We start from the raw sequence: 40,705 nt of genomic DNA, 5'->3' as shown, positions 1-40,705 counted from the left end.
TTCTTCCTGCAGCTGCGCCGCACCAGGAACGCCATCGTGCCGGTGGCACTGCCGGAAGGTTGAGCGCTCCATCGCTCGCATCCGCAAAGGGGCTTCGGCCCCTTCTTGCTTTGCTGCTGCCGCCGGCTGCGCGTGCGGGTTTGCCTCGTTGACGGCGGCGCGGGCGGTCTGTGCAATACCGCATCCCCCAGGAGGCAGCATGAACAACGGCAACCGGTTCCTTTTGGCCAGCGCGTTGGTCGCCGGCGCACTGCTGGCGGGCTGCGCGCAGACCAGCGCGCTGCAGGGCTGGCAGACGCTCATCGACGGCGGCCAGGGCATGGACAACTTCGTCTCGCTGGGCGGTGCCAACTGGCATGCTGAGGCCGATGCGATCGCGGCCGACCGCCGGCCCGACGCGCTCCCCACCCACTACCTCACCACCCGGCAGGCCTACAAGGACTTCGAGCTGCGCGCGGAATTCTGGGTCAGCCCGGACGCCAACAGCGGCATCTACCTGCGCTGCACGGAGGCCCGGCCGATGACTGACCGCACTTGCCACGAGGCCAACATCTTCGACCAGCGCCCCGACCCGAGCTACGCCACCGGCGCGATCGTGTGGCTGGCGAAGGCGCCCGTGCCCGTGCCGAAGACGGGCGGCCAGTGGAACACCATGGAGATCACCGCGCGCGGCAGCCGGCTCACGGTGGTCCTCAACGGCGTGAAGACGGCCGAGACCGGCGAGGCCCGCGACATCGCCGGCGTGATCGGGCTGCAGTACGCCGGCGGCGTGGTGCGGTTCCGCAAGCTGCAGATCCGGCCGCTCTGAGCGCCGCCTCGCGCCAGCGCCGGCGTGCGCTGCCGCACAATCGCGCATGGCCCAAGGCAAACGCATCTCGCCGGACATCGACGGCGCCGCCCTGCAGGCGATCCGCGCCATGGGCGCGGCCGCCAGGCAGGCGCGCACCGGCGCCGGCGAGGGCCAGGCCGCCGCGGCCGCGCGCCTGGGCGTGCACGTGCAGACCATCGCGCGGATCGAGGCCGGCGAGCCCGGCGTCGCGATCGGCCACGTGCTGGGCCTGCTCGCGCTCTACGGCATCCATGCGGCGCTGCAGGGACCGCAGCAGGCTTAGTCCGGGCTGCACGTAATGATCGTCCACCTCGTCGACGGCACCTACGAGCTGTTCCGGCATTTCTACGGCCTGCGCCGCGCCACCAAGGGAGAGGATCGGCCGTTCGGTGCGGTGGTCGGCGTCCTGAACGGGGTGCTGGAGCTGATCGAGAACGACGCCACCCATCTCGGGGTGGCGACCGACCACGTGATCGAGTCCTTCCGCAACCTGCTGTGGCCCGGCTACAAGACCGGCGAGGGCATCGAGCCCGCGCTGCGGGCCCAGTTCCACCCGCTGGAGCAGGCGCTTGCGGCGATGGGGGTGGCGGTCTGGCCGATGGTGGAACTGGAGGCCGACGATGCGCTGGCGTCCGCCGCGCGGCTGGCCGATGCAGACGAGCGGGTCCGGAAGGTGCTGATCTGGACGCCCGACAAGGACCTGGCCCAATGCGTGCGGGATGAGCGCGTGCTGCAGGTCGACCGCCGCGGCAAGCAGATCCGCGGCGCCGGCGAAGTGCGCGCGAAATTCGGCGTCGAGCCGGCCCTGATCCCGGACTACCTCGCGCTGGTGGGCGACGCCGCCGACGGCTACCCAGGCATTGCCGGGATCGGGGCGGTCGGCGCGGCGCGGCTGCTGAACCAGTACGGGCCGATCGACTCCTTTCCCGCCACGGTGCTGGGCAAGCAGCGCGAAGCCGCGTTGCTGTTCAAGCGGCTGGCCACGCTCAGGACCGACGCCGACCTCTTCGGCGACGTCGAGGAGCTCCGGTGGGCCGGCCCCACCAAGTCCTTCGCCGCCTGGACCGAACGGGTCGAGGCACCGAAGCTGCTGGAGCGCTGCCTGGCGGCGCAGGCGAAGGTGCGGTCCGTCAGGCCGGCAAGCCCTCGTTCGCCTCGCGCCGGTTGACCTCGTGGAACAGCCCGCGCAGCCACTTGTTGGCCGGGTCGTGCTGCAGCCGGCGGTGCCAGAACTGCTGGACCTCGATCGGGGGCGGGCGCAGGGGCAGGGCGATGCGCCTGATCTTGATGTGCCGCTCCACGGCGGTGGCGATGTCGTCGGGCACCGTGGCGATCAGCTCGCTGCCAGGCAGGATCGACAGCAGGCTCATGAAGTGGGACAGCTCCAGCATCACGCGCCGGTGGTGCCCCTTCTCTTCCAGCAGCCGGTCGAAGGTGTGCTCGCGCCCTTCGGGCCGCACCACGACGTGCCGGGCGGCCAGGAACTGCCTGAGCGTCATGCGCTCGCGCACCGTGGTGTTGCGCGCGCAGGCGATGCAGGCATAGGAGGTCTTGAACAGCCCCTGCTGGAAGTAGCCCGCCTTCTGCAGGTCGGGGAAGAAGCCCACCGCCAGTTCGGCGGCGCCGGTCTCGAGCGCCTCGGCGGCGGCCTTGCGCGGCAGCGACAGCGCCTGCAGCCGCACGTTGGGCGCCTCCTGCCGCAGCCGCTGCAGCACCCGGGGGAAGAACGCGATCTCGCCGATGTCCGGCGTCAGGATGGTGAAGCGCCGGTGCGCCAGCGCCGGGTCGAAGGCCGCCTGCTGCAGGATCTCGGTGCTGATGGTCTCGACCACCTGGTGCACCGGCCCGGCCAGTTCCAGCGCCCGCGGCGTCGGCTTCATGCCGGCGCCCGTGCGCACGAACAGCGCATCCCCGAACAGCAGCCGCAGCCGCGCCAGCGCCGCGCTGGTGGCCGGCTGGCTCAGTCCCACGGCTTCGGCGGCGCGGTTGACGCTGCGCAGGCGCGCCATCGCGTCGAACACCACGAGCAGGTTGAGGTCGACTTTTCGAATATCCATGGCATGGATTTTAAGTATCCGCCGCATCCCCTGGGCAGATCGGCCGGCGGCACCCAGAATGCGCTCTCCGAACAGACCCGCCAGAGCCAGGAGACAAGGTGAGCCAGCCATCCGCGACGCGCCTGCGTTGCCAGTGCGGCATCGACGCGCACGCCCACGTCGTGCCCGAGAACTTCCCGCGCTACCTCGGCGCGGCCGCGCCGGCCGACTGGCCGTCGATGGCACCCGCGCACGCGTGCCACCGCAGCGTGATGATCGCCGGCAAGAACTACCGCACCGTCTCCGACAAATGCTGGGACACGGCCAAGCGGCTGCAGGACCTGCAGGCGATGGGGCTGGAGCTGCAGGCGGTGTCGCCGATGCCGGAGCTGCTGTCCTACTGGATGGAGGCGGCCGACGCCCAGCAGCTGCTGCGCTTCCTCAACGAGGAGATCGCGCGGATGGTGGCGGACTCCGGCGGCAAGCTGGTGGGCCTGGGCGCGGTGCCGCTGCAGGACATGGCGCTGGCACTGCGCGAGCTCGATTACTGCGTGAACACGCTGGGCATGGCCGGCGTCGAGGTCGGCAGCAACATCAACGGCACGCCGGTCGGCGCGCCGCAGTTCGATCCCTTCTTCGAGGCCTGCGAGCAGCTGGGCGCCGCGGTGTTCGTCCACGCGATCCGGCCCGCCGGCATGGAGCGGCTGGTGGGCCCGGCGCCGCTGCAGCAGGTGCTGGGCTATCCCACCGACGTGGGGCTGGCGGCCGCCTCGGTGCTCACCACCAACCTGATCGAACGCCGGCCCGGGCTGCGGATCGCCTTCAGCCACGGCGGCGGCACGCTCGGCCTGCTGCTGCCGCGGCTGCAGCAGGGCTGGGGCGTGTTCCCGGCGCTGCAGGAGGGCATCGCGGCCTCGCCGCGCGAGCAGGCGCGCAAGCTGTTCTACGACACGCTGGTGTTCGACGCGCCGACGCTGGCGCACCTGGTCTCGCTGTACGGCGCCAGCCAGATGCTGATCGGCACCGACTATCCCTTCAACTTCCACGAGCACGCGCCGGTCGAAGCGATCGAGGCCGCCGGCTTCGACGCCGCGACCTGCGAGCTGCTGGTGCGCGCCAACGCCGAACGCTTCCTGGGACTCCAGCAATGACACTGCACCACGCCGCCGCCATCGGCCGCCGCCATCTCACGGCCGCGGTCGCCCTGCTGGCCTGTGCGCCGGCCGCCTTCGCGCAGGCACCCGGCCCTTACCCGGCGCACCCGATCAAGCTGATCGTCGCCAACGCACCCGGCAGTTCGGTGGACACCATCGGCCGCATCGTCGCCGCGCAGCTGGGGTCCGTGCTGGGCCAGCCGCTGGTGGTGGACAACCGGGCCGGCGCGGCGGGCGCGCTCGGCATCGAGGCCGGCAGGGCGGCTCCGGCGGACGGCTACACGCTGATCGTCGCGTCGAGCAGCTCGCTCACCGTGGCGCCGCTGCTGCAGAAGGCGGTGCGCTACGACCCGCTGCAGGACCTGGACTTCGTCTCGCTGGTCGCGGTGCTGCCCAACGTGCTGGTGGTCAACACGGCGCTGCCGGTCAACAGCGTGGCGGAATTCGTCGCCTACGGCAAGGCGCAGGGCGGCAAGTTCAACATGGCCTCGGCCGGCATCGGCTCGGTCAGCCACCTGGCGGGCGCGGCGCTGGCGTCGGCCGCCGGCTTCGAGGTGCTGCACGTGCCGTACAAGGGCGGCAGCCAGTCGGTCGGCTCGGTCGTGTCCGGCGAGACGCAATGGACGCTGACGCCGGCGCCGGCCGCGATGGGCCTGGTCAAGGGCGGCCGGCTCAAGGCCCTGGGCCACAGCATGGCCAGGGGCACGCAGCCGCTGGGCCCGCTGCCGGCGATCGGCGACACCGTGACCGGCTTCGAATTCGCCGGCTGGATCGGCATCGTCGCGCCCCGCGGCCTGCCGCCGGCCGTGGCGCAGCAACTGCGGCGGGCGCTGGCGACTGCGCTGCAGCAGCCGGCGCTGCGCGATTCCTTCGCGCTCAGCGGCGCCGTGCCCACCGCCAGCAGCGCGGAGGAATTCCGCGCGTTCCTGGCGCGCGACATCGAGCAGAACCGCAAGGCCATCCGCGCCGCCGGCGTGCAACCCGAATGAGCGAATCCGCCATGGCCAAGACCGCAGCTCCCCTGGTGTCCTCCCTGCGCAGCGTCGAGATCGGCCTGCCCGACGTGCCCGCCGCCGAACAATTCTTCACCAGGGTGTGGAACCTCTCGGTCGCCGCCCGCCAGGGCGATGCGGTGTACCTGCGCGGCACCGGCGCCGACCATCACCTGCTGTCGCTGCATCCCTCGGACAAGCCCGAGGTCCGCATGGTGACGCTGCGGGCGCCGTCCGTGGCCGATCTCGATCGCGTCGCCGCCGCCGTGCCGCCCCATGGCGGCGAAGTGCTGGCGCCGCGGGCGCCGGTGACCGAACCCGGCGGCGGCGAGGCTGTCGTCGTGCGCGATCCGCAGGGCCGCATCCTGCGCATCGTCGCCGGCGACGCGCGCCATGCCGACGTCGCAGGCCACAGGGACAAGCCGATCCGGCTGGCCCATGCCGTCCTGAACAGCCATGACGTCGCGCAGGGCCTGAAGTTCTACGAGGACGCGCTGGGCATGCGGCTGTCGGACCGCACCAGGATCATGGCCTTCATCCGCATCCCGACGCAGCCGCGCGGCGACCACCACAGCATCGCGCTGGCCGACGCCGACAACGATTGCCTCAACCACATCGCCTTCGTCATGCCGGACCTGGAATCGGTGATGCGCGGCGGCGGCCGGATGAAGGACGCCGGCTACGGCATCGAATGGGGACCCGGCCGCCACGGCCCGGGCAACAACAGCTTCAACTATTTCGTCGGCCCGGCCGGCTTCGTGATCGAGTACACGGCCGACGTCGAACAGATCGACGACAGCTACCCGGTGCGTGGGCCGCAGGACTGGAAGTGGCCCGAAGGCCGGGTCGACCACTGGGGCATCTCGGCCCCGCCGTCGGCGCGGCTGAAGGACGCGCAACGGCAGATCAACTTTTCGTCGGGCCTGAAGGCCTGACCCATCCACAGGAGAGAACGATGAAACTGGTGAGTTACCGCAAGCAGGGCGCGCTGCACGTTGGCGTGGTCGACGGCAAGGGCGTGGTGGAGCTGCCCGGCGTGTCCGACCTCGGCGCCGCACTGATGCAGGGCGTGGACGTGATGGCGGCCGCCAAGGCGGCACTGGCCTCGCCGGCCGCGCGCACGCCGCTGGAGGGCATCGAGTACGCCGCCCCCGTCACCCGGCCCAACAAGGTGGTCTGCCTGGGCCTGAACTACTACGACCACGCCAAGGAAGGCGGGCGCGAGAAGCCGGACTATCCGTGGTTCTTCTACCGCGGGTCGTCGTCGCTGATCGCGCAGGGCGAGCCCGGCATCAAGCCGCGCGTCTCCGACAAGCTCGATTACGAGGCGGAGCTGGCGGTGGTGATCGGCAAGAAGGCGCGCCACATGACGCACGAGAACGCGTTGAGTTGCGTGTTCGGCTACAGCTGCTTCAACGACATCTCGGTGCGCGACTACCAGAAGAAGACCGGCCAGTGGACCATCGGCAAGAACTTCGACGGCACCGGCCCCTTCGGCCCGCTGCTGGTGACGGCCGACGAACTGCCGCCGGGCGCCACCGGGCTGCGGATCCAGAGCCGGCTCAACGGCCAGGTGATGCAGGACGCGAACACCGACGACATGATCTGGGGCGTGGCGGAAACGATCGTCCTGCTGACCGAGTGCATGACGCTGGAGCCGGGCGACGTGATCGCCATGGGCACGCCGGCCGGCGTCGGCCAGGCCCGCACGCCGCCGGTGTGGATGAAGGACGGCGACGTCGTCGAGATCGACATCGAGAAGATCGGCGTGCTGCGCACCCCGATCCGCAACGAAGGCTGATGGGTTGAGCACCGCCGGGCCGCCCCAAGGTGCGAAGGCCCCCTCGGGGGGCAGCGCAGTACACGAAGTGACAAGCGTGGGGGCCAACTATGTTTTCGACGTCGCCGTCGTCGGCTACGGGCCGACCGGCGCGGTCGCTGCCGGCCTGCTGGGAGGCATGGGGCTGAAGGTCTTCGTCTGCGACCGCAGCCGCGAGATCTACGACAAGCCGCGCGCCTTCGCGCTGGACCACGAGATCATGCGGGTGTTCCAGCAGCTGGGCATCGCCGAGCAGGTGCTGGAGTTCACCGAGCCGTTCACGCCCTCGGAGTTCTACGGCGTCGACGGCCAGTTGATCAAGCGCTTCACCACGGCCGATCCGCCCTATCCGCTTGGGTTCAACCCGGCGCTGGTGTTCAGCCAGCCGGAGGTGGAACGGGTGCTGCGCGAGCACGTCGGCTCGCTCAGGACTGTCGACGTGGTGCTGGGCACGACGCTGACCGGCATGGAGCAGGACGGCGCCGGCGTTCGCCTGCAGCTGCAGGATGAACACGGCGCGCAGCGCGAGCTGAAGGCGCGCTACGCGATCGGCTGCGACGGCGCCTCGAGCACGGTGCGCGCGCTGGCCGGCATCGACTTGCAGGACCTGGGCTTCGACCAGCCCTGGCTGGTGGTGGACGTGCTGGCCAACGAGCGCGGGCTGGCGAAGCTGCCCAAGGTGAGCATGCAGGTGTGCGAGCCGCAGCGGCCCACCACCTACCTGGTCGGCCCGAAGAACCACCGGCGCTGGGAGATCGCCCTGAACGAGGACGAGGACCCGAAGCAGGTCGCCACGCCCGAGGGCACCTGGAAGCTGCTGGCGCGCTGGCTCACGCCGGACGACGCCGTGCTGTGGCGCCAGGCCAGCTACCGCTTCCATGCGCTGGTGGCGGACCGCTGGCGCGCCGGCCGCGTCTTCATCGCCGGCGATGCCGCGCACCAGCAGCCGCCGTTCCTGGGCCAGGGCATGTGCCAGGGCATCCGCGACGCCGCCAACCTGGCCTGGAAGCTGGAAGCGGTGCTGCACGGCAAGGCCGGCGACGCGCTGCTGGAGACCTACGGCGTCGAACGCAAGGCGCATGTGACCGAGCTGACGACGCGGATCAAGGCGATCGGCCAGATCGTCGGCCAGCGCGACCTGGCCAGGGCGCGCGAGCGCGATGCCCGCCTGCTGCAGGAATGCGGCGGGCAGGTGCAGTCGCAGCCGCGCCAGAACGTGCAGCCGGCGCTGGCGCAGGGACTGCTGTCGCCGGAAGCGCATCCGGCGGTGGGCACGATCTTCCCGCAGCCGTGGATCCTGCGCGACGGCCGCAAGCAACGGATGGACGAACTGGCCGGCCGCGGCTGGCGCGTGGTGACTGCCGGAGCCGGCAGCGCCAGCGCGCCGGGCCTGCGCTTCGTGCCGATCGGCTCGGCCGAATTCCGCGAGGCCGACGGCGTCGCCGCGCGCTGGTTCGCGCACCACGACTGCAACGCCGCCATCGTGCGGCCCGACCACTATGTCTGGGGCGTGGCGCAGGACGCCGCTTCCCTGGCGCGCCAGATGCAGGCGCTGGCGGCACAGATCAACTCAGGAGACAAGGCATGAAACGCAGGACATTCACCCTTTCGGCCGCCGGCGCGGCGCTGGCCGGCTGGCACGGACTCGGGCAGGCCCAGGGCTGGCCGGAACGGCCGATCAAGCTGGTGCTGTCGCAGCCTTCGGGCTCCGGGCCCGACGCCATGGCGCGCATGATCACCGAGCCGCTGTCCAGGAAGTGGGGCCAGGGCATCGTGATCGAGAACCGGCCGGGCGGCCAGAACGCCATCGGCGCCCAGGCCGCGGCGCGGGCACCGGCCGACGGCTACACCTTCTATTTCGCGACGGCCGCGGCGCTGGTGACCAACGCCTATCTGTTCAAGAACCTGCCTTACGACCCGAAGCGGGACTTCGTGCCGGTCGGGATGATCGGCAAGGTGCCGTTCGCGCTGTGCGTGAACGCCAGTTCGCCGCTCAAGACCCTGCAGGACTTCATCGCTGCGGCCAAGGCCAATCCGGGCCGGCTGGCGGTGGCCAACGAAGGACCCAAGACCTTCAGCGGGATGATGACGCGCCTGCTCAGCTCGCAGCTGGGCATCCAGGTCAATTCGGTGCCCTACGTCTCGGTCGGCGCCGCCGTCACCGACACGGTCGGCGGCCAGACCGAGGCCATCATCAGCGACGTGCCCTCGGTGGCGCAGATGGTCAAGGCCGGACGGCTGCGGCCGCTGGCCGTCACCACGGCCAAGCGGGTCGCGGGCTGGGAGAGCGTGCCGCCGATCGCCGACGTGCTGCCCAATTTCGACTACGCCGGCTGGGTCGGCATCGTCGCGCCGGTGGGCACGCCGGCGGCGGCAATCCAGCGCTTCAACCGCGACCTCGACGCGGTGCTGCTGGACAAGGAGATGGCGGCGCGGCTGCTGGCGATCGGTCCGATCACCGAGGGCGCGGGCACGTCCGAGCAGATGGGCGCCTTCCTGCAGGCGGAGCACACGCGCTGGGCGGCGTTGACGCGAGACATCGGCATCCTGCCGGAGTGAGGGGCGTTGGGAGGGGAGGCTCCGGCGCGTAGTGAGCCATCGGCCATCCTCCGAATAGAGGAGGCCCGTGGCTCATCATGGCGAAAAGTTCGTAGGACAAGGGCTTGACTTCAGGAACTCGCTGCCTGAAGAGCAACATGAGGAGCGGCCGATCACGTAACTTCCATCTCAAATTGCTTTGGTCAGTTTGCGTTAAGGGAGTGAAGTGGAGTCTTCAACCGGTCGGTTGCCTGTGTCACCAGGCAACACCCCAACCAACACCGCGGCGGAGCCGACAGTGCAGCCGCCTGCTGCACTGGCATCGCTCTGCCTGATTGCGCGCTTTCACCAGGTTGCTGCCGACCCGGCAACCCTGGCCCACCAGCTTGGCCTGGCGCCGGCAGAGCGCGTGAGCAAGGACGACATCCTGCGCGCCGCCAAGACGCTCGGCCTGAAGGCGAGGCTGTCGCGCACGACGCAGGACCGCCTTGCCCTCACACCCCTTCCCGCCATCGCGGTCCTGCGCGACGGCGCCGGCGAGGAAACGATGGTGGTGCTGGCCCAGTGCGACGGCAGCCGTGTCCTGCTGCAGCGGCCCGGCAGCGCACAGCCGCAGCCCGTCATCGAGTCCGTCGAAGTCTTCGCGTCGCAATGGACAGGCGAGATGATCCTGGTTACCAGCCGGGCCAACCTGGTCGGCGAGCTGGCGAAGTTCGACTTCTCCTGGTTCGTCCCCAGCATGGTCAAGTACCGCAGGTTGCTGGGCGAAGTGCTCCTGATCTCGCTGTTCCTCCAGCTGTTCGCCCTGGTGAGCCCGCTGTTCTTCCAGGTGGTGATGGACAAGGTGCTGGTCCACCGCGGCCTGACCACGCTGGATGTCCTGGTGACGGGACTTGTTGTTGTCGTGGTGTTCGAGAGCGTGCTGAACGCTTTGCGCAGCTACGTGTTCAGCCACACCACCAGCCGCATCGATGTGGAGCTGGGGTCTCGCCTGTTCCGCCACCTGGTGCAGCTTCCGCTGGCGTACTTCCAGGCTCGGCGGGTTGGCGACTCCGTGGCCCGGGTGAGGGAGCTGGAGAACATCCGCAGCTTCCCGCAACGGTGACGCTGCAGGATAGGGCCATCAGTGTCGACGGCAAAGAGATCCGCCTGGGCCCGGGAATGAACTTGACGGCCGAGATCAAGACCGGAAACCTTCAGGCCGCGAACTCGAGACGAATCGAACGTCCGTTTGGAGGACTCCACCGATGAAAACCGCCAAATTTAGCGTGGTGGGAATCTTCTTGATCTATCTCGCCACTTTGGGATTGACAGTGTTGTTGACCAACAGCTATCCCGAGTCGGTCGACCATGTCCTGCGGGCGTTCTTTCCGGCGGACGAATCTGGCTCTGCCTTCGTCCGATATCGGATGGCACTGTTCCTAACTGCCACCTGCGTCTTTCTTCTCGTAGCGCCTGCACTGGCGCTTTTCGGTACGAGCACGGAGGACCGTGAGCGTATCAACCGCACTCCCACCTGGCAGTTCGTCGTAGCTCTTCTTTTCATACCGGTTGGCTGGGCGGCGTTTCCAGTGATCGCGTTGTGTGACGGGTGCTGGACACAAAACGACATTTTTTACTTCTTTCTGACCTTGCTCTTCTTTGTCGGACTACAGCTGCTTCTTCAAGCAATTTGGCTAAAACTTAAATCCAGAATGGGAGATTGACATGTCATCCGCACTGACCATTAACGATCAAGAAATTATCTCGAGCTACGCGAACCAGCTCTCCGGATATTTGTTCGGCACGAGCTTGAACATGACTCCGGACTTCTGGGACAATCAGACGCAGGACAGCCGCGTCGGCAACGACATGGTGTTCACGCTCAACGGCGGCGCCGACAGCGTCACGGTGAAGAACTGGTTCGACGGCACGATCTTCAACAAGATCGAGAAGGTGGTGTTCGCCGATGGCACACAGTGGACCGCGGCTCAAGTGGAGCAGGGCGTGGGAACAGCCGGTGCCGACAGCCTCACCGGCACTGCAGGTGCGGACTTGCTCGAAGGCGGGGCGGGCAATGACGTGCTGGACGGGCTCCTCGGCGACGACCGGCTCATCGGCGGCGCGGGCTCCGACACCTATACGTTCACCCGGGGCGACGGCCATGACACCGTGGTGGAGAACGACGCAGCCACGGAGACGGATGTGGCAATCTTCGACGGCGGTGTGGCATCGGGCCAGCTGTGGTTCCAGCGGATTGGCGACAACCTGGAAGTCAAGGTAATCGGCACGTCTGATGCGATGACGGTCACCGACTGGTATCTCGGCTCGTCGCACCAGCTGGAGCAGTTCAAGGTGGATGGCAACAAGACGCTGCTTGCGAGCGACGTGCAGAACCTGGTGCAGGCGATGGCCAGTTTCGCGCCGCCCGCCGCTGGCCAGACCACGCTGCCGCAGAACTACCAGGACAGCCTGAACAGCGTGATCGCGGCCAACTGGCATTGAGCGGAAGAGGTGCTGCCGGCGCTGGACTACCATCTGGCTTTCGGCGCGCCGGCGCCGCCCCCAGGAGCACCGCAATGAGAGAGAACCGCCTTCGCCACATCTGGACCTCGGGCGGCACCGCCGTCAACGGCTGGCTGGCTATCCCGAACGGCTTTGCTGCCGAGACCATGGCCCACCAGGGCTGGGACTCGCTGACCATCGACATGCAGCACGGCGTGGTCGACTACCAGCAGATGGTCGGCATGCTGCAGGCCATCTCCACCACCGACACGGTGCCGGTGGTGCGCGTCCCCTGGCTGGAGCCGGGCATCCTGATGAAGGCGCTGGACGCCGGCGCCTACGGCATCATCTGCCCGATGGTCAACACCCGCGAGGACGCGCAGAAGCTGGTGGCGTGGACGCACTACGCGCCGCGCGGCGTGCGCAGTTTCGGCCCGGTCCGCGCGCTGCTGTACGGCGGCGCCGACTATCCGCAGAAGGCCAACGACACCATCGTCACCTTCGCCATGATCGAGACGGCGCAGGCGCTGGACAACCTGGACGACATCCTGTCGGTCGAGGGGCTGGACGCGATCTACATCGGCCCGTCGGACCTGTCGCTGTCGCTGGGCTGCACGCCGACGCTGGACGACGTGGACCCGAAGGCGGCGCAGGCCATCGAGCACATCATCGCGCGGGCCAGGCACCACGGCGTGGTGGCCGGCATCCACAACGCCGGCACCGATTCCGCCATCCGGCGCCAGGCCATGGGCTACCAGTTCATCACCGTGAGTTCCGATGCGCGCCTGATCGCGGCCGGCGCCCAGCAGATCATGGCGAAGATGCGTTCCGGCCAGGTGCCCAAGGCCGCCGGCGGCAGTTACTGAACCTGGCCGCGCGGCCGGCCGGTGCCGCCGTCGACTCATCCGGCATCACGGGCCGGCGTCCACCACCAGCGCCGCATCCAGCGGCCGGATCCGCTCCTCGATGTAATAGCCGCCGTATTCGGTGTAGCGCAGGAACGGCCGCCCGCAGCCCGCGCATTCCCACACCTCGCAGCGGTTGTAGGGGAAGAACGCCGGCGCGACCGGCGCATCGGGCGACCAGGCGTTGGTGCCGGCGGGATGGTGCTCCTGCAGCGTCGGGTCCTCGTCGCCGGGACGGCGCAGGGTGCCCACCGGCCTGAGGGCATTGCGGTCGAAGCCGCCGGGCAGGGACTCCCAGCCGCGCGCCGAAATCGCGGCGCAGCGCGGGCAGGGGGAGGGCGCAGCGGCAGCGGCCAGCCGCAGCAGGCCGGCGGCGTCCAGCAGGGGAAGGGATGAATCGCTCATGCGCCATTGTCGGCCGTCGACGCCGACGATAATCGGAAGCCCCACATCCTGCGTCTCAGCGGGACACCAACCGATGACACCCGCCAAGATCGCCCTGGCCGTGGCCGCCGCCATGGCCTGCCCCGCCGCATTCGCCCAGCCCCAGCCCCAGCCCGAACCCGCGACCACAAGTGCCCTGGCGCCGGTGTTGATCCAGGGCTCGCGCAGCAGCCTGCTGGAAAGTGCCGAGACCGCCAACACCGGCATCGTCACGCGCGCGCAGCTTGAAGCACGCACGGTCTACCGGCCAGGCGAGGTGCTGGAGGCGACGCCAGGACTGGTGGTGAGCCAGCACAGCGGCGAGGGCAAGGCCAACCAGTTCTACCTGCGCGGTTTCAACCTCGACCACGGCACGGACCTGCGCACCAGCATCGACGCCATGCCGGTGAACCAGCGCAGCCACGCCCACGGCCAGGGCTGGAGCGACCTGAACTTCCTGATGCCGGAGCTGGTGGACCTGCTGGAGTATCGCAAGGGTCCGTTCTATGCGGCGGAGGGCGACTTCGCCGCCGCCGGCGCCGTCCACGTCTCGTATGTCAACAAGCTGGAGCAGGGCGTTGCCAGCATCGGCCTGGGCGGCAACGGCTACGCCCGCAGCTTCATTGCCGACTCGCCCAGGCTCGGGGATGGCAACCTGCTGTACGCGCTGGAGCTGTTCCACAACGACGGTCCCTTCGTGGTGCCAGACGCCTACCGCAAGCTCAATGGCGTGCTGCGCTACAGCGAAGGCAGTCGGGGCAACGGCTTCAATGTCACGGCGATGGCGTACAGCGCCCGCTGGCACGCGACGGACCAGATTCCGCAGCGCGCGCTGGCCGACGGCACGCTGGCGAGCCGCTTCGACGCGATCGACCAGACCGACGGCGGCGCGTCGCAGCGCTACAGCCTGTCGGGCGCGTGGGCGCGCAGCCAGGGCACGTCCTCCACGCAGGTCAACGCCTACGTGATCCGCAACACGCTCAGGCTGTTTTCCGACTTCACCTATTTCATGGACGACCCGGTCAACGGCGACCAGTTCGCCCAGCCCGACGCCCGCGTCACCACCGGGCTGGACGCCAGCCACACCTGGGACACGCCCTGGTTCGGCAAGGAGTCCGAGAGCACGGTCGGCCTGCAGCTGCAGCACGACAACATCTTCAACGCCCTGCAGCACACCCGGGCGCAGCAGCTGCTGTCCACCGCGCGGCAGGACCACATCCTGGAAAGCAGCGTCGGCGCCTACCTGCAGAACACCACCCGCTGGACGCCGAAGTTCCGCACTGTGGCCGGCGCCCGCGCCGATTTCTTCCGCTTCGACGTGCGCAGCGACCTCGCGGCCAATTCCGGCCGCAGCACGGACGGCCGGGTCAGCCCCAAGCTCAACCTGATCTTCGGGCCCTGGAACAAGACCGAGTTCTACGCCAGCGCCGGCAGCGGCTTCCACAGCAACGATGCGCGCGGCACGACCATCTCGGTCGAACCCGGCACCGGCGCGCCGGCCGACAAGGTGACGCCGCTGGTGGGATCGCGCGGCATCGAGCTGGGCGTGCGCAGCGAATTCATTCCGGGCGTGCAGTCGACGTTCTCGCTGTACCGGCTGGACGTCGCCTCCGAGCTGGTGTTTGTCGGCGACGCCGGCACCACGGAAGCGGGCCGCGCCAGCCGGCGGGTCGGCTTCGAGTTGAGCAACTACTACCGCGCCAGCCGGTGGCTGACGATCGACGCCGACCTGGCGTTCGCGAGGGCGCGCTTTCGCGGCGGCGAGGCGGCCGGCGACCGCATTCCCGGCGCGGTGGAGGGTGTCGCTTCGCTGGCGCTGGCGCTCGACAAGTTGGGGCCGTACTTCGGCGCGCTCCAGCTGCGCTATTTCGGCCCGCGGCCGCTGGTCGAGGACAACAGCGTGCGCTCTGCCAGCACGCTGACCTGGAACGGCCGCATCGGCTACCGGGTCGGCAAGAACACGACGATCGAGCTGGAAGGCTACAACCTCACGAACCGCAAGACCTCCGCGATCGACTACTTCTACGCCTCGCAGCTGCGCGGCGAGGCCGCTCCGGTGGCCGACGTCCACTTCCACCCGATCGAGGCGCGCACGTTCCGCTTCAGCCTGTCGCAGCGCTTCTAGTCCGACTCGATGGTCCGGCCGTTGCGCGGCTGGATCGGCCGCGCGTTCATGGGATAGAGCCGGCGGAAGGCGTGCAGCTGCGCCGCGGAGATTTCCACCGGCTGCTTGAGCACCTGCCAGCTCACCTCCTCGCTGCACGGCGGGGTGGTGAGCGAGCCGGTGAAGCGGTAGTAGCCGCGGTCCGGCGGCAGCATCGCGATCGGGTTGAGCAGGGGCAGCGTCACCTTGTCGCCGGGCCTGGCGGGCAGCCTGGCGAACAGCGGCTTGAGCGCCTGGTTCTCCTTGCCCAGGCGCATCAGCACCGCGACGACCGCCAGCTTGCCCTGCGCGTCGCGATGGACCAGGTGGACCCCCATCGCATAGCGCCGGCCGTTGATCCTCTCTTCGCTGGGAGCGTGGAAGTGGTACTGCGTCAGCTGGTACTCGCCGTCGGCCAGGCCGATGCCGCCGGCCGGCGGCATGTTGACCTGGATGGTGTGGCCGTTGTTGACCATCCGGCCGCGCGCCGGCATGTACCCGAACCGGATCTCGGGCAAGGCTGCCTTGGTGGTATCGGCATCGCGGATGTCGATCGGCGCCTGATGCCGGCCGGTCTTGCAGGTGGCGAAGCCGGGCGCCAGGTCGCCCCAGGCCTGGGCGCCATGCCGGCCCTGGTAGCCCCACTGCGGCTGGTCCGCCCTGGCGGCGCCGGTGAGGGCAGCCGCGGCGAGCAGGCAACAGGCGATCGATCGGCGCACGCGGGACGGACGGGCCATGGAGTTCCCCCGAAGTGGATGCTCCATCCTAGGCAAGCCGGCCGCGAATTGAAAGCCGTCAGTGCTGCGGCACCTCGAACATCGTGCGCCGGGTGTTGGTGAAGTGCGGCCGCGTGATGTCGCTCCAGGCGCTGCCGCGTACCGCCAGCCAGGCCGGCACGGCGAGCGCCGCAGGCGTCACCAGGTCGTAGCAGGCCAGCGACAGCGGGCCGTGGCCCTTGTTGAGGAAGCGCAGCGCCCGGATGCAGCCCGGCACGGCGGCCAGGCCGGGCATGTGCTCCACGTCATACCAGCGGCTGATCTCGTCCATCCAGCCGGCCTCGGGATCCATCTCGACCACGTAGTGGAAGCCGGGCGCCTCGCCCGCCGATGCGCCGGGAACGTCGAACACCGGTTCCAGCGGCGACAGCCGCACCTGGCTGGCGCCGCTGCAGTGGCGGGCAAAGGCGTCGGCCGCCGCCGCCGTCGCGGCCGTGCCGGCCGGCGTGCGGGCATACACATGGGCCAGGCGCTGCCCGGCCGACCAGGCGGCCCGGTGCAGCGTCCATCCCTGCTGCGCGCAGAAGGCGCTGGCGCCCGCCAGCAGGCCGCTGCCATCGTCAAGGCCGGCTTGCACCAGCATCCAGTCGGAGACGTCGTTCATGTTCAATGTCCAATCTGCAGCGCTTCGAGGAAGCGCGAAACCATGTTGTAGGCAGCCACCGTGGCCGTCAGGTCCACCAGTTGCTGGCCCTGGTAGTGCTGCCGCACGCGGGCGAACAGCGCATCGGGCACCGCAATGGCGCCGGTCATCGCGTCGGCGTAGTCGAGCGCGGCGCGCTCGGCCTCGCTCAGCGCCAGCTGCGCTGGCAGCGGCTGCTCGCGCATCGCGGCGATGGTCTGCTGCGCAACGCCGGCCTGCAGCGCGTGCGGCACGTGGGCCTCGAATTCATAGGGGGCGTCGTTGAGCACCGCCACCCGCAGGATCAGCAGCTCGCGCAGTCCGGCCGGCAGGCTGTTGCGGTTGCGCACGGCCGACAGCATCTGCTCCCAGCCATGGGCCAGCGGCGGGCTGTGCAGCAGCACCTGGTACAGCGGCGAGATCCGGCCGCGCTCGGCCACGATCTGCGCTTCCAGGGCGGCCAGCTCGGGCCGGCTGCCGGGGACGATAGGCTCGATGCGCATGCTAGTCCGGCTTGATCTTGTTGGCCTTGATCACGCGCGTCCACTTGGCCAGGTCCGACTTCATCAGTGCCGACAATTCCGCCGGCGAGGAGGCGGCCGGCTGCGCACCGGAGGCCAGCAGCTTGGCCTTCACGCCCTCGTCGTCCAGCGCCTTGCGCAGCGCCCGGTTGACGCGCTCCACCTCGGCGGCCGGCGTGCCCTTGGCGGCGAACAGTCCATACCAGTTGTCCGAGTCGACACCCGGCATGCCCATCTCGTCGAAGGTCTTGACGTCCGGCAGCAGCGGATGGCGGTGCGCCGCGGCGATGCCGATCGGCTTGAGCTTGCCGGCCTTGATGAAGGACACCAGGCCCGGGATGTCGCCGAAGAAGCCGTTGACATGGCCGGCGATCACGTCGGTGATGGCCGGCGCCGCGCCCTTGTACGGCACGTGCAGCAAGGGCGTCTTCGAGACCTCGCCCAGCAGCTCCATCGCCAGGTGCGGCACGCTGCCGGTGCCCGAGGAGGCCAGCGTCAGCGGCTGCGGGCTGCGCCTGGCGGCGGCGATGAACTCGGCGCCGGTGTTGTACGGCGCGTTGGCCGGCACCACCAGCACCTCCACGTTGCGCACCACCAGGGAGACCGGCGTGAGGTCGCGCGCCGGGTCGTAGGGCAGCTTGTCGTACAGCGCCGGGTTGATCGCCACCGCGCCCACGCTGCTGAGCCACAGCACCTGGCCGTCGGGCGCCGAGCGCGACACGTATTCCGCAGCGATCGCGCCGTTGGCGCCGGCCCGGTTCTCGACGATCACCTGCTGGCCCAGCTCGCGGCCCAGCGCCTCGCCGATGGTGCGGCCGACGAAGTCCACCGGCCCGCCGGGCGGGAAGGCGATCACCAGCCGGGTGGTCTTGCCGCCCTGCGCGAACGCGGGCGTGGCCAGGGCGCAGCCGATGGCGATGGCGCCCAGCAGCAGGCGGCGGGAAAGGGAAGTTGTTGTCATGGGGGTCCTTTGGTTCGCGTTCTTCAGTCGCAGCGCACCGACATGCCGCCGTCGACCACCAGTTCGGCGCCGGTGATGAAGCGCGCCTCGTCCGAGGCCAGGAACAGGGCGGCCGCCGCGGTGTCGCGGCCGTCGCCCATGAACGGCAGCGGGATGCGCGACTGCCGCTGCTTGAGCAGTGCGTCCACGTCGCCGCCGGCACGCTGGCCGGCCAGCCGCGCCTCCACCATCGGCGTGTGCAGCTGGCCGGGCACCACGGTGTTGACGCGGATGCCCTGGCCCGCGTACTGCACGGCCAGCGCGCGCGAGAACTGGATCACGCCGGCCTTGGTCGACGCGTACGCGATCTGGGCGGCGCCGGTCCAGCGCAGCCCCGAGGTCGATGAGATGTTGACGATGGCGCCGCCGCCCTGGGCCAGCATGTGCGGCAGCACGTGCTTGCAGGCCAGGAACACGCTCTTGAGGTTCTGGTCCACCTGGTTGTCCCAGACCGCTTCGTCCATCTCCACCGGGCCGCCCCGGGCCGAGCCGCCGACGTTGTTGACCAGCACGTCGATCCGGCCGAAGCGCTCGATGCACTGTGCCACCATCGCGGCGACCGAGTCGCTGCTGGTGACGTCGCAGCCGGCCGTGGCGATCGTGCCGCCGGCGGCGCCGATGCGGTCGGTGGTTTCCACCAGGCGGGCGGGATCGCGGTCGGTGCCGAACACCAGCGCGCCTTCCTCGGCAAAGCGCACCGCGATCGCGCGGCCGTTGCCCCAGCCGGGGCCGACCGAGCCGGCGCCGGTGACCAGCGCGACGCGGCCCCGCAGCCGGCCGCAGGCGCTGTAGTGGAAGTCGGGCGCTGTCATGCGGGAAAGCGGTAGAGCGCCTGCGGGTTGTCGACCAGCAGCCGTTGGCGCGCCGCCGGATCGGGCGCGATCTCCTGCAGCAGGTCCACCAGTTGCGCGTCGTCGGGAACGTGCGTGTGGTTGGGATGGGGCCAGTCGGTGCCCCAGACGCAGCGGGTCGGGAAATCCTGCAGCAGCAGCCGCGCCAGGGCGACGCCGTCCGCATAGGGCGGCGGGCTGGCCACCCGGTCGCAGCCGCTGACCTTCACGTGGCAGTGCGGGTGCTGCAGCAGCGCATGCAGCGCGGCGAAGTCGCGGTGGTGCGGCCCCAGCGCGGCATCGACCCGGCCCATGTGGTCGATCACCACGCTGACCGCGCATTGCGCCAGCGGCGCCGCCAGCGTGTGGACCAGCACACTGTCGAAATGGACCTGCAGGTGCAGGCGGTGGGCCGCCAGCCGGCGGCTGAAGTCCGGCAGCTGCGCCGGATGCGCAGTGGCCGGCAGGTGGGCGGAGAAATTGAAGCGCACCCCGCGAAAGCCGGCCGCCGCCAGCCGGGCCAGCTCCTCGTCCGGCACGTCGACCGGCACCAGCGCCACCCCCAGGTAGCGGCCGCCGCCGGCGGCGATCGCGTCCTCCACCACCCGGTTGTCCAGGCCGTGCATGGTGGACTGGACGATCACGCAGCGCTCGATGCCCAGCAGCCGGTGCAGCGCGAACAGCTTTTCCTTGGGCGCGTCGACCGGCGTGTAGGGACGGTTGGCCGCATACGGGAAGCGCGTGGCCGGCCCGAACACGTGGACGTGGGCGTCGCAGGCACCGGCCGGCAGCTTGAGCTGCGGCGGCCGCGGCTCGGGATCGTAGGTGAGGATGGTGTCCATGGGCAGGGTCCATTCTCGGCGCCGCCGCCCGTTGGTTGGCGCATACCAGCTATTCGTAGAATGCATCGCATGGACCTTGCCCGGCTGCGCTATTTCGTCTCGGTGGTGGAAGCCGGCAGCTTCAGCCGGGCGGCCGCGGTGCTGCACATGTCGCAGCCGGCGCTCAGCCGCCAGGTGCTGCTGCTGGAGGAAGAGGTCGGCCAGCGCCTGCTGGTGCGCACCGGCCGCGGTGCCGAGGCCAACGAGGCCGGGCTGGGCCTGCTGACGCACGCCCGCGCGATCTTCGAGCTGGCCGACCGCGCCCACGCCGAACTGCGCGAGCGCCAGGCCAGCCCGGCCGGGCGCGTCACCATCGGCCTGCCGCCGCGGGTGGCGCACGTGCTGAGCGCCGACCTGGTGGAGCAGTTCCGCGCCCGCTTTCCGGATGCGCAGGTCACGGTGGTGGAGGCGCTCAGCATCCGGCTGCGCGAATGGCTGGTGGCCGGCTCGCTGGACATGGCGATCCTGTTCGACCCGGCGCCGTCGCCGCAGCTGGTGCAGGAGACGCTGGCGCGCGAGCCGCTGGTGGTGGTCGGCCCCGCGCCGCTGCCGGCGCGGCTGAAGCTGGCCGATGTCGCGGCCCTGCCGCTGGTGATGCCCAGCTCGCCCAACGCGCTGCGCCAGCTGCTGGAGCAGCAGGCGCGCCCGCGCGGCCTGCGCCTGAACATCGTGGCCGAGGTCGATTCGGTGCAGACGGTGCTGTCGCTGGTGGCACGCGGCGTCTCGCACAGCGTGCTGCCGGTCAGCGCGACGCGCCTGTGGACCTACGCGCAGCCGCTGTATACGGCGCCGATCCACTCGCCCGCCATCCGCAACCGGGTGGTGCTGGTGCAGCCGAAGGCGCGGCCGGCGACCCGGCCGACCCGCCACGCGGCCGACCTGCTGCGCCGGCTGGCGCTGCAGGAATACGGCAGCGGCTGACGCCCCTCAGATCTGCACCCGCGTCCCCAGCTCGATCACGCAGTTGTTCGGCAGCCGCAGGAAACCGGCGATGCTGCCGGCGTTGCGCGACATGAAGGCGAACAGGGCCTCGCGCCAGTCGGCCATGCCGGTGCCCCGGGTCGGCACCACGGTCTCGCGGCTGAGGAAGTACGAGGTCTCGAACAGGTTCAGCGGCAGCTCCGGCGACTTGCACTGTTCCAGCGCCTGCGGAATGTCGGGCGTGTCCATGAAGCCGTAGTTGACAGTCACCTGCCAGAAGCCCGGCGCCAGCGGCTTTACCTGCACCCGCTCCGTCGCCGCGATCCAGGGCACGTCGTGGAACACCACGGTGAGCACCAGGTTGCGCTCGTGCAGCACCTGGTTGTGCTTGAGGTTGTGCATCAGCGCCTGCGGCACGGTGGCGGGGTTGGCCACCGCATAGACGGCGGTGCGGCTGACCCGGTGCACGTCGTCGGCGGCGATTGCCTGCACGAAGGGCAGCAGCGCGGGGTCGCCGACGGCGATGGTCTCCAGCAGCAGCGCCCGGCCGCGGCGCCAGGTCGCCATGATGCCGAAGATGGCGGCGCCCAGCAGCAGCGGGAACCAGCCGCCCTGCACGAACTTCAGCGAGCAGGCGATCACCAGCAGCAGGTCCAGCACCAGGAACAGCGCGGTGGCGGCGACCGCGACCCAGAGCGGATAGCGCCAGGCATAGCGCACCACGAAGAAGGTGAGCAGGGTGGTGGTGAACATGGTGACGGTGACGGCGATGCCGTAGGCCGACGCCAGGGCCGAGGAGCTGCCGAAGCCGATCACCGCCAGCAGCACCGCGGCCAGCAGCAGCCAGTTCACCAGCGGCACGTAGATCTGGCCGACCTCCTTGGCCGAGGTGTAAAGCACAAGCATGCGCGGCAGCAGGCCCAGCTGCACCGCCTGCTTGGTCATCGAGTAGGCGCCGGTGATCACCGCCTGCGAGGCGATCACGGTGGCGACGGTGGCCAGCACCACCGCCGGGATCAGCCAGCCCGCCGGGAACAGGCGGAAGAACGGATTGGCCAGCGCCGACGGATCGCGCATCAGCAGCGCGCCCTGGCCCATGTAGTTCAGCGCCAGGCAGGGCAGCACCATGCCGGCCCAGGCCAGCTGGATCGGCCGCTTGCCGAAGTGGCCCAGGTCGGCGTACAGCGCCTCGGCGCCGGTGAAGGCCAGCACGATGGCGCCGAGCACCACGAACATGTGCCAGCCCTGCGCCCGCAGGAAGCCCAGCGCCTGCAGCGGATCGAGCGCCCGCAGGATGGCCGGCTGCTGCGCGATCTCGACGATGCCGGTGCCGCCCAGCACCAGGAACCAGACCGCGATCACGGGGCCGAACAGCTTGCCCACCAGCCCGGTGCCGAAGCGCTGCACCGCGAACAATCCCACCAGGATGCCCAGCGACAGCGGCAGCACGTAGGGCTTGAGCGCCGGCGTCACCTGCTCCAGGCCCTCGACCGCGCTCAGCACCGAGATGGCCGGCGTGATGATGCTGTCGCCGTAGAACAGGGCCGCGCCCAGCACGCCCACCATCAGCAGCGCGATCCGGCGCCGCTCGGTGCTGCCGGCCGCCTTGGAAGCCAGCGCCGTCAGCGCCATGATGCCGCCCTCGCCGCGGTTGTCGGCGCGCAGGATCAGCAGCACGTACTTCAGCGACACCACCAGCATCAGGCCCCAGAAGATCACCGACACCGCGCCGATCAGGTGGTGCGGGTCCAGCGGGATGCCGATGTCGGGATTGAAGACCTCCTTGATCGTGTACAGCGGGCTGGTGCCGATGTCGCCGTAGACCACGCCCAGGGCGCCGAGGGTGAGGGCGGCGCGGCTGTCGCGCTGGTGGGATTCGGGCATTGCGGTTCGCTGGAGTGGACGGACCGCCACTGTCGGGGATCGCGCATCAGGAACGCATAAGGAGGCGCCTCACTCTGCTGCCAGCCGGTAGCCCACCCCCGCCTCGGTCAGCAGGTAGCGCGGCTCGGCTGGATCGGCCTCGATCTTGGCGCGCAGCTGGCCCATGTACAGGCGCAGGTAATGCGTGTGTTCGGTGAAGTCGGGGCCCCAGACGTCGGCCAGCAGCTGGCGGTGGGTGACGACCCGGCCGGCGCTGCGCACCAGCCGGGCCAGCAGCTTGAACTCGGTGGGCGTCAGGTGCAGCGGCTGGCCGTTGACTTCCACCAGCCGCAGGTTCAGGTCCACCTTCAGTCCGGCCACGGCGTACTGGGTCGACGCCGGCGCCAGCGCGGTGCCGCGGTGCCGCAGCGCGACCCGGATGCGCGCCAGCAGCTCGCCGACGCTGAACGGCTTGGTGAGGTAGTCGTCGGCGCCGGCATCCAGCAGCGCGATCTTCTGCGCCTCCTGGTGGCGCGCCGACACCACCAGGATCGGAAGCGAATGGCGCTTGCGCACCGCGTGCACCAGCTCGATGCCGTCGCCGTCGGGCAACCCCAGGTCCAGCACCACCACGTCGGGCGGGGAATGCTGCAGCAGCGCCTTGGCCTCGCTGACCGAGACGGCGGTGCGCACGTCGAAGCCTTCGACGGCCAGCGACGACTGCATCAGCGTGCGGATCTCGCGGTCGTCTTCCACCACCAGCACGGACAGGCTCATGCCAGGCTCCGTTGCGGCTGCCGCGGATCCACCGGCAGGCTCAGGCGAAAGCTGCTGCCCCCGCCGTCGCGCCGCCGCAAGCACAGGGTGCCGCCGTGCGCCTGCGCGATCGCCCGGCACAGCGCCAGCCCGAGCCCGGCGCCGCGCTGGCCCGAGCTGTCGTTGCGCCGGTAGGGCTCGAAGATCAGCGCCTCGTCTTCCGCCGCGATGCCGGGGCCGCGGTCCTTCACGCACACCTGCAGCCGGTCGCCGGCCAGCGCCACGACCAGGTCGATGGCGTCGTCGCTGTACTTCAGCGCGTTGTCCAGCAGGTTCTCCAGCAGCTGCGCCAGCAGCACCGGGTCGGCCCGCAGCAGCGGCAGGCCGGCCGGCACGCTGGAGCGGATGCGCCGCGCCGGGTCGCGCTGGCGCACCCGCGCCAGCACCGCGCCGACGATCTCCTCGATCGACTCCCAGTCGCGCCGCAGCTCGCCGGCATTGCCCAGGCGCACCAGCTGCAAGGTGTTCTCGGTGACGGTGGACAGGTAGCCGGCCTCGCTGACGATGCTGGCCAGCAGGCGCTCCTGTTCGGCCGGCGCCAGCTTGTCGCGCTGGGTCTGAAGGGCGGACGCCGCGCCCACCACCGCCGCCAGCGGCGTACGCAGGTCGTGCGAGATCGCGGCCAGCAGGGTGCTTTGCAGGTGCTGGCGCTGCGCCTCCTCGCGGGCCGCCTGCATCGATTGCGTCAGCTTCGCGCGCAGCAGCGCCTGCGAGATCAGGCTGCACAGCGCCTGCGCATGTTCGCGCCCGCTGTCGTCGGCCGCCGCGATGTTCTGGATGCAGGCGACGCCGTTCATCGCGGCCTTGTCGCCCAGCGGCAGGTACCACGCGTCCAGCCCCGGCCAGCGGCCGGTGCCGGGCCCGAGCACGGCGGCTTCCCGCATGCAGCACAGCATGCCGTCGCGCAGGGCGGCGGCGGATGACGGCAGGTCGAGCCGGCCGTCGGTATTCACGGCCGCCACCACGCAGGGCCCGGGGAAGGCCGCATCCAGCGCGCGTTGCGCGGCGGACAGGATCTCGCCCGGGCCGGCCGCTGCCGCCAGCTCGGTGGCCAGGCCCTGCAGCTGGCGCGCCCGCCGCTCGTTGAGCTGCGCGGTGGCAGTCTGCCAGCGCAGTGCCCGCGCCAGATGGCTGATCACCACCGCCACCGCCAGCATCGTGCCCAGCGCGATCAGGTGTTCGCGGCTCTCCACCTCGAAGGTGAAGCGCGGCGGCACGAAGAAGAAGTCGAATGCCGTCACCGCGCCGGTCGCGCCGACGATCGAGGGCAGCCACGGCAGCCGGTAGGCCGCGATCACCACCGCCAGCATGTACAGCATCGCCTGGCTGGTCGCCGACACATAGCGGTCCAGCGCGAAGCCGGCGCCGGTGGCGGCCGCCAGCAACAGCGCCACCTCCAGCCAGTCGCGCTGGCTGGCGTGGCTTGGACCCGGTGCGGATGGGGCGTTCATGCTGGCGGCAGGGTAGCACCCGCCCCATCAGGATCGCATCAGGATCGGGGGCGCAGCGGCGCGGGAGCCGACCACAAGGCTTTCAGGCGGGTCCTACAGCCGCCTGCCGGCGGCGGGGCCAAGATGGGCAGGCCCTACAGTCGGAACATTGCTGTCCCGACCACGATCCCATTCCTCATGACGCCTCCCAAGCCGAACAGTCCCCAGGCCCAGCCGGACGACCTGCGCCTGACCGAGCAGCGCAATCCGCGCAGTGCCGGCATCGACCGCATGTCGGCGCTGGAGATCGTGGACCTGATCAACGCCGAGGACCGCACCGTCGCCGCCGCCGTCGGCGAGCAGCGCGAGCCGATCGCGCGGGCCATCGCGATGGTGGTGGAGTGCCTCGGCAAGGGCGGACGGCTGGTCTACGTCGGGGCCGGCACCTCGGGACGGCTGGGCGTGCTCGATGCCTCCGAGATGCCGCCCACCTACGGCACCCAGCCCGAGACGGTGCAGGGCGTGATCGCCGGCGGCTACGAGGCGCTGCTGCGGGCCCAGGAAGGCGCCGAGGACCGGCCGGAAGACGGCGCGGCCGCGATGGACGACCGCGGCATCGGCGCCGACGACTTCGTGCTGGGCATCGCGACGTCCGGCACCACGCCTTACGTGCACGGCGCGCTCAGGCGCGCGCGCGAACTGGGCGCCCGCACCGGGCTGCTGCTGTGCACCCATGCGTCGGACGAGATGCGCCGCGACAACGACGTGGTGATCGCCCCGCTGGTCGGCCCGGAAGTGATCACCGGCTCGACGCGGATGAAGGCCGGCACCGCCACCAAGATGGTCCTGAACACCATCAGCACGGCGGCGATGGTGCAGACCGGCAAGGTCTACGGCAACCTGATGGTGGACCTGACGGTCACCTGCCAGAAGCTGCAGGACCGCGGCGAGCGCATCCTGATGGACACGCTGGGCCTGCCGCGCGAGCAGGCCGTGGCCCTGCTCGATGCCGCCGGCGGCCACGTCAAGACGGCCATCGTCATGGCGCGCCTGTCGCTGGATGCCGCCCAGGCGCGGCGCCGGCTCGAGGCCGCGGGCGGCTCGGTCGCCGACGTCCTGCGCACCCCGGGCGGCTGAGTCAGGCGCTGCCCCGCAGCAGCCTCATCAGCGCGCGCTTGTCGGCCGCGTTGGCGCAGCGCCAGTAGCTGCGCGCCGCCTTGAGCATCCGCTCCTCGGCGGCATCGGCCACCTGCAGTTCCTCGTGCTCCTCGTCCAGCCAGCCCGCGGGTTTGCCCGCGTGCTGCTCGATCTGGCGCGCCAGCTTGTCGCCGATCGGCCGCGCGCTCTTGATCTGGCTCCACATGCTCGGCGAGACCTCCAGGCCGGCGGCGAAGCCCTGGTCCAGTCCCTTGGGCGCCTGCCCGGCGGCGATGCTGCGTTGCAGGAACTCCTGGTACAGGGCGACGGTGTTGAGGCGGCGGGTGACGGTGATGTTGGGCACGTGTGGACAAACTGCGACAGCAAGGAAAAATTCATTGTGCGTGCCGTTGACGCCGCAGTAAAGACTATTTACAGTCGCTTCACTGCCTCCCAAAAGGCAGCCATTCCAGCAACCCATCCAACCCAAAGGAACCCATCGTGAGTCAACGGCCCAACGCAACAACCAGCCCCCGCTTCGCGGTCCGTGCTGCGTTCGCGTCCGCCGCCTCCATGGGCGCGTGCGCGCACGCGATCCGCGGCATGCGACTGCCCGCTTATGGCGGCATCGGTGGCTCAGGACATCCGGGAATGGAAGACGTATAGACGCCCTTCCATCGACTCTCTTTCCAGAGAGGCCCGGATTCCGAAAGGATCCGGGCCTTTTTGTTTCTTGTCTTCGTTTCTTTTTCCACTTCGGGTGTGCCCAGGCAACACCACCAGCGCGCAGCCGCGGGAACGGCATGGCGGGATGTGCACGGGGTCGCTCCCCATGTGCAGCGAGAGCACCTCGCCGGCCGCAGGGCCGGCGACTCGCGACTGGACACAGCCGAAGTGGAAAACCAGCCATGCCAACCACCTACCTCACTGCCAGGGAAGCGCCATGCGTACCTTCAAGATCGCCATTCCAGTGGCTCGGCCGCGCAACCGCGTGGTGCAAGCCCTCGTCCGGGGCTTTCTCCGTGCCGGGACCCGTGTCCATTCCGCGGGCCCGCGGCGACCCCGCGACCTCGACAAGCTCGACCTCGACCAGCGGGTGCGCGAAACCGGCGAGTGGTAGCCGGCGCCGGCTCTACATCGAGTGGCTGCTTTAGGCCTCGACGTACTTGGCCCGCTGGACCTTCTCCATGTTGGTCCCCTCGATGCGGATCAGCCGGGTCGGTCCGGCGCGGCTGGGCGAGTGCAGGTCGCCCTCGTTGTAGACGTGGACCGCGCCGGGGGTGAGCTTGTAGCTCAGGGTCTTGCGCACCTGGCCCGGCTCCGTGGCCGTGGCCGGCTTGAGCAGCGCGTAGTCGGACATCGCGGTCTCGCCCGTCGCCTGGCCGTAGATCGCCCAGGACGGGCCGTGGTCGTGCGGTCCGCTGTCCTTGGCGCCGCTGTAGTTGTGCGCGAGGATGCAGAAGCCGAGCTGGGCGTCTTCGTACAGGATCTTGCGTTCGGGCGAGCCGGCATCGAACTGGGCGGCGACGAAGTCCGGGTCGGCCAGCAGTTCGGCCAGCAGGGCGGCGACCTGGCGGCGGCCGGCGGGGTTGTCGCTGGCCGCGAGGATCTCGTGGCAGCTGGCGGCAAACGATTGAAGGGTGTGGCGCATGGGGGCTCTCCTGCATTGGCAGGGCCCGAGCGTACACCGGCGCAAGGCCCTCAATCCAGCCCGAGCACCTGCACCTCCGGCACCGCCAGCTCGCGCCCGATCATGGCGCGGGCATACAGGTAGTTGTTGCGTGCGTCCTCGCTCAGGCCGTCGAGGTCGACCCGGCCGTTGCCGTCGCAGGGGAAAGCGTAGCCGCGTCCGGGCTCGAACAGCGACCGGAAACAGAGCTGGAACAGGATGGTCCTGGACTCGATCATCGGGCGACTCCCCCGCAGTAACTGCCCGCGGTGATCCCACAACGGCTGGCTGGGCAGTGCGGAGGACAGCCGGCGTTGCAAAGAGCGCGTGAAGACTGTGACCGGACGCGACCGGCCTCAGGCCTGCGCCGCCTCCACCGGCCTGGCGTGCAGGTACAAGGGCGAGCTGCTGCCCGGGCGCAGCACCTTGAGCATGCAGTCCCGGCCGACCCGCTCCGGATGCAGGGCCTGGTACAGCGCGTCGACCGAGGCGATGTCCTGGCCGTCGATGCCCAGCAGCAGGTCGCCGGACAGCAGGCCCGCCTGTTCCGCCGGGCTGCCCGGCTCCACGCTCATCACCCGCACCGCGTGGCTTTGCTGCAGTCCCAGCGGCACGATGATCCGCCGGTCCAGCGCCATGGTGCTTCCGCCCACGCCGAGCCAGCCGCGCCGCACCCGGCCGTGCCGCAGCAGCTGCGGGATCACCACCGCCGCGATGTCGATCGCCACCGCGAAACAGATCGCCTGCGCCTGCGCGATGATGGCGGTGTTGACGCCGATCACCTCGCCGCGCGAGTCGAGCAGTGGGCCGCCGGAGTTGCCCGGATTGAGCGCCGCATCGGTCTGGATCACGTCCGGGATCATCCGGCCGGTGGAGGCCCGCATGCTGCGCCCGAGCGCGCTGACGATGCCGGCCGTCACCGTGTGCTCGAAGCCCAGCGGGTTGCCGATGGCGATCGCGATCTCGCCGCGCCGCACCTGCGCCGAGCGGCCCAGCGGCGCCGGCGTCAGCGCGCCCTGCGACAGGCCGTCCACCTGCAGCACGGCCAGGTCGGTGTGCGGGTCGTCGCCGACCCAGCGCGCCGAGAAGCGCCGGCCGTCGCTGAAGGAAGCATGGATGGCGGCGCCGTCCGGGCGCCTGGCCTGGCCGGCGCGCACCACGTGCGAGTTGGACAGCAGGTAGCCGTCGGGCGTGAACAGGAAGCCCGAGCCGCTGCCGGCCGGCTTGCCCTGGCGGTCGTGCAGCTGCACCGCCGCCACGCTGGGACCGACCCGCTCGGCGACCTGGCTGACGGTCTGCGAGTAGGCATCTAGAAGTTCGAAATCGCGTGCGCCCATGGGATGCTCCTGGCGCGAAAGATGGGGAGCGGGCGCGGGGATTGCAAGCCTTGGCGCCAGCGGCGCTCCGCTTCACCCGGCGGCGCCGCGCCAGAACGCCTCGGCGGCGCTGCCGGCCGGGGCGCGGTGCCGGTAAAGGCGGACCTCCAGCGGGATGTTCCAGCCCTCGTCGCCGGCCGCCACCAGCCGGCCCGCAGCGATGTCGTCCTCCACCAGCGTGTACGGCAGCCAGGCGACGCCGCGGCCGTCCAGCGCCATGGTCCGCAGCACCGAGGCCAGGTGCGCGGTGAAGGCGGCCCGCAGCGCGCTCGGTTCCAGCCGGCGGCCGACCACCGCCCGGACGATCCGGCCCAGCCCCGATTCCGCCGTGTAGCCCAGCACCGGCACGGCGGCGCCGGCGCGCGCCGCCAGGCGGTGCTGCGGCTTGCCCTGCCGGTTGGGCGCCGACAGCGGGACCAGCGTGTCCTGGCCGATCAGCGCGGACAGGTAGGTCTCCACGTCCAGCGCGCCCGGCGCCTGCGGGTGGGCATGGGCCAGCACGAACTGCACCTTGCTCTGGAGCATCAGCGCCTCGCAGCGCTGCAGCACGTCCGAGACCAGCTGCACCGGCCCCAGCGCGGTGGTCGACTCCAGCCCGCGCAGCCAGCGCGGCAAAAAGGTGAACGACAGCGCATGGGTGGACGCGATGCGCAGCGTCTCCGAGCTCGATTCGGCCACGATGCGGGCCTCGCCCGGCACCCGCAGCACCCGCGCCAGCAGTTCGTCGGCGACGCCGCGGAACCATTCGCCGACCTCGGTGAGGCGGGCCGGCTGGGTGCTGCGGTCGAACAGCTCGGCGCCCAGCCATTCCTCCAGCGCCCGGACCCGGCGGCTGAATGCCGGCTGCGTCATGTGGCGTTCCTCCGCCGCCCGCGAGAAATTGCCCGTCGCCGCCAGGGTGCGGAAATCCTCCAGCCAGACGAAATTCAGCATCGGTGCTTCCAGGGCATTGAACAAGACAAAAGCAGCATTGGCCTTCAGCGCCGGATTTGCCGACCATGGCGGCTTCCCCAGCCACCAGGAGCACCCGTGAAGATCGTCGACATCCGCGAGAAGACCATTCCGATCAGCTCGCCCATCCGCAACGCCTACATCGACTTTAGCAAGATGACGCTCAGCCTCGTGGCCGTCGTCACCGACGTGATCCAGGGCGGCAAGCCGGTGGTGGGCTACGGCTTCAACTCCAACGGCCGCTACGGCCAGGGCAAGCTGATGCGCGAGCGCTTCATCCCCCGCATCCTGGAGGCGGCGCCGGACTCGCTGGTGGACGCCGGCGGCAAGAACCTCGATCCGCACAAGATCTGGAACGCGATGTTCACCAACGAGAAGCCGGGCGGCCATGGCGAGCGCTCGGTGGCGATCGGCACCATCGACATGGCGGTGTGGGACGCGGTGGCCAAGGTCGAGGGCAAGCCGCTGTTCCAGCTGCTGGCCGACCGCTACGGCGACGGCAAGCCCGATCGCAGGATCTTCGTGTATGCCGCCGGCGGCTACTACTACCCCGGCCAAGACCACGACAAGCTCAAGGACGAGATGCGCAGCTACATCGACCGCGGCTACACGGTGGTCAAGAAGAAGATCGGCGGCGCCTCGCTGGACGAGGACCTGCGCCGCATCGATTCGATCCTGAGCGTGCTGCAGGACGGCCAGAAGCTGTGCGTGGACGCCAACGGCCGCTTCGACCTGGACACGGCGATCGCCTATGCCAAGGCGCTGTCGCAATACGACCTGTTCTGGTACGAGGAGCCGGGCGACCCGCTGGACTTCGAGTTGCAGGCCACGCTGCGCAATTACTACAGGAACCCGATGGCCACCGGCGAGAACCTGTTCTCGATGCAGGACGCGCGCAACCTGATCCGCTACGGCGGCATGCGGCCGGACCGCGACTGGCTGCAGTTCGACTGCGCCCTGAGCTACGGCCTGGTCGAGTACCTGCGCACGCTGGACATGCTGAAGGAACACGGCTGGTCGGCCAGCCGCTGCATCCCGCACGGCGGCCACCAGATGTCGCTGAACATCGCGGCCGGCCTGGGCCTGGGCGGCAACGAGTCCTATCCGGACCTGTTCCAGCCCTTCGGCGGCTTCCCCGACGGCGTCAAGGTGCAGGGCGGCTACGTCACCCTGCCGGACCTGCCGGGCATCGGCTTCGAAGGCAAGGCCGACCTGTACCGCGAGATGCAGGCGCTGTCGGCCTGATCGAACAACCACACGAGCCGCCGGCGAGTACGCGGATCGATCCCGCCCCCGGCGCGCGGCGGGTCGCGGCGGGTCGGCGCCGGCCGTGGTCCGGCCGCGCCGGCCGTCATCCGTCCGAAGCCGCTTGGCGGCCGGCGCGCCATGGGCCAGACTCGCGGCGATGAGCACAACCTCGGCGACCGCCCCCGCTTCCCCACCTCCGCAGGGCCTGGCGCGGGTGCTCTCCTGGCCGCGGCTGCGCTTCACGCTGCTGGCATCCGTGGCCTTCGGGCTGCTGCACGACACCACCATCACGCCGGCGTCGGTGTGGATCCTGCGCACGGTGGTGGTCGCGTTGCTGGCGCTGCTCGCCTTCGGCCTGTTCGAGGCCTGGCCCGCCAGGCTGCCAGCCTGGCTGCCGCGCTGGGTGCTGCAGCTGGTCGGCGTGATCGCGGTCATCCCGTTCGGTGTGCTGCTGGCCTATGGTGTGCGCGACGGCGCCGACCTCGACGCCCTGATGGCCGACCCGCTGCGCATGAACGGCTTCTATTCGATGCTGGGGCCGGCCCTGGTGTTCGCCCCGTGGATCGCCTTCGGCACGCTGGTGCGCCAGCGCGAGGCGCTGGCCCGCGACCAGGCCATGACCTTCCAGCTGGAACGCAGCGAGCTGGAGCGCAAGGCGGTCGACGCCCGCCTGCGGCTGCTGCAGGCGCAGGTGCAGCCGCACTTCCTGTTCAACACGCTGGCCAACGTGCGGGCGCTGGTGAAGGCCGGCTCGCCGCAGGCGCCGGCGGTGCTGGACAGCCTGATCGCCTACCTGCGCGCCGCCGTGCCCAGCCTGGGCGACTCGCACGGCAGCGTGGCCCGGGAAATCGAGCTGGTGCGCGCCTACCTGGACCTGATGCACATGCGGATGCCGGACCGGCTGCAGTTTTCGGTGCACGCCGACACCGGGGCGCTGGACCTGCTCTGCCCACCGATGGCGCTGCTGACGCTGGTGGAGAACTCGGTGCGGCACGGCATCGATCCGGGCGAGCAGGGCGGGCGCATCGACGTCAGCGTGCTGCTGCGCGACGGCCGCTGCATCGCCCGGGTGGCGGACACCGGGGTCGGCCTGCGTGACGCCGGCGGCGGCCATGGCACCGGCCTGGAGTCGCTGCGCGAACGCATGCAGCTGGCCTTCGGCGGCGGCGCGCAGTTGCGCCTGACCGGCAACGTCCCGCACGGCGTCTGCGCCGAGCTCGAGTTCCCGGCGCAGCGGAGCGGCGCATGAAGGCCCGTCCCACCGCCCTGATCGCGGACGACGAGCCGCTGCTGCGCGAGGAACTGGCGCAGATGCTGGCGCAGGCCTGGCCGCAGCTGGAGGTGGTCGCCCACGCGCGCAACGGGCGCGAGGCGGTGGAGCGCTTCGAGGCGCTGCGCCCGGACGTCTGCTTCCTGGACGTGCACATGCCGGGCGTTTCCGGCGTCGAGGCGGCGCGCCAGATCGGCACCCGCGCCCACCTGGTGTTCGTCACCGCCTTCGAGCAATATGCGCTGCAGGCCTTCGAGCACGGCGCGCTCGACTACGTGGTCAAGCCGGTCGATGCGGCGCGGCTGGCGACCACGGTGGCGCGCCTGCAGGCCAGGCTGCAGGCGTCGCAGCCCTCGCAGGTGACCGAGGAACTGCTGGCGCAGCTGGCGGCCCGCCTGCAGCCGCGCGCCGCCGCGCCGGCGCCGCTGCGCTGGCTGCGGGCCAGCTGCGGCGGCACGGTGCGCATGATCCACGTCGACGAGGTCGATTTCCTGCGCTCGGACGAGAAGTACACGCTGGTTGCCTGGCGCGCCGGCGACGGCAGCAGCGCCGAGGCCCTGATCAGCACGCCGCTGAAGGCGCTGGCCGCGCAACTGGACGAGGCGCAGTTCGCGCAGGTGCACCGTTCGGTGGTGGTGAACCTGCGGGCCATCAGCCACGTCACCCGCGGCGACAACGAGACCGCCAGCGTGCACCTCAAAGGGCGTAGCGAGGTGCTGCCTGTCAGCCGCAGCTACCTGCATCTGTTCCGCCAGATGTGAGCGCTGCCCGGCCGGGCCAACTGTTACATGCCGGAACCCCGGCAGCGCGCCGGCTCCCAGCTCGTCCGCTACCATGGACCGGCAACGAAAGCCGCACCATGTCCCTCACCCTGTCCTTTATCCGTCGTTCTTCCGCCGCCGGGGCCCTCGCCCTGGCAGCCCTCGCCGCCGCCGCTCCGCTGGCTGCCCACGCGCAGGCCCGCAATGGCGCCGCCGCGTCCGACTGCCGCAACTGCGGCACCGTGGAGGCGGTGAACCCGGTCCAGCGCGCGGGCCGGGCCAACGGCATCGCCGGAACGCCCGTCACGCCGGGGATGGCGATCGGCGGCGTGGTCGGCGGTATCCTGGGCAACCAGGTCGGCTCGGGCAACGGTCGCACCGCCGCGACGGTGGTCGGCGCTGCCGGCGGCGCCTATGCCGGCCATGCGATCGAGAACAGCCAGAACCGCTACACCGCGTACGTCATGCACATCCGCATGAACGACGGCACCCGCCGCACGGTGGAACAGCGCACCGCGCTGCCCCGCGGCGCCAAGGTGATCGTGCGGGGCCACACCGCGCACTTGCGCTGAGCCTTCGCGCGCGCAGCAGCCGGCGCGCGCGTGGCGCCGGGCCCGCATGTGCCTATGATGCGTCAGGGCATCTGCCCGGCACAGGAGAACACCATGACCCTCGACGAGTACAACGCATCCGTGAAGCAGATCCTGGGCGAGCAGCAAGAGATCGCGCAGATGACCGGCCAGCTGGCGATGTCCGGCCAGGCCAGCCCGGCCAATCCGCAATTCGCCCAGATCATGACCAAGCAGTGGTCGGTGGTGCAGAAGATGGCCAAGCTCAATACCGACCTGATGCTCGGCATCATGACGCCCAAGAAGTGAGCGCCGCCCTCAGCTGAACGCGCGCAGCAGGGCGCGGATGCCGTAGCCTGCCGCCACCAGCAGCACGAACCCGATGCACAGGGTGGCCACCAGGCCGAGCAGCGCCATCCAGTCGAATGCCGACTGGCGCCGGTCCATTTCCTCGGCTTCCTGCTCCTGGAGGTCGTCGCTCGTCGCCATCGGCCCATTTTCCGTCATGGAGGCACGCCATGCCAAGCAAAGTATTCACCGGCGGGCGCATCCGCAAGGCCGAGTACGACACCGCCTCGCGCACGCTCGAGCTGCACTGGGACGACAAGTCCGTGCTGGCTTACAAGCACGTGCCCGAAGAGGTATACCGCCGGCTGTGCAGTGCGCCCAACCCGGCCACCTACTGGGAAGACCGGATCGCGGAGGAATATCCCAAGGGCCGGCCGAGCCGGCCCCCGGCCTCCGGCAAGAGCCTGAGCGACCTGTTCGGCGAGGCCGATGACGCAGGAACTTGAGGCGCTGTTGCGCAGTGGCGTCCGGCCGCGCGCGCTGCGCGACCTGGTGTCTGCGCGGCCGCTGTCGATCCTGGTGGCGGCGCCCCACCCGGACGACTTCGACGCCATCGCCCTGAGCCTGCGGCACCTGCACGGCCAGGGCCACCAGCTGCAGGTGGCGGTGCTCACCAGCGGCGCCAGCGGCGTCGACGACGGCTTCGGTGGCGCGGATGGGGAGGCGGCCAAGGCCGCGTTGCGCGAGGCGGAGCAGCGTGAGAGCTGCGCGTTCTTCGGCCTGGCGCCGCAACGACTGCACTTCCTGAGCCTGTGGGCGGCCGGCGCCGACGAGGCGGCCGACGCCGCGCGACTGCAAGCGTGGATGGCGCGGCACCGGGCCGACATCGTCTTCATGCCGCACGGCAACGACAGCAACGCCACCCACCGCCGCACCTACGCGACCGTCTGTGCGGCGGCCGCCGGGCTGGGGTGGAACGACAGCTGGGCCTGCCTCAACCAGGATGCCAAGACGCTGGAGATGCGCGTGGACCTGTTCCTCGACTACGACCAACCGGAAGCGGAATGGAAGGCCGCGCTGCTGCGCCATCATCGCTCGCAGCAGGCGCGCAACCTGCGCACGCGCGGCAGCGGCTTCGACCAGCGCGTGCTGCAGGTCAACCGGCAGGCGGCCGAGGCGCTGGGAACGCCGCGGCCCTATGCGGAGGTCTTCCAGCTGATGCGGCTGGGCGCCGGCCAATGAAGGCGTGCGCCTATTGCGCCAGCTGGTAGCGGGGCGGCTCCTTGGTGCCCACCATCGTGTAGTCGATCACGCCCATCACGTCGTCCACCAGGCCGATCGCGCGCTCCAGCGCCTGCGCCTGCTCACGCGACTGCACACAGCCCATCACCGTGATCAGCCGGCGCTCGCCCAGGATCCACAGGCTGGTGTCGTCGAAGCGGCCGTCCCGCTGCAGGTACTGCGCCACCCGCGGCACCAGCTCCTTGTCGTAGAGATAGGAGTTGGGCAGCCGGCAGCGTCCCGCGAGGTAGCAGCTGGTGCCATGCTGGGCCCGCACGTGGGCCGCCTTCTTGAGCTCCTCCTCGGTCATGCCGGGCGGCGCCGGCACCGGGCAGCCGGCAATCGCGGACGTGACGGGCAGGAAAGGATCCTCGAAGTAGTTCTTGCGCTCCTGCGCGCCGGCCAGGACCGGCAATGCAGCCAGGACCAGCAGCCAGCGCGCGCGCATCAGCGCCGACCCCAGCCGAAGGGCGCCTGGCCGCGCCAGTAGCGGATCACCAGCCAGCCGCCGAGCAGGCCGCCCAGGTGGGCGAAGTGGGCCACGCCGGCCTGGGTGCCGGTGACGCCGAGCGTCAGCTCGATCACGCCGTACACCAGCACGAACACCCAGGCCGGCATCGGGATCGGCGGGATCAGCAGCACGATGCGCCGCTGCGGAAACAGCATCGCGAATCCCATCAGCAGGCCGAACAGGCCGCCGGAGGCGCCCACGGTCGGCGAGAGGTTGCCGATCACGCTGGACACCAGCAGCTCCGCCAGCGCCGCCGCCAGCACGCTGGCCGCGTAGAACACCGCCAGCCGGCGCGGGCCCCAGACCCGCTCCAGCTCCGAACCGAACATCCACAGCCCGTACATGTTGAACGCCAGGTGCATCAGGCCGCCGTGCAGGAACGCGTAGGTGGCGAGCTGCCAGGGCATGAACTGGCCGGAGGCCAGCGGCCAGAGCGCGAACATGGCGGAGAAGCCGTCGCCCAGCGCCTCCTGCAGCAGGAAGGCCAGCACGTTGGCGGTGATCAGCAGCTTGGTCAGTGACATGTGCACACGATGGTTGTTGCCCCCACTTTATCCTGCGGGCGCGGACCGCGCAGTACAGTGCGTTCCACGGCATTTCCAGGAGCGAACATGGTCAAGGCGGTCGCCGTCACCCTTCTTCTTGCGCTGGCGGGCTGCTCCGGCCTGCCCCGGTACCAGTCCGCAGTCTCGGCCTGCGCGGCCGGCGAAGCCAGCTACGCCTGCCAGGTCGAGCGCTACCACAACGTCAACGTGGATTGACGAGCGGCTCGCAATCTTCGTTTCATTCAGCTGACGTTCATCGCGGGGGTCGCAGACTCGCCTTCATCCCAACTTGCTCCGTGAGGTGAAACCATGAAGACGAGCCTACGCTCCACCGGCACCGCAGCCGCGCTGCTGCTGTTGTCCATCGGCGCCACGCTGGCGTCCCAGTCCGCCTCCGCGCAATACGTGGATGGCCCCGGCCGGCCGGCCGTGGTGGCGCCGGGCGAGTTCCGCGGCGACCGCGACCGCGACCGCGACCGCCGGGAGCACCGCCGCGACGACCGCGGCCCCTGGATCTCGGACCTGACGCCGGCCCAGGGCGAGCGCGTCGGCGGCCGCGGCTTCACCCGGATTTCCGCGCGCTTCGGCGACGAGCGCAGCGGCGTCGATCCGGCTTCGGTGCTGCTGCGCATCGACGGCCGCGACGTGACCCGCCGGGCCCGGGTGGACGGCGACGACATCCGCTATGTCGACGACCTGCGGCCCGGCCGCCACGTGGCCGAACTGGTGGTGCGCGACCGAGCCGGCAACCCCACCCGCCGGGCCTGGGCCTTCGACGTGGTCGACCACGGCCGCCACGACCGCGACCACGGCGGCGAGCGGTGGTAACAGCGCAACAAGCCGGACGGCTGCCTGCCAACCGTTCAGCTTGCGTTCATCTGGCCGCGCTACGCTGACCCCATAACCAACCCACAGGAGTGATTCCATGAAACGTGCTGCCCTTCTCGCCCTGATCGCCACCGCGGCCGTCGCGGCCCAGGCCCAGCCGCAATTCCAGCAACCGGGCTTCGTCGACCGGGCCCGCGTCCAGTCGGTCGAGCCCCAGTACGAGAACGTCGCGTTGCCGCGCCAGGAATGCACCAGCCAGTGGGTCAGCGATGCGCGGCCGCCGGTCGGCAGCAGCGGCTACGGCGGCGCCCTCGTCGGCGGCCTGGCCGGCGGCATCCTGGGCAACCAGGTCGGCGGCGGCCACGGTCGCGAGGCCGCCACCGCTGCCGGCGCCGTGATCGGCGCCATCACCGGCGACCGCCTGGCGGCCAACAACCAGCCGCAGTACGAACAGGCCCAGCGCGAAGTGCGCAGCTGCCGCACGGTGCAGGACGTCCAGCAGCGCCTGACCGGCTACCGCGTCACCTACAGCTACGCGGGCCGCCAGTACGCCGCCTTCATGCGCGAGCAGCCGGGCGACACGCTGCCGGTGCGCGTCTCGGTCACGCCGGTGCAGGAGCGCTAGGCCTTTCGCTGCGGCCGGACGAGGGCGCTACATGCCGTGATGGCAGTGTCCCGCGCCGGCGTTCGCCACATCCGTGGCAGCCGGAACGCCGTCGTCCGCCAGGCCCGGTCCCACTTCGACCACGCCGGCCGTGGGCACAAGCGACGCCTTCGAGGTCAGGCCAGCGGTCACTGCGGACTTTTCGATCGACCCGGGCGGCGTTGCCGGCGCCACCGATATGGCTGCCAGGGCCAGGCCGCCGATCAGCGCGGCCCCCAGCGCGGCTGCGGTCCGCGGCCGCAGCCGCTCCGGGTTGCGCGCCGGCGCCGCGATGCCGCTTTCCATGTCGGCTTGGTGCTGGTGAACGAGGTAGCACATCTCAGGCTCCTTCACGAATCCTGCTGCCAGTATGGTTCGCCGGCGCGGCGATGCAAGGACCGGCCGCTACGCCCCGCGCGGCGCCTGCGCCAGCGCCAGCGCGAGCCGGGCGCCGACCTGCGCGTTGTGCCGCACCAGCGCGATGTTGGTGGCCAGGCTGCGGCCGCCGGTCAGCGCCTTGATCCGGTCCAGCAGGAAGGGCGTGAGCGCCTTGCCGCCGATGCCCTGCGTCTTGGCCTCGGCCAGCGCCTGCGCCGTGATGCCATCGATCTCCTCGCGCGCCATTGCATCCGCCGCCGGCACCGGCGTGCTCAGCACCACGCCACCGGCCAGCCCCAGGTCCCACTTGGTGCGGATGAAGCGGGCCTGGTCGGCCGGTGCGTCCAGCCGGTAGTCGGCCCGGTGGCCGCTGTCGCGGGTGTAGAACGCGGCGAAGTTGTCCTGTTCGCAGCTGAGCACCGGCACGCCGTGCGTCTCCAGGTATTCCAGCGTCAGCGCGATGTCCAGCACCGACTTGGCGCCGGCGCAGACCACCGCCACCGAAGTCTTCGCCAGTTCCTGCAGGTCGGCCGAGATGTCGAAGGTCTCCGGCGCGCCGCGGTGCACGCCGCCGATGCCGCCGGTGACGAACACCTCGATGCCGGCCAGCGCCGCGCAGATCATGGTGCCGGCCACCGTGGTGGCGCCCAGGCCGCCGCCGGCCAGCAGCGCCGGCAGGTCGCGCCGGCTCACCTTGGCGGCCTGGCCGGAGCGCCCCAGCAGTTCCAGTTCGTCGTCGGCCAGCCCGATGCGGATGCGCCCGCCGATGACGGCGATGGTGGCCGGTTCGGCGCCCAGCGCGCGGATCTCGGCTTCGACCGCGCGGGCGGTCTGCACGTTCTGCGGGTACGGCATGCCGTGGGCAATGATGGTGGACTCGAGCGCCACCAGCGGCCGGCCGGCCGCCTGCGCGGCTGCCACCGGCGCACTGTGCACCAGCCACGATCGGGACAGGTCGGAATGCATGGCGGCGACGGTAGCACGCGCGGCCTTGAAATCGCCGGGCCGGCCGCCAGATTCGGCACGCATCGGGACGAGCTGATGGAGGACGGTTGTGCAAGCCCGTGACAACAAGGCACCCCCGCTGCGGGGCTCGGAGGCGATCGAGGACGCGATCGAGGACGCGATCGCGCTGTATCTTGGCAATTTCGAGCTGCTGCTGGCCGCCCGCACGCCGGTGGTGGCGCGGCAGGTGCGCGACGACTTCGATGCGCTGGAGGCGGCGGTGGCGGCGCATGCGCCCTGGGCGCAGGCCGAACTGGCGCGTGTGCTGGCCGCGCACCTGCGGCTGTGCGAATCGCTGGGCGGCGACGCCGGCGAGCTGCTGCGCCTGCACGAGGGCCACACGCGGGTCGTCGGCAGTTTGCGCGCCGTCATCGTGGAGCGCCGACGGCCGCCCGACTGAGCCGCCGCTTCAGGCCGGCCGGTCCTGCGTTTCGGGCGGCGCCGGCAGCGGCCCGCCGGCGGCCAGCAGCAACAGGCGCATGCGCAACGGCCGGGCCCGCGCGCTGGTGCGGGAAACGGATGGCGTCGTCAAAGGTGGGCAATCCGGCCGGCTGGCGCTGGAGCGCGGGGCTCGGCCCCCGGCGCGTGGGCTTGACAGGCGCTGCGATCCGATATTAAAGTGATATCACTTTTACCGGAGGCACCATGACCGACTCCATCCACCCCGCGGCCCGCGCCGTCCGCCGCGAACTGCGCTACCGGTCCCTCAACGGCTACGCCGTGACGCTGGTCGCCGTGCTGCTGATCGGGCTCGGCGCCTACCTGCTGGTCCGGGTGCTGGCGCCGCCGCCGCTGGCGATCGTGCTGGTCATCGCCGGCGCGGTGCTGCTGCCCGGGCTGTACATGCTGCAGCCCAACGAAGGGATCATCCTCACGCTGTTCGGCCAGTACCTGGGCACGGACCGTAGCGAAGGCCTGCGCTGGACCAACCCGCTGCAAAGCGGCAAGAAGATCTCGCTGCGGGCGCGCAACCTCAACACGACGCCGCTGAAGGTCAACGACAAGCGCGGCAATCCGGTGGAGATCGGCGCCGCCGTGGTCTGGCGGGTGCGCGACACCGCGCAGGCGGTGTTCGAGATCGACGACTACACCAATTTCGTTGGCATCCAGGCCGAGGCCGCCATCCGCCACCTGGCGACGCTCTACGCCTACGACAGCGGCGAAGACCTGGAGCCGGACGAGACCACGCTGCGCGCCGGTCTGGACATCGTGGCCAACGCGCTCAAGGCCGAACTGAACCAGCGCTTCGCCAGCGCCGGCGT

General features: G+C 70.4%; 51 protein-coding genes (1 of these 51 only partly in view). 28 read left to right on the top strand and 23 right to left on the bottom strand.

Annotated features, from left to right (window positions below; translation table 11 throughout):
- Nucleotides 1-207: hypothetical protein (locus ACFPOE_RS13535; RefSeq protein ID WP_376850613.1), on the bottom strand; the 207-nt coding region annotated here is incomplete at its 3' end.
- Between ACFPOE_RS13535 and ACFPOE_RS13530 the strand changes: the two genes are divergently transcribed.
- The 3 genes from ACFPOE_RS13530 to ACFPOE_RS13520 are packed head-to-tail and all read left to right on the top strand — an operon-like array spanning nucleotide 200 to nucleotide 1,997.
- Nucleotides 200-808, top strand: a complete 609-nt coding sequence (locus ACFPOE_RS13530; RefSeq protein ID WP_376850612.1) for a 3-keto-disaccharide hydrolase — start codon at nucleotides 200-202, stop codon at nucleotides 806-808. The genes ACFPOE_RS13535 and ACFPOE_RS13530 overlap by 8 nt on opposite strands.
- 46 nt (nucleotides 809-854) lie before the next feature.
- Entirely contained in the window at nucleotides 855-1,112 is a 258-nt protein-coding gene (locus tag ACFPOE_RS13525) for a helix-turn-helix domain-containing protein (RefSeq protein WP_376850611.1), read from the top strand.
- A gap of 15 nt (nucleotides 1,113-1,127) precedes the next feature.
- The gene (locus ACFPOE_RS13520) at nucleotides 1,128-1,997 is read left to right on the top strand and encodes a 5'-3' exonuclease (protein WP_376850610.1); all 870 of its coding nucleotides are present in this window, start codon (nucleotides 1,128-1,130) and stop codon (nucleotides 1,995-1,997) included.
- Here the strand turns inward: ACFPOE_RS13520 and ACFPOE_RS13515 are convergent.
- Nucleotides 1,960-2,886 carry a LysR family transcriptional regulator gene (locus ACFPOE_RS13515; protein ID WP_376850609.1) on the bottom strand — a complete coding sequence of 309 codons (927 nt, stop codon included), beginning with the start codon at nucleotides 2,884-2,886 and terminating at the stop codon, nucleotides 1,960-1,962. The two genes, ACFPOE_RS13520 and ACFPOE_RS13515, sit on opposite strands and share 38 nt — an antisense overlap.
- Nucleotides 2,887-2,984: 98 nt before the next feature.
- Between ACFPOE_RS13515 and ACFPOE_RS13510 the strand changes: the two genes are divergently transcribed.
- The 10 genes from ACFPOE_RS13510 (at nucleotide 2,985) to ACFPOE_RS13465 (ending at nucleotide 12,718) form a co-directional block, all read left to right on the top strand.
- Nucleotides 2,985-4,016, top strand: a complete 1,032-nt coding sequence (locus tag ACFPOE_RS13510; RefSeq protein WP_376850608.1) for an amidohydrolase family protein — start codon at nucleotides 2,985-2,987, stop codon at nucleotides 4,014-4,016.
- On the top strand, nucleotides 4,013-5,008 hold the full coding sequence (locus tag ACFPOE_RS13505; protein ID WP_376850607.1) for a Bug family tripartite tricarboxylate transporter substrate binding protein: 996 nt from the start codon (nucleotides 4,013-4,015) through the stop codon (nucleotides 5,006-5,008). Before ACFPOE_RS13510 ends, ACFPOE_RS13505 begins: the two co-directional genes overlap by 4 nt.
- Nucleotides 5,005-5,946: a VOC family protein gene (locus tag ACFPOE_RS13500; protein WP_376850606.1), complete on the top strand. Its 942-nt coding sequence runs from the start codon at nucleotides 5,005-5,007 to the stop codon at nucleotides 5,944-5,946. Before ACFPOE_RS13505 ends, ACFPOE_RS13500 begins: the two co-directional genes overlap by 4 nt.
- A gap of 20 nt (nucleotides 5,947-5,966) precedes the next feature.
- Nucleotides 5,967-6,812, top strand: coding sequence for a fumarylacetoacetate hydrolase family protein (locus ACFPOE_RS13495; protein ID WP_376850605.1), 846 nt, complete (start codon nucleotides 5,967-5,969; stop codon nucleotides 6,810-6,812).
- A gap of 76 nt (nucleotides 6,813-6,888) precedes the next feature.
- Complete coding sequence (locus ACFPOE_RS13490; RefSeq protein ID WP_376850604.1) at nucleotides 6,889-8,418, top strand: bifunctional 3-(3-hydroxy-phenyl)propionate/3-hydroxycinnamic acid hydroxylase; 1,530 nt, start codon at nucleotides 6,889-6,891, stop codon at nucleotides 8,416-8,418.
- Nucleotides 8,415-9,389: a Bug family tripartite tricarboxylate transporter substrate binding protein gene (locus tag ACFPOE_RS13485; protein WP_376850603.1), complete on the top strand. Its 975-nt coding sequence runs from the start codon at nucleotides 8,415-8,417 to the stop codon at nucleotides 9,387-9,389. Before ACFPOE_RS13490 ends, ACFPOE_RS13485 begins: the two co-directional genes overlap by 4 nt.
- Nucleotides 9,390-9,666: 277 nt before the next feature.
- On the top strand, nucleotides 9,667-10,473 hold the full coding sequence (locus ACFPOE_RS13480) for an ABC transporter transmembrane domain-containing protein (RefSeq protein WP_376850602.1): 807 nt from the start codon (nucleotides 9,667-9,669) through the stop codon (nucleotides 10,471-10,473).
- Nucleotides 10,474-10,615: 142 nt separating this feature from the next.
- On the top strand, nucleotides 10,616-11,074 hold the full coding sequence (locus tag ACFPOE_RS13475; protein WP_376850601.1) for a hypothetical protein: 459 nt from the start codon (nucleotides 10,616-10,618) through the stop codon (nucleotides 11,072-11,074).
- A 1-nt stretch (nucleotide 11,075) separates the two neighbouring features.
- Nucleotides 11,076-11,852, top strand: a complete 777-nt coding sequence (locus ACFPOE_RS13470; RefSeq protein ID WP_376850600.1) for a calcium-binding protein — start codon at nucleotides 11,076-11,078, stop codon at nucleotides 11,850-11,852.
- A 74-nt stretch (nucleotides 11,853-11,926) separates the two neighbouring features.
- Complete coding sequence (locus tag ACFPOE_RS13465; protein ID WP_376850599.1) at nucleotides 11,927-12,718, top strand: HpcH/HpaI aldolase family protein; 792 nt, start codon at nucleotides 11,927-11,929, stop codon at nucleotides 12,716-12,718.
- A gap of 45 nt (nucleotides 12,719-12,763) precedes the next feature.
- Here ACFPOE_RS13465 and ACFPOE_RS13460 read toward each other — a convergent pair whose 3' ends face one another.
- On the bottom strand, nucleotides 12,764-13,162 hold the full coding sequence (locus ACFPOE_RS13460) for a hypothetical protein (RefSeq protein WP_376850598.1): 399 nt from the start codon (nucleotides 13,160-13,162) through the stop codon (nucleotides 12,764-12,766).
- A gap of 73 nt (nucleotides 13,163-13,235) precedes the next feature.
- Here ACFPOE_RS13460 and ACFPOE_RS13455 point away from each other — a divergent pair, with 73 nt between their 5' ends.
- Nucleotides 13,236-15,305, top strand: coding sequence for a TonB-dependent receptor (locus tag ACFPOE_RS13455; protein WP_376850597.1), 2,070 nt, complete (start codon nucleotides 13,236-13,238; stop codon nucleotides 15,303-15,305).
- On the opposite strand, the gene ACFPOE_RS13450 is transcribed toward ACFPOE_RS13455, so the two are convergent.
- The 6 genes from ACFPOE_RS13450 to ACFPOE_RS13425 are packed head-to-tail and all read right to left on the bottom strand — an operon-like array spanning nucleotide 15,302 to nucleotide 19,914.
- On the bottom strand, nucleotides 15,302-16,060 hold the full coding sequence (locus ACFPOE_RS13450) for a carbonic anhydrase (protein ID WP_376850596.1): 759 nt from the start codon (nucleotides 16,058-16,060) through the stop codon (nucleotides 15,302-15,304). The genes ACFPOE_RS13455 and ACFPOE_RS13450 overlap by 4 nt on opposite strands.
- 58 nt (nucleotides 16,061-16,118) lie before the next feature.
- A complete protein-coding gene (locus tag ACFPOE_RS13445) occupies nucleotides 16,119-16,703 on the bottom strand; it encodes a hypothetical protein (protein WP_376850595.1) in 585 nt (194 codons plus the stop codon).
- Nucleotides 16,704-16,705: 2 nt separating this feature from the next.
- Complete coding sequence (locus tag ACFPOE_RS13440; RefSeq protein WP_376850594.1) at nucleotides 16,706-17,224, bottom strand: carboxymuconolactone decarboxylase family protein; 519 nt, start codon at nucleotides 17,222-17,224, stop codon at nucleotides 16,706-16,708.
- Nucleotide 17,225: 1 nt separating this feature from the next.
- Nucleotides 17,226-18,203 (bottom strand): Bug family tripartite tricarboxylate transporter substrate binding protein, encoded by a 978-nt coding sequence (locus tag ACFPOE_RS13435; protein WP_376850593.1) that lies wholly within the window; start codon nucleotides 18,201-18,203, stop codon nucleotides 17,226-17,228.
- Between the two features lie 23 nt (nucleotides 18,204-18,226).
- A complete protein-coding gene (locus ACFPOE_RS13430; RefSeq protein ID WP_376850592.1) occupies nucleotides 18,227-19,054 on the bottom strand; it encodes an SDR family NAD(P)-dependent oxidoreductase in 828 nt (275 codons plus the stop codon).
- Nucleotides 19,051-19,914: an amidohydrolase family protein gene (locus ACFPOE_RS13425; protein ID WP_376850591.1), complete on the bottom strand. Its 864-nt coding sequence runs from the start codon at nucleotides 19,912-19,914 to the stop codon at nucleotides 19,051-19,053. The genes ACFPOE_RS13430 and ACFPOE_RS13425 overlap by 4 nt, the downstream gene beginning before the upstream one ends.
- 69 nt (nucleotides 19,915-19,983) lie before the next feature.
- Between ACFPOE_RS13425 and ACFPOE_RS13420 the strand changes: the two genes are divergently transcribed.
- Nucleotides 19,984-20,874 carry a LysR family transcriptional regulator gene (locus ACFPOE_RS13420; protein WP_376850590.1) on the top strand — a complete coding sequence of 297 codons (891 nt, stop codon included), beginning with the start codon at nucleotides 19,984-19,986 and terminating at the stop codon, nucleotides 20,872-20,874.
- Between the two features lie 6 nt (nucleotides 20,875-20,880).
- Here the strand turns inward: ACFPOE_RS13420 and ACFPOE_RS13415 are convergent, their stop codons facing one another.
- The 3 genes from ACFPOE_RS13415 to ACFPOE_RS13405 form a co-directional block, all read right to left on the bottom strand.
- Complete coding sequence (locus ACFPOE_RS13415) at nucleotides 20,881-22,758, bottom strand: potassium transporter Kup (protein WP_376850589.1); 1,878 nt, start codon at nucleotides 22,756-22,758, stop codon at nucleotides 20,881-20,883.
- Nucleotides 22,759-22,827: 69 nt separating this feature from the next.
- Nucleotides 22,828-23,514 (bottom strand): response regulator, encoded by a 687-nt coding sequence (locus ACFPOE_RS13410; protein ID WP_376850588.1) that lies wholly within the window; start codon nucleotides 23,512-23,514, stop codon nucleotides 22,828-22,830.
- Complete coding sequence (locus ACFPOE_RS13405) at nucleotides 23,511-25,004, bottom strand: ATP-binding protein (protein WP_376850587.1); 1,494 nt, start codon at nucleotides 25,002-25,004, stop codon at nucleotides 23,511-23,513. The genes ACFPOE_RS13410 and ACFPOE_RS13405 overlap by 4 nt, the downstream gene beginning before the upstream one ends.
- Before the next feature lie 177 nt (nucleotides 25,005-25,181).
- Here ACFPOE_RS13405 and murQ point away from each other — a divergent pair, with 177 nt between their 5' ends.
- Nucleotides 25,182-26,120, top strand: a complete 939-nt coding sequence (gene murQ, locus ACFPOE_RS13400; RefSeq protein ID WP_376850586.1) for an N-acetylmuramic acid 6-phosphate etherase — start codon at nucleotides 25,182-25,184, stop codon at nucleotides 26,118-26,120.
- A gap of 1 nt (nucleotide 26,121) precedes the next feature.
- Here the strand turns inward: murQ and ACFPOE_RS13395 are convergent, their stop codons facing one another.
- From ACFPOE_RS13395 to ACFPOE_RS13375, 5 genes are all read right to left on the bottom strand, one after another.
- Nucleotides 26,122-26,484 carry a hypothetical protein gene (locus ACFPOE_RS13395; RefSeq protein WP_376850585.1) on the bottom strand — a complete coding sequence of 121 codons (363 nt, stop codon included), beginning with the start codon at nucleotides 26,482-26,484 and terminating at the stop codon, nucleotides 26,122-26,124.
- A gap of 786 nt (nucleotides 26,485-27,270) precedes the next feature.
- Entirely contained in the window at nucleotides 27,271-27,771 is a 501-nt protein-coding gene (locus tag ACFPOE_RS13390) for a cupin domain-containing protein (RefSeq protein WP_376850584.1), read from the bottom strand.
- A 50-nt stretch (nucleotides 27,772-27,821) separates the two neighbouring features.
- Nucleotides 27,822-28,028: a hypothetical protein gene (locus ACFPOE_RS13385; protein WP_376850583.1), complete on the bottom strand. Its 207-nt coding sequence runs from the start codon at nucleotides 28,026-28,028 to the stop codon at nucleotides 27,822-27,824.
- A 117-nt stretch (nucleotides 28,029-28,145) separates the two neighbouring features.
- A complete protein-coding gene (locus ACFPOE_RS13380; protein WP_376850582.1) occupies nucleotides 28,146-29,126 on the bottom strand; it encodes a S1C family serine protease in 981 nt (326 codons plus the stop codon).
- 72 nt (nucleotides 29,127-29,198) lie between these two features.
- On the bottom strand, nucleotides 29,199-30,098 hold the full coding sequence (locus tag ACFPOE_RS13375) for a LysR family transcriptional regulator (protein ID WP_376850581.1): 900 nt from the start codon (nucleotides 30,096-30,098) through the stop codon (nucleotides 29,199-29,201).
- A gap of 96 nt (nucleotides 30,099-30,194) precedes the next feature.
- Between ACFPOE_RS13375 and ACFPOE_RS13370 the strand changes: the two genes are divergently transcribed.
- From ACFPOE_RS13370 to ACFPOE_RS13350, 5 genes are all read left to right on the top strand, one after another.
- The gene (locus ACFPOE_RS13370; protein ID WP_376850580.1) at nucleotides 30,195-31,361 is read left to right on the top strand and encodes a mandelate racemase/muconate lactonizing enzyme family protein; all 1,167 of its coding nucleotides are present in this window, start codon (nucleotides 30,195-30,197) and stop codon (nucleotides 31,359-31,361) included.
- A 160-nt stretch (nucleotides 31,362-31,521) separates the two neighbouring features.
- Nucleotides 31,522-32,613, top strand: a complete 1,092-nt coding sequence (locus ACFPOE_RS13365) for a sensor histidine kinase (RefSeq protein WP_376850579.1) — start codon at nucleotides 31,522-31,524, stop codon at nucleotides 32,611-32,613.
- The gene (locus ACFPOE_RS13360; RefSeq protein WP_376850578.1) at nucleotides 32,610-33,395 is read left to right on the top strand and encodes a LytR/AlgR family response regulator transcription factor; all 786 of its coding nucleotides are present in this window, start codon (nucleotides 32,610-32,612) and stop codon (nucleotides 33,393-33,395) included. The genes ACFPOE_RS13365 and ACFPOE_RS13360 overlap by 4 nt, the downstream gene beginning before the upstream one ends.
- A gap of 98 nt (nucleotides 33,396-33,493) precedes the next feature.
- Entirely contained in the window at nucleotides 33,494-33,967 is a 474-nt protein-coding gene (locus ACFPOE_RS13355) for a glycine zipper 2TM domain-containing protein (protein ID WP_376850577.1), read from the top strand.
- 93 nt (nucleotides 33,968-34,060) lie between these two features.
- The gene (locus ACFPOE_RS13350; RefSeq protein WP_376850576.1) at nucleotides 34,061-34,273 is read left to right on the top strand and encodes a hypothetical protein; all 213 of its coding nucleotides are present in this window, start codon (nucleotides 34,061-34,063) and stop codon (nucleotides 34,271-34,273) included.
- 9 nt (nucleotides 34,274-34,282) lie between these two features.
- Here ACFPOE_RS13350 and ACFPOE_RS13345 read toward each other — a convergent pair whose 3' ends face one another.
- Entirely contained in the window at nucleotides 34,283-34,453 is a 171-nt protein-coding gene (locus tag ACFPOE_RS13345) for a hypothetical protein (protein WP_376850575.1), read from the bottom strand.
- 29 nt (nucleotides 34,454-34,482) lie between these two features.
- Here ACFPOE_RS13345 and ACFPOE_RS13340 point away from each other — a divergent pair, with 29 nt between their 5' ends.
- Together ACFPOE_RS13340 and ACFPOE_RS13335 are read left to right on the top strand one after the other, a co-directional pair.
- The gene (locus tag ACFPOE_RS13340; protein WP_376850574.1) at nucleotides 34,483-34,758 is read left to right on the top strand and encodes a KTSC domain-containing protein; all 276 of its coding nucleotides are present in this window, start codon (nucleotides 34,483-34,485) and stop codon (nucleotides 34,756-34,758) included.
- Nucleotides 34,742-35,494, top strand: a complete 753-nt coding sequence (locus ACFPOE_RS13335) for a PIG-L deacetylase family protein (protein ID WP_376850573.1) — start codon at nucleotides 34,742-34,744, stop codon at nucleotides 35,492-35,494. The genes ACFPOE_RS13340 and ACFPOE_RS13335 overlap by 17 nt, the downstream gene beginning before the upstream one ends.
- Nucleotides 35,495-35,504: 10 nt before the next feature.
- Here the strand turns inward: ACFPOE_RS13335 and ACFPOE_RS13330 are convergent, their stop codons facing one another.
- Both ACFPOE_RS13330 and ACFPOE_RS13325 read right to left on the bottom strand, forming a co-directional pair.
- A complete protein-coding gene (locus ACFPOE_RS13330; protein WP_376850572.1) occupies nucleotides 35,505-35,981 on the bottom strand; it encodes a BON domain-containing protein in 477 nt (158 codons plus the stop codon).
- Nucleotides 35,981-36,562: a rhomboid family intramembrane serine protease gene (locus ACFPOE_RS13325; protein WP_376850654.1), complete on the bottom strand. Its 582-nt coding sequence runs from the start codon at nucleotides 36,560-36,562 to the stop codon at nucleotides 35,981-35,983. Before ACFPOE_RS13325 ends, ACFPOE_RS13330 begins: the two co-directional genes overlap by 1 nt.
- Nucleotides 36,563-36,655: 93 nt before the next feature.
- Between ACFPOE_RS13325 and ACFPOE_RS13320 the strand changes: the two genes are divergently transcribed.
- The 3 genes from ACFPOE_RS13320 to ACFPOE_RS13310 all read left to right on the top strand — a co-directional run bounded on the left by ACFPOE_RS13320 (nucleotide 36,656) and on the right by ACFPOE_RS13310 (nucleotide 38,042).
- Nucleotides 36,656-36,805, top strand: coding sequence for a hypothetical protein (locus ACFPOE_RS13320; protein WP_376850571.1), 150 nt, complete (start codon nucleotides 36,656-36,658; stop codon nucleotides 36,803-36,805).
- A gap of 93 nt (nucleotides 36,806-36,898) precedes the next feature.
- Entirely contained in the window at nucleotides 36,899-37,417 is a 519-nt protein-coding gene (locus tag ACFPOE_RS13315; protein ID WP_376850570.1) for a hypothetical protein, read from the top strand.
- 97 nt (nucleotides 37,418-37,514) lie between these two features.
- The gene (locus tag ACFPOE_RS13310) at nucleotides 37,515-38,042 is read left to right on the top strand and encodes a glycine zipper 2TM domain-containing protein (RefSeq protein WP_376850569.1); all 528 of its coding nucleotides are present in this window, start codon (nucleotides 37,515-37,517) and stop codon (nucleotides 38,040-38,042) included.
- A 27-nt stretch (nucleotides 38,043-38,069) separates the two neighbouring features.
- Here the strand turns inward: ACFPOE_RS13310 and ACFPOE_RS13305 are convergent, their stop codons facing one another.
- Nucleotides 38,070-38,399 carry a hypothetical protein gene (locus ACFPOE_RS13305; protein ID WP_376850568.1) on the bottom strand — a complete coding sequence of 110 codons (330 nt, stop codon included), beginning with the start codon at nucleotides 38,397-38,399 and terminating at the stop codon, nucleotides 38,070-38,072.
- 66 nt (nucleotides 38,400-38,465) lie between these two features.
- Nucleotides 38,466-39,404 carry a pseudouridine-5'-phosphate glycosidase gene (locus tag ACFPOE_RS13300; protein WP_376850567.1) on the bottom strand — a complete coding sequence of 313 codons (939 nt, stop codon included), beginning with the start codon at nucleotides 39,402-39,404 and terminating at the stop codon, nucleotides 38,466-38,468.
- An 88-nt stretch (nucleotides 39,405-39,492) separates the two neighbouring features.
- On the opposite strand from ACFPOE_RS13300, the gene ACFPOE_RS13295 reads away from it, so the two are divergent.
- A complete protein-coding gene (locus ACFPOE_RS13295) occupies nucleotides 39,493-39,843 on the top strand; it encodes a hypothetical protein (RefSeq protein ID WP_376850566.1) in 351 nt (116 codons plus the stop codon).
- A 9-nt stretch (nucleotides 39,844-39,852) separates the two neighbouring features.
- On the opposite strand, the gene ACFPOE_RS13290 is transcribed toward ACFPOE_RS13295, so the two are convergent.
- Entirely contained in the window at nucleotides 39,853-39,975 is a 123-nt protein-coding gene (locus ACFPOE_RS13290) for a hypothetical protein (RefSeq protein WP_376850565.1), read from the bottom strand.
- Nucleotides 39,976-40,088: 113 nt separating this feature from the next.
- Here ACFPOE_RS13290 and ACFPOE_RS13285 point away from each other — a divergent pair, with 113 nt between their 5' ends.
- Nucleotides 40,089-40,705, top strand: partial view of an SPFH domain-containing protein gene (locus ACFPOE_RS13285; RefSeq protein WP_376850564.1) — the 5' portion only. It continues 280 nt past the right edge of the window; only the first 617 of its 897 coding nucleotides appear in the window; it begins with the start codon at nucleotides 40,089-40,091; the stop codon falls past the right edge of the window.

The sequence above is a fragment of the Caenimonas terrae genome (assembly GCF_042655405.1).
Lineage (GTDB): Bacteria > Pseudomonadota > Gammaproteobacteria > Burkholderiales > Burkholderiaceae_C > Ramlibacter > Ramlibacter terrae_A.
This window is presented reverse-complemented; position numbering and strand designations above follow the sequence as displayed.

Bases quoted from the DNA above. Each gene is read 5' to 3' on its own strand.
- ACFPOE_RS13530 (WP_376850612.1), top strand. From the start codon at position 200: ATGAACAACGGCAACCGGTTCCTTTTGGCCAGCGCGTTGGTCGCCGGC.
- ACFPOE_RS13525 (WP_376850611.1), top strand. From the start codon at position 855: ATGGCCCAAGGCAAACGCATCTCGCCGGACATCGACGGCGCCGCCCTG.
- ACFPOE_RS13520 (WP_376850610.1), top strand. From the start codon at position 1,128: ATGATCGTCCACCTCGTCGACGGCACCTACGAGCTGTTCCGGCATTTC.
- ACFPOE_RS13515 (WP_376850609.1), bottom strand. From the start codon at position 2,886: ATGGATATTCGAAAAGTCGACCTCAACCTGCTCGTGGTGTTCGACGCG.
- ACFPOE_RS13505 (WP_376850607.1), top strand. From the start codon at position 4,013: ATGACACTGCACCACGCCGCCGCCATCGGCCGCCGCCATCTCACGGCC.
- ACFPOE_RS13500 (WP_376850606.1), top strand. From the start codon at position 5,005: ATGAGCGAATCCGCCATGGCCAAGACCGCAGCTCCCCTGGTGTCCTCC.
- ACFPOE_RS13495 (WP_376850605.1), top strand. From the start codon at position 5,967: ATGAAACTGGTGAGTTACCGCAAGCAGGGCGCGCTGCACGTTGGCGTG.
- ACFPOE_RS13485 (WP_376850603.1), top strand. From the start codon at position 8,415: ATGAAACGCAGGACATTCACCCTTTCGGCCGCCGGCGCGGCGCTGGCC.
- ACFPOE_RS13475 (WP_376850601.1), top strand. From the start codon at position 10,616: ATGAAAACCGCCAAATTTAGCGTGGTGGGAATCTTCTTGATCTATCTC.
- ACFPOE_RS13470 (WP_376850600.1), top strand. From the start codon at position 11,076: ATGTCATCCGCACTGACCATTAACGATCAAGAAATTATCTCGAGCTAC.
- ACFPOE_RS13465 (WP_376850599.1), top strand. From the start codon at position 11,927: ATGAGAGAGAACCGCCTTCGCCACATCTGGACCTCGGGCGGCACCGCC.
- ACFPOE_RS13460 (WP_376850598.1), bottom strand. From the start codon at position 13,162: ATGAGCGATTCATCCCTTCCCCTGCTGGACGCCGCCGGCCTGCTGCGG.
- ACFPOE_RS13455 (WP_376850597.1), top strand. From the start codon at position 13,236: ATGACACCCGCCAAGATCGCCCTGGCCGTGGCCGCCGCCATGGCCTGC.
- ACFPOE_RS13450 (WP_376850596.1), bottom strand. From the start codon at position 16,060: ATGGCCCGTCCGTCCCGCGTGCGCCGATCGATCGCCTGTTGCCTGCTC.
- ACFPOE_RS13445 (WP_376850595.1), bottom strand. From the start codon at position 16,703: ATGAACGACGTCTCCGACTGGATGCTGGTGCAAGCCGGCCTTGACGAT.
- ACFPOE_RS13440 (WP_376850594.1), bottom strand. From the start codon at position 17,224: ATGCGCATCGAGCCTATCGTCCCCGGCAGCCGGCCCGAGCTGGCCGCC.
- ACFPOE_RS13435 (WP_376850593.1), bottom strand. From the start codon at position 18,203: ATGACAACAACTTCCCTTTCCCGCCGCCTGCTGCTGGGCGCCATCGCC.
- ACFPOE_RS13430 (WP_376850592.1), bottom strand. From the start codon at position 19,054: ATGACAGCGCCCGACTTCCACTACAGCGCCTGCGGCCGGCTGCGGGGC.
- ACFPOE_RS13425 (WP_376850591.1), bottom strand. From the start codon at position 19,914: ATGGACACCATCCTCACCTACGATCCCGAGCCGCGGCCGCCGCAGCTC.
- ACFPOE_RS13420 (WP_376850590.1), top strand. From the start codon at position 19,984: ATGGACCTTGCCCGGCTGCGCTATTTCGTCTCGGTGGTGGAAGCCGGC.
- ACFPOE_RS13415 (WP_376850589.1), bottom strand. From the start codon at position 22,758: ATGCCCGAATCCCACCAGCGCGACAGCCGCGCCGCCCTCACCCTCGGC.
- ACFPOE_RS13410 (WP_376850588.1), bottom strand. From the start codon at position 23,514: ATGAGCCTGTCCGTGCTGGTGGTGGAAGACGACCGCGAGATCCGCACG.
- ACFPOE_RS13405 (WP_376850587.1), bottom strand. From the start codon at position 25,004: ATGAACGCCCCATCCGCACCGGGTCCAAGCCACGCCAGCCAGCGCGAC.
- murQ (WP_376850586.1), top strand. From the start codon at position 25,182: ATGACGCCTCCCAAGCCGAACAGTCCCCAGGCCCAGCCGGACGACCTG.
- ACFPOE_RS13390 (WP_376850584.1), bottom strand. From the start codon at position 27,771: ATGCGCCACACCCTTCAATCGTTTGCCGCCAGCTGCCACGAGATCCTC.
- ACFPOE_RS13385 (WP_376850583.1), bottom strand. From the start codon at position 28,028: ATGATCGAGTCCAGGACCATCCTGTTCCAGCTCTGTTTCCGGTCGCTG.
- ACFPOE_RS13380 (WP_376850582.1), bottom strand. From the start codon at position 29,126: ATGGGCGCACGCGATTTCGAACTTCTAGATGCCTACTCGCAGACCGTC.
- ACFPOE_RS13375 (WP_376850581.1), bottom strand. From the start codon at position 30,098: ATGCTGAATTTCGTCTGGCTGGAGGATTTCCGCACCCTGGCGGCGACG.
- ACFPOE_RS13365 (WP_376850579.1), top strand. From the start codon at position 31,522: ATGAGCACAACCTCGGCGACCGCCCCCGCTTCCCCACCTCCGCAGGGC.
- ACFPOE_RS13360 (WP_376850578.1), top strand. From the start codon at position 32,610: ATGAAGGCCCGTCCCACCGCCCTGATCGCGGACGACGAGCCGCTGCTG.
- ACFPOE_RS13355 (WP_376850577.1), top strand. From the start codon at position 33,494: ATGTCCCTCACCCTGTCCTTTATCCGTCGTTCTTCCGCCGCCGGGGCC.
- ACFPOE_RS13350 (WP_376850576.1), top strand. From the start codon at position 34,061: ATGACCCTCGACGAGTACAACGCATCCGTGAAGCAGATCCTGGGCGAG.
- ACFPOE_RS13345 (WP_376850575.1), bottom strand. From the start codon at position 34,453: ATGGCGACGAGCGACGACCTCCAGGAGCAGGAAGCCGAGGAAATGGAC.
- ACFPOE_RS13340 (WP_376850574.1), top strand. From the start codon at position 34,483: ATGCCAAGCAAAGTATTCACCGGCGGGCGCATCCGCAAGGCCGAGTAC.
- ACFPOE_RS13335 (WP_376850573.1), top strand. From the start codon at position 34,742: ATGACGCAGGAACTTGAGGCGCTGTTGCGCAGTGGCGTCCGGCCGCGC.
- ACFPOE_RS13330 (WP_376850572.1), bottom strand. From the start codon at position 35,981: ATGCGCGCGCGCTGGCTGCTGGTCCTGGCTGCATTGCCGGTCCTGGCC.
- ACFPOE_RS13320 (WP_376850571.1), top strand. From the start codon at position 36,656: ATGGTCAAGGCGGTCGCCGTCACCCTTCTTCTTGCGCTGGCGGGCTGC.
- ACFPOE_RS13315 (WP_376850570.1), top strand. From the start codon at position 36,899: ATGAAGACGAGCCTACGCTCCACCGGCACCGCAGCCGCGCTGCTGCTG.
- ACFPOE_RS13310 (WP_376850569.1), top strand. From the start codon at position 37,515: ATGAAACGTGCTGCCCTTCTCGCCCTGATCGCCACCGCGGCCGTCGCG.
- ACFPOE_RS13305 (WP_376850568.1), bottom strand. From the start codon at position 38,399: ATGTGCTACCTCGTTCACCAGCACCAAGCCGACATGGAAAGCGGCATC.
- ACFPOE_RS13300 (WP_376850567.1), bottom strand. From the start codon at position 39,404: ATGCATTCCGACCTGTCCCGATCGTGGCTGGTGCACAGTGCGCCGGTG.